This is a genomic window from Mucilaginibacter sp. P4_A11, from assembly GCF_056402535.1.
Map to the genome: position 1 here is coordinate 1 of NZ_JBFUHE010000014.1, position 57,671 is coordinate 57,671.

The window sequence follows — 57,671 nt, forward strand, 5'->3', positions numbered from 1 at the left end:
GTTCACCACTCTTTAAGGGTCGAATTATATGGCGAATCACTAAGGAGAAGAAACTCTAAATCAGAAAATGTATTTTTGTAAAAATAATAGTTGTTAAACCGGACAAAAACATCCGCTCCAAAGAGCCTATCTGTACAACAACTTTACTCTCTTTCAAACCCTAACTCAGAGGGGTCACTTTAGATTGGCGAAGAGGGGTCAATATCATTGGTATATCCAGCAATCCCTTTTCTATTAAAAAATCGTACAATTCTTTATAGAAATCTTCCATTTCCGAGAAATTATTGGCCTTAAAAGCAGATTCATACATTAAATAGACCATGGGGTCCAATGCGATATATTCCTTGGTAAAACTGTTGAATCCGATTTTTTGATCATCATGGTCAAAAAAGACATTGTATTTACTACTTTTCATATTCTTTTTTTATAAGCGTGATATGTTTAGGAACAGAGCACACACCATTTTTTAATGGCGTGTACTCTGTTTGTTAATTAGCAGGATTTTTGGTTAACGCAAGGGCTTTTGTTAGTTGTATCAACACAACCTACAGCGTTTGTACAATTTTCATTGGTTGAAAGTACAGAAGTCTGAAAGGTTTTAAATCCGCCTTTGATCGCTGAAAATCCACCTTTAAGATTTCCCTGCTGATCCTGTTCCAATTTGTTAACTAAAATTTTGATGCTTTTTTTCATGATTATTTTCTTTTTTTGGTTGATGTAGGATCCTTGTTACCAAAGGACCTTTTTTAATTAGCAGCTAAAACTGTTTGTACAGCCAGAGCCTGTGTTGGTAGTAGCCGAGCAACGAATTTCATTCGTACAGCCATCGTTGGTACTCACCGCAGAGTTCGCAAAAGATTTGAACCCTCCTTTAATTGCAGAAAAGCCTCCTGATAGTTTTCCATGCTGATCTTGTTCCAGCTTTTCAACTAGAATTTTAATGCTTTTTTTCATAAAAGAAATTTTTAATGATTAATAATTAAACTATTTTTAATTTAACATAACTTCTTATTCATGCGCACTCGTAAAAAGAAATGATTAAATTCACTGGAAAAATGACATTAGCGGCTTTGTTATTCAAATCAAATTCAATAGCTTGCCGCTAACATCACCGGGTTTAAAACAGGTCGCTGTTTTATCAACACGTTATGAGATTATTCCTCAACCCTTATTACATAGTTACAGACATCCCGGCACTCATAACGCTCATCGTTGCGGGATCACTGTGCAAATTATTCTCAGGATGCGCAGACCCTGTTTCCTGCGCAAATCGCCCCAATATTGGTATCTGTGTTACAGTTCCCTGAATTTGTGCAGCCATCGTTAGTTAGTGTCAAGGAACGTGAAAATGATTGGAACCCGCCTTTGATCGCGGCAAAGCCTCCTGAAAGTTTGCCTTTCTGGTCTTGTGAAAGTTTTCTAACCAGAATTTTGATGTCTTTTTTCATGGTAATATATTTTTGATTGTAATTATTAAAACTGTTTTAAGCCCCTTATCCTGAACCTGAGTAATCTCCCTCAGAAAATGATATTTACGCCACGATTTGATGATAGGGCCGGTAACCATTAGCGGTTAACCTGCGCAGGCCACTGTATTCATGCATTGCGGGGGATTAGTACTGCAGGACGATGATGAATTGGTGCAGGACAGGCTGTTAACCGTTGTTGTCAATTCCCTGAAGCCTCCTTTAACTGTTGCAAAACCTCCGGAAAGTTTTCCATCCTGATCCTGTAATAGTTTTTCTACTAAAATTTTGATTCCTTTTTCCATAAAAAACATGTTATCGGTATATACTTGGTATGACATTAATTCTTTAAGAAGCACTGAAGAAAGCAAGTGATAATGATCGAACTCTAGTCTGACATGACATCCCGCTTTCATGTCAAGGCGAATAATCGTCAGGGATTGCAGATATGATTATTCGTACAACCCTTTCCTACGTTAGTGGCCACACTGCATTTCAATTCGTTTGTACAACCATCGTTGGTACTCGCCGCCGATGCCACGAAAGATTTGAAGCCCCCTTTGATCGATGAAAATCCACCCGAAAGTTTTCCATCCGGGTCTGATGATAGTTTTTTGACTAAAATTTTAATGCTCTTTTTCATAAAATCAATTTTAAAATTTTAACAATATTTACCTGTTACCTGTAAATGCATATTGCCTTATAAACTTCCGGTTCCGCGTGTTAATTGGCCCTGCTTTTCTCATCGAAACGGGTGTCCTTATTTACTACTTTAACTTTTTTGTTTCCAAAGCGATAGGTTACACTCAGCGTAGCCCTTCTTGCATCATAATAGCTGTTGAAGTCCTGAAAACTGTCGCTTAGAAAAACCTTTCCTTTGTTGATACTTTGACGGAATAAGTCTCTTCCAATCAGTGACACCTGTAAGTCCTTGTTTAAGAAGGATGTGTTTATGCCGGCTGTAAGATTTGCGCGGCTCGACCACCTGACATTGCCTACCCAACTTGGAAGGCTTTGCTGATAATTTAGAATCAATGAATATGTCTTCTTTTCATTCAGGAAAAAACTATTGTTGACCTGATAGGAAAAGGAGGAGCCTTTTTGTCCGACGAACTGGGGTAGGGTGCTTATTGATTTCGCGTAGTTTACATCTGCAAAAACAATGCTTTGCCACCATTTAATATCGTTGTAGGTATAATAAATATTGAGCCCGGTTGAATAACTGGTGAGGTAATTCAGAAATGTGCTTATTGAGGTTGTCCCTTCTGTTTGCAGTACCTGTCCGCTCCCGTGACTTGTCTGTTGATGATATGCGGTGATCGATAAATTGCTCTTGTATACATAGGAAATTTCATAGTTGTTACTAAACGATGGTAACAACTGGGGGTTACCTACTAGATAGGTATAGGGGTCACTGTACCACCTGAAGGGATTTAACTGGTTGAAGCCGGGACGATTTATTCGTCTGGAATAACTCGCTGAAAATTGGTTGGATTTACCAGGGGTGAAGTTGATAAATAGCGAGGGAAACAGCTTGCCATAGTTAAAACCTATGTGCTCATTTGACGTCGGAGTGTTCCCGTCCACGTTTGTAAATTCATAACGTAAACCCGCTTTGACCGACCAGATTTTATTAAACTCCTTAAATCCACTGATGTACCCGGCGTAGTTTTGTTCTTTATAATGAAAAATATTACTTCTGTCCGGAACAATATTATAGTTATCATCTATCAAATTAAAATAGCCTACATCCGCATTGTTGCTTATATGGGAGTATTTGACACCGGTTTCAAATGTCGGACCTTTTTTTGAAGGAAGTTCCAGGTCAGCCTGGCCGGAGAGAATCTTATAATCGACCTTACTGGTGTTCAATACGGTATAACCATTGTTGTTTGTTAGGTTCTCTGTCATGAAGTTTACCGGATGATCAGATGAGTTACCCAAATAATTTCCGGTAATACTCAGCTTTTTACCGTTGCTGTCCAGCTTTAAATCGTAATAAACATTTGCGGTTTTGTACCTTAATTTATTCCTGTGTTCTGCCTGTGTCGCCAGCAACGAATCTGAAACTGCGTTTGTCAGAAAATTGGATCTTGAAGAAATATTCATATTGGCGTTTCCGGCCAACAGGTCATACATGAAACCGAAACTTGATTTGCTGTTTAAGCGATAATCGGCACTTAGATTAAAATCATTGCCATCATTGAAGTCCTTTCGGGTATTGCTTTTTAAGATTGACGTTGGTGTACCATATATACCCTCGTTTTCCTGAGCGTGTATATTGGCATGATAATGTTCAATGCTGGCTGAAACTGACAGCTTATCAGATCCATAGTTTAAAACGCCGTCGAAATTCGTCGTGCCATAGGTGCGCTGCATGTAGGAACCCTTCAGACTGCCGTTAAACCCTGTTTTAGCATTCTTTTTCAGGACGATATTAATTAATCCGGAATTTCCCTGAGCGTCATATTTCGATGGAGGATTAGTAATGATTTCTATTTTAGCAATGTTATCCGAACGCAGCGTTCTGAGGTATGCGGTAAGCGCGGAGCCGGAGAGATTTAACAATCGGTCATTGACCATAACCGCTACATCCCCCTTGCCAACAAGCGATATTCCGCCATCGTTGACTTTCACCATCGGCGTATTTTCCAAAGCATCCAGCAGGTCCAAACCTTGCATCGCGGGTGATTCAGTTATGTTAAAGACCAACCGGTCAACCTTTCTTTCAAGTACAGGCCGCCGCTCTCTTACTTGTACTTCTGATAATTGCTTGGTTGACGGAGATATGAAAGTGACGTTAATGATGGTATCTTGTTTAAGAAAAAAATCATTGGTGGTATATTTTTCCCGGAGATAGCCTATGGTTAGCTGATAGGTTCCCTTGCTGATGCCTTTGAATGAATATAGCCCGTCATTATTTGCGGAGACAGAATGAATTGAGCCGTTTTTGTCTGTTAAGGTAACAGAACTATAACTTAAGCTTTCGTGCTCCGGATTATATACGTGTCCGCTGATACTTAATTGTGCATGTACAGCCTCGCAAAAAAAGGAAAGCATACAGATAAGAATACACTTTATTTTTGCGTGGAATTCCATCGGTTTGGACATGTAGGTTTTAGATGTGTAAGGTTTAAAAAAGCGTAAGGAAATTTTAAGTCCCTGCGATAATTATCTATTTGTTGTTTACTTACAGCGAGACAGTTATAAGTTGGACATTAGCGTCTTCCCCAATGCCCCGTTTATCGGTTTTTTCATTCTAAAATGTTAAGCCGCAGGGCTGATATTACTTAGAATCATCTTCGCAATAAGAACTTCTTTAAAAGTGGATATATTTAATTCTGATTTAAAATAAATTACATCAATAAGCGTATTTGATAGATTAACACAGTTTTTTGATCTGTTTTTTATTGGATTTTTGAAAAAAAAGTTAAAAAATACACCCATTTTTATATTAAAATATTTAACCTATGCTAAATTGCTACATCGCGGACGATGAACCTGCAGCGGTCAGCCTGCTGAGTCATTTTGTTGCTGAAAGCCCAGGACTAAACCTGGTGGGAAGCAGTAATAGTGCGTTGGAAGCATACGATTATATTGTAAAGAGCCGCGACCGGATAGATATCGCTTTTCTGGATGTAAATATGCCCAAGCTATCGGGCATTGAAATGGCTAAACTAGTACGGAATAATACGCATGTTATTATTACAACTGCTTTTACTGAGTACGGCCGGGAGGCTTTTGAAGCTGATGTCTATGACTACCTGCTGAAGCCTATTTCCTACGAAAAATTCCTGCAATCCGTCAATAAAGTCCGAAAGCTGATAGAAGCGCCGGCTCAAATCGATGGTGACGCGGCCACTTATTTTTTTATACAAAGTGAAAATAAAGGGAAATTGATAAAGATCAATATCGGGCACATCACTTACGTTGAAGCAGCACTTAACTACGTTATCATATATCTCGACAACATGTCAAAAAAAACTAAACAGCTTACCTACCTGACCATGTCTGAAATATTAAAGCATTTGCCTGAAAATTTTATTAGAATTCATAAATCTTTTATCGTTGATATTGCCCGTATCAGCTATTTGTCGGGTAATACCCTGTACCTTGAGGATAATACGATTTTAACTGTCGGCTCGACTTATAAAAAGGAGCTTCATGCCGTAATAAACAGAAGACTTATTAAGAGCAGCAGGAGCTAATGCTGTCCATTCGCTCTACGGAACAGTTGGATTTCAGAAATGGCAAATGCGCAAAATAGTTGGAATAAGCCGGCGTGACGCTGTTCCATAAGGTAAACTTATCAAGATTATTGCGTTTATTTGTGGTTCAGATATTTTATAGCGGTTTCTAATTCTCTGTCAATACCATTTTTTACATCTGAAATGGTAGGAATAACTGCTATATCTGGCTCAATCCCTTTTCCTACAAAGTCATCACCATTAGCAAACATATCCCTGATAGTGCAAATGCGGGCCGAACCATTTCCCGGTAAACCTATCATCAGCGGCTGTCCAGTGCTTCCTCCGGTAAGTGTTCCTATAATCACCCCCCGATTAAGGGATCTAAAGGCGGCTGCGAAATCTTCGGCAGCGGAAAATGTTCTTGAACTTGTCAATACTGCTACCGGTTTATTGTAATAGGATGTGCCAATACTGTTAATCGAACTGATTCCTCCCCGAAATCTTTGCAGATGATTAGCGGCACGTTCATACGGTTGATAATCGCGGGCATACCAGGATTGAACTTGCTGGTCTTTCTCTGTCAAATAACTAAGTAATTGCCATGGGGTGCTTCCACCTCCATTATTGCGCACATCGAAAATAATAGCAGCTGACTTGGATATCTCTTTAAAATAACGACTGAATGCTTTCACAGCCGAATCGGTAGCAAAACTATCCATCTTAACATAGGCGATATTTCCATCCAGTACTTTATATTGAAATGGAGAGGCACCAAATCGTTCATTACCTTCTTCAGGTTTAACGCGACTGACTGTATATTGATGCAGCCCCCTATTTGAATCCCGCAATTCCAATTGTATGGCTTGAGTTAACGGTCCGGACAGCAGGGAATATTCATACATCCTGGTTTCAAGATCTTGCGAAGTAGATGAACTTTGAAATGGTTTTACGTGCCGGTCGGCGTATTCTTTAACTGGCAGTCCATTTATTGTCATTACTTCCTGGCCAACTTTAATGCCTTTTTTTTCAAGGGCATTATCATACACGCCTACTATTATTACCTTATTTTCTATCAGCCTGGTTCTCAATAAAGGCCTTGCATAAAACTCGTTATAGAGGTCCTCCGGAACATAGACGTTTGTATGGCCATCTTTCAATTGAGCACAGAATTCTATGAGCATTTTATAATAGGCCGCTGTGGAACTGGTTTGCCTTACCTTAGGGATATAAGCCAGATAAAGCGAGTCAAAATTTAGTCGGGGAATCAAATCAAAATTTGCAAAATTGTACTTCACTTCCGACCATAACTTGGACAGGCCCGCTATTTTTTCGTTTTCTGAAATATTTTTCCGGTACGGGGTCAGTATTGCTTTTGATTCGAAGAAAACAGGTTTAGTTGAAGGTGATTGGCTAAACTTCTTTTCTCTGACCGCATTTTCCCGGGCAGTTTCTATGAGCTTGCCCCAAGACGATTCATGATGAAGCAACTTTAAATCGCTGTCATTTTCCAACACATCGGCTTTTGAAAAGTTATCGTTATAGACAGCTTTTTTCAGGTATGCAATTGCCAAAGTATTGTCGCCTTCTAAAGCAAAATAACATGCGGTATTGTAGTTTGATACTTCCGCTTTACCGCTTTGCAATTTATTCTTCAATTCTTTGCCTCCGTCGGAATTTTGTGCGAAACATAATATGGAAGATGCAGCCAAAAAGCTAGTTGTAATAAAAATTTGTATCAATTTCATGATTTCGGATAAGGGTTTAACTGTGTTTTACCTTTTAAAGAATCATTTGCTTTAACGCAATATTAAAAATAGTGCGCAAATGTTACGTTTCCAAAGCTGGTACTCCGGTTTAACAATATTTAACAATGTAAAGTTTATCCCTAAAACCTAAATGTACATAATAGGTTACCAGGAGGAAAACGTTAGTTCTTAAATTGATCGCGACGGGAAAGCTGTTTTTGGAATGCTGTTCAGGTTAATCTAGATTCCAAAAACAGCTGTAAAAAATTATGGAACGGCAGCAGCAAACAGGCTGATAAAAACCACCAGCCCGGACACAAGCCCGAGCCATAGGTGTAACCATGCAGCAATTTTTTTGATCATTAGTGCGCCGAAAAACGGTAAGTGAGGTTAATCGAAAACGAAAGCGTGGGCTGAGGTTGAAAGAACGGCCCCCAGTAATGTTCATTAGTCAGGTTATCAACTTTAAAGCCAATGCGGTATTTACCGCGGTCATAAAATGCGGTAGAACTTAATAACAGATAAGATGGAATGGTCACGTAATTTTCGTCATCATAAAAAGAACTACTGGAATAGTTGCCACCAAAACCCAGTCCAAATCCTTTTAACTTCCCATGGCGAAAGGCATAACTAGCCCATCCGTTTATCAGATTTTTGGGCGTTCCATATGGCCTTTTTCCGGCCACAGCACTGTCTGCTTTAGTGTATTTACTAAAATTATAAGCGTAACCAAACAGCAGGTTTAGGCCGCTAACCGGATTAGCTATTAGCTCTGCTTCTACCCCCCTGCTGGCTTGCCTGGCATCCTGTACGTACAGGTTTTTGTTTATGGGATTTGCCCTTATTTTGTCCTTTACGGATATATTGTAATAACTTAAAGTAGCCGATAGTTTATTGCTCACTGTTTCCAGCTTAAAACCAGCTTCCCCCTGAAAAGCCTGTTCCGGTTTAAATACTTTACCGCTCTGGTCTTTCATATTGGTATAGCTGAATCCGTTCTGATAGTTGGCAAAAGCCGATAACTGGCCTTTAATCAGCTGGTATACCACACCAAACTTTGGCGAAGCCTTGGTTTGGCTGAAGGCGCCATCATAGGTACCGGTAGCAATATCGTGAAAGCCGTTATCTTTATAATGGTCTATCCGTAATGATGCCATCACATTTAGCCTGTCAGTAATATTAACTACATCGGCAATATAAGCAGCCGTATTGTAATTATTCTGATCTGCCGGAGAGCTTGAAAGTGTATCAATTGCCTTATTAAAATCATTACGGCTTACAAAAAATTTGCCAGGTTCACGATAGTTGATCACATCGTAATCTGTAAATTTATAATAATAAGGATCCTGCCGGTATGCAATGTAATCAAACCCAAGCAATAGGCGGTGACGCATGCCGGCTATTTGAACATCGCCGTTAAAATTCTGCTGTATCTCTGTCTGGTGATATTTATCAGATAGTAGGAACACCTGTCGGGCCATCTGTGTCTCATCTATGATGTATTTATCTACAAACGTCTGTCTCGGTGCGTAAACACCGTTCAACGTAAATAAGGTTTGCGATCTCCATTGCTTACTGATCTGATAGTTGGCCTGCAGAAAAATATTATAGTTTGTCAGCTTACTGTCAATATCATCCCCCTGGTAACTGCGGTTATAATCTACAGGGATATCCTTTAAACTTTTGCCTGCCCAGTAACTTGGATCGGAGATATTAAAATTATTGACCGTGCTCGTGTGACGCCTGTATAGTTCCGCTTCAATATTAAAGCTAAGTTTACCATTGACTTTATAGGTAAGCGTAGGTGATACAAAAACGTTTCGTTCAAAACCAGCATCCTGAAAGCTACCGTTGTGGTCGTAAGCTGCATTGACGCGGAACAAAACGCTTTTACTGTTATTCAAAGGCGTATTTAAATCAGCGGTTACCCGGTTCAGGCCAAAGCTTCCGCCTGTATAGGCCAGTTCGGTAAACGCTGTATCAGCAGGCTTCTTCGTTACACGGTTGATTAAACCACCATAAGAGATTACCGAACTACTAAATAATGTACCCGAAGGCCCCTTGATCACTTCAATGCGGTCAATGTTGGCCGGATCGACTGCTGAAAATTGATAAGCAGCCACGCCATTTCGTACCCAGTTCCCGGTAATAAAACCACGCATAAAAGTATAAGCACGGCCGTTACCTGCCTGGGCAATAGTTGATGTACCAGGCGCATTTCGTAAGGCGGTTCTATAATCAACAATATTTTGTTCGCGCAATAAAGCGTTGGAAATAACTGAGTACACCTGTGAATTTTCGAGATTAGCCAAGGGCATTCTGGCCACTGACTCTGATTGTTTATCGCCGAATTTAAGGCGACGGTTGGAACTGATAATCACATCGGCCAGCTGCCTGGCATCTTGGTTTAAGGTAAAATTGACCGTTAGGGTTTGACCGGCATCCAATTTAACCGTTTGCTCCTGACCGGCAAGCCCAATGGCACTTACTTTAAGAACATAAGTACCCGATTTGATTTTAGTTAATTGATAATGACCTTTTTCATCAGTCATTGTGCCTTTTGAAGTTCCGGCAAGACTAACAGTAATAGCTGTGGCGGGCTGTCCGTCAGATGTTTTTACAATGCCTTTGATACTGCTTGTTTGGGCAATCGTGGTAACTGAAATGATAAGTGAAAGAAGTGTAAAGTAAAAGTTTTTACTCCATAGCAGGGAATTCATAAATTTGTTTCAAATGTTAATGGGTTGAAGGATTTGTTGACATCGGACCGGTAAGAAGTTTGGCGACGGAATACCGGTTTTTTTGTTTGATCTAAGGCGATGGATAGTGCATGTTTAAATTTTTCGACTAAAATACATTATTATTTATAATTAATCTAAATAAAAATAGAAACATTTGGCGGTGTGTGCTTGCCCCCTCAGGAACTTGGGAAGCTTTTGCTATCGCTGTTTCTATATCGTGTAATTCATCATTGTACTTTGCTGTGTATTTGTGCCTGCGGTTAGCTCTTCTTCAATAAACCGCTCTTCCAACCGTTCTACTTTCTTGTGCAGTTCGTGCTGTTTCTGTACAAGCATCATGTGTTCGTCTTGGCGGCCCTGCATGTATTGATTGAACGTGGCTACAGTTTGTTGCTTGATTAGGTGCAGCGCTTCGGGAACGTGATCGAGTTGGAACATCTCTAATGCTTCCGCAAAGCGATTATTCAGTACTTGGGCATTGCAGTTGGTACCGTAGCCGATAGTACAACACTTGTAATAGTGGATATTCTTTTTCTTCACGATATATCCGCGCAATGGCTTGTTACATTTATCCACCCTAATATTAAATTAAAGTTTATGTTGAATATTTAAGGTTAAGAAGCAAATAATCTGAAATTGGCAATATGTTTTTATTTGAAAGACACAGTGCTTGGAGGACCTAAACATTTTCTCGGGATGATTATAATAACTACAAGAGCATTCGTCCGTACACATTTCTCCCATACTGCAAGATAGGGATCAAACCGAAAACAAAAGCCTATAGCGACAATCCGCAGACCGTCGGCGAACATATCCGAAAGAAACGGATTAAACGCGGGCTTTTGCAAAAGGAAGTGGCAACCCTGTTGGCGGTCCCGGAAGATTGTGTGACCAATTGGGAGAACGACAGAAGTGCTCCGCAAGTCCATCACTCCCCCGCATTATCGACTTTCTCGGCTGTTATCCCCATGACCACGAAACGGATACCTTCGCGGGAAAGCTGCGACACATCAGGCGTTGCAAAGGGTTCAATCGGAAGCAATGTGCCGCCCACCTGTCCGTGTCGGAAAACACGGTGCGACGCCGGGAAGGGGGCTTATTTAGCAATCCTGCGACAAACGCTCGGCAGTCAATAAACATATGCCGAAATTCGCAAATTTTGCAGGTTGTGATCATGCTTTTACTGATGCCCCATGAAGCCTGGAATTCTTCCGAACACCTATGAAGGTAGCACCTACGGCGCATATCAGCAACATCTGTATATACGATAGCTCCCACAGCATCAACAAATGATGAGTAAAAAGTACCGTAAATAAGCCGATTACTACCGTACTACCTCACTTTAAGCCTCTAATTTTGAATGCATTATTAAGCAACAACAAAGACAAAAACAAGATGGGCAAATCGACGCTCATTATCGTTCCCTTGAAAGTTGCTGAGTATAAGAAGAGATGAAAAGTGAATTTCCCCTATTTGACATTTGCCATTTTAATGAGCACAAGAAAGTGATCGTCAGCAGGTTTGCTGTGTTTGTGAAAAAGTTTAAGAAAACCACTTTCCCCCGTCGTCATGACTTTTATCATATGGTTTTGTTTACCGAGGGCAGCGGAAAATTTTCTATAGACTATCAAACGTGTTCCATCAAACCGTACCAGTTTTATTTCATGACACCGGGACAAATACACAACTGGCATTTTGAGGGAGAGATAGATGGATATATCATTAATTTTCCAGCCCAATTTTTCCAGTCATTTCTGCTGAAAACAGATTACCTGGACCAATTTTTCTTTTTTAATGGAAACGTTCAGGACTGCATTATTGAAATACCTGAAGAGTTGAGGTGGACAGTAGTTGAATTGATTGAAAAGGCAATTACAGAAACCGAAAAAGACAACAAATTTAAGGACGACACAATTAGGGTATTGCTACTCCACTTGTTTATGGTAATAAGCAATATGGATAGCCGGGGCAGCCAATCTACTATTGAATCGGGCAAAAACGCCCTGCGTCAAAATTTCGAAAAACTGATTGACGAAAATTATCTCCATTTGCGCCTTCCCAAACAATACGCAGAAATATTACATGTAACACCCAATCACTTAAATAGGCTATGCAATGAGCTGGTTGGCGTATCTGCGGGGGATATGATCAGAAACCGGATTATACTGGAAGCGAAACGGTTGCTCATCAATTTAAACTGGACTGTTACAGAGGTTGCGTACAAGCTCAATTTTGAAGACAGTTCCTACTTCTGTAAACTTTTCAAAAAGCAAACCGGAATGACTCCGAATGTCTTTCGAAATCACCACCAGAATTAATCCTACACAAGATGAACAGAACGAAATTAATTTTAAATCACTTTTACAGCACTGATGATCTGATACACGGGATTGAAGTCCTGCAGCATTACCATGTTCCGATTCTTGAAGTACACTTATCAAAACCGGTAAAAGGAATTGAAGAAAAACTACAAATCAAGCAACTGCGCCGGGGCAATGCAGCCATTAAATTCGGATTCCTGGGAGGAACAGGACTGGCAACCCTGATCTGTTACCTGGCCGAACATGGATTACCACTCGCTGGATTAAAATCAATTATTCCATTCATCATCAGCATCATGGTAATGGCATCAACATTCTTTTTTGCAACCTATTTATTCCCTTCGCAAGCCCCCAAGTTATTAAGCCTCCCACGTGCTGACCGCAGGTCTTTTTTAATTGTAGTTGACGCGCATAGCTTTATGGATCACGAGGAAATAAAACATCTTTTTCAATACGCAAATGCTGTTGAAATGAGCCCGCTGATCAAAGACATTGTAATAGCCTAAAAATAATAAAAACAGAAATCCACCCAAATTAACCAACATCATCATTTAAAATGATCATAAACAATAATTTCGATCAGCCATTTATTTTTACCGGCAAAGCAAAAGCATGGAGTTTAGCCATGATAGTACTTGGGATAATAGGTATTACCTATGGCTTTTTATCCGGCAGTGCAGAACGGACCTTTGCCAATTTACTACTAATGGGTTATTACCTGGTTAGCATTTGTATGTTTGGTGTTTGCTTTTGCGCTATCGAATATATCGCACAATCAGGCTGGTCGGTTTCCATACTTCGGATTCCGCAGGTATTTGCCAAAACATTACCGATATCTGCCCTGGTATTTCTGGCAATCATTAGTGCCGGCATATTTACCACCCATCAAGGTAAAAATGAAGCCGGCATTACTACCGTTTTACCCTATCTGTATAAACTTTGGGCAGCAAAAGGAGTTACCATACCGGGGCATGTAAACTATGACGCCATTATCGCAGGCAAATCCCGCTATTTGAACCTCCCTTTCTTTTATATCCGTTTGATAGTGTTCCTCAGTTTTTATTGCGTTGCTGGCTGGCTGCTGGTAAAGTATTCATTCAACGAAGACCGTCTTGGCGGCATGGTTAACTACAAAAAAAGTTTCACCCTGTCTGCACTGTTTTTAGTGGCGTTTGGCTTTACCGTTCCCCTGTTCGTTTTTGATGCCATCATGTCATTAGACGCGCACTGGTTCTCCACCCTGTTTGGCTGGTATAATCTTTCGGGATTTTTAGTTAGCGGTTTCGCTGTTACGACGCTAATCGTTATTTATTTACAAGAGGCCGGCTACCTGGCCTGGGTAACAAAAAACCACCTACAAACATTAGGGGTGCTGATATTTGGATTTTCCATATTCTGGACTTACTTATGGTTTGAGCAGTTTTTGCTGATATATTATTCCAACCTACCCGAAGAAGCCGTTTACTTTTATAAAAGACTGGAACCCGAGTTTAAATTTTGGTTTTGGCTAAACCTGACAATTAATTTCTGCGTGCCCTTTTTTGCCATAATGTCCCGAGACGCTAAGCTAAAGGCCAGGGTGATGAAAGTAACCTGCATTTTGCTTGTTTTGGGCCATTGGCTTGACTATTGGCAGATGATCATGCCCGGAACCACAGGGCCGCAAGCCAACTGGTATACAGAGATCGGCATAATCGAAGCAGCCACGTTTGTCGGCTTCGTAGGTTTATTCTGCTATTTGGTGCTTCATGCGCTCAGTAAATTCAAAGCACTGGCCCCAAAAAACCATCCTTTTTTACAGGAAAGTCTTTACCATCAAAATTAAACATCATGATACTATTACAAATTGCATTAGTCGTGACAATCTATTCTGTCATAAACTGTTTTCAGTTTGCTGCGGCCATCCTGGCCAAACAAATTGGGCTGAGTTTTTGGCGCTGGTTCTGGATCTCGCTTTTTCTGCCGATCATCTCTATTTTTATACTGGTGTTTCTTTGGGATACCAAACAACAGCCTTCCGTTAATCAATAAAATTAATACGATGAATATTACAGGTAAAATTATAGCCGGTATAAAAATCCCCGACAGTGCAATGGCCAAACAGGCCACAGAATTACTGCGCGAGCATGGCAGTGAGCTTTTGTACAATCATACACTGCGGGTTTTTCTTTTTGCAGCTCTCAATGGTCAGCAAAACAACCTCCGGTACGATGCGGAGCTCTTGTATGTTAGTACTATGTTTCATGACCTGGGCTTAACCGCCCATTACCGCAGCGACGATAAAAGGTTTGAAGTTGACGGTGCAAATGCGGCCCGCGATTTTCTGCGTGGCTATGATGTTTCTCCACAATCACTGCAATTGGTATGGGACACAATAGCACTTCATACCTCGCCGGGTATTGCCGAATATAAAGAACCCGAAGTAGCTTTACTCAATTATGGAGCCGCGTTGGATGTTATTGGCAAGGGCTATGATCAGTTATCAAACAGCATTCGTGAAGAAATTGTCAAACAGTTTCCGCGTAATGATTTAAAGAAAAATATGATAACAATTTTTTTCGACGGGTTTAAACATAAACCGCACACCGCATACGGAAGCATCAATTCGGATATTTGTGCATGTATGATTCCCGGGTATCAGAAAAAAGACTATTGCGATTTGATTTTGCATTCTCCGTGGTCGGAGTAAATTTATCTTTTCAACCCGACACCTTTTGTTGACTTTTATATAACCGAAAATGCCCTGCTATTGATTAATAGCAGGGCATTTTCGGATAATTTTATCGGGGTAAACCCCTCAAATTATTTCAGTGCATTATAAATAACTGCCATTAGCGAGTTAGCGCCAACCGCGTCATAATCGGCAGCCCAAAGATAAGCTCCCTTAAAACCTCCCGTCTTAATATAATTGGCCTTCTGGGTTACCAGCGGGACACCGTTATAATAAACCCCTTTGGCAATATCAGCCTTTTCTTTACCCGCATTCGCAGGGTCGGCTGCTACAATGGCTTTATAGGTCATGTAATCATATGATCCCCAGCTATCGTTATTACCGGCCGCGTTTAGTGCGTTGTAACGCAGACCAAATGCCGGGATACCGATTACAAGCTTACTGGCCGGTAGGTGGAAGTTTGTCCAGATCTGTGCGCCAGATACCATAAAATCATAACTTGATGATTGTCCTACAGGAGCATCGGGCCCAATATGAACGTTATCTTCAAAGGCATGAATATTTACCCAGTCGGCTTTTGAAAGGTCCGGGTATTCCCAATGCTGATAGTTTACCGTTGCCGTAACAGTAACCAGGGCAGTGGCAGGCAGGGCAGCTTTTAATGCGGTTAAAAACGGACCGATAGCATGAATGTTATCAGGCGCATTACCCGAGTTGATATCCGTCATATAAATATCTACGCCATCCATTTTTTTGCGGGCAACGTAAGCCTTTACCGAATCAATTAACAGTTTCATTGCTGTTGGATTACGGATAGCAGTACCAAAATCATTGCTTTCGTAAATAGCCCAGCCGTCAATACCCGATAAATGGCCGCTAATGCCCATAAGTACGGGTACACCTGCAATATGCGCACGGGCCACAATTTCATTAGCATGCTGGTTCACGTTTCCTTTTGATACATCAAGCGTACCATCCGCCGCTACTTTACCTACCTGGTACTCGAGGTGGGTGATGTTGCTCCAAACCACATCGGCAGCGGTACCATCTTCAGTAAGATTGGCCAATGCCACTTTGGTATAAGGTTTAAAGGTGTAAGTTGATGGATTAACCAATACCTTGGTTTGGCGTGATGTGGAATCGCCGTTATAGGTGGCCACGAGCTTAATAGTGTATTCGCCGCCTGCGGTTGGGGTGAACTTAAATGCCGGATCGGCCGACATTTCTTTACCATTTACCTGCCAGCTTATTTTTACTTTATTTGCCGGGGTGAACAACACGCCCGCAAAAGTGGCGCTTGTACCCTCGTCAATGATCTGGTTTGATCCAAATACCCGCAGGTTATCAAAAATCCTCGGATAATAAGGGTTAGCCGCTTCCTGGTCTTTCACCTCATCTTTTTTACACCCGGCAAATGCCATCAGTATAACCAGCATCAGTACCGGTATAGGTGCGTACTTAATCTTTTTCATGTTTAATATCTTTTAAATAGTAATCGATCATTTTGTGTGTGATTTAATCACCGTATTAATAGTGCCTAACAACGAATTTGCCCCCGTTGCATCCTGCCGCAATTGCCAGATCATGATACCGCCGGCCTTTTCCAGCGCCAGTTCTGTTTTGGATTTTATGGTTGGGATCCCGTTGTAATAAACAATGCCGCCGCCGCTAACGGTCACCTGGTCTGCGTTCACCGTGCCCGGGTAAGTAGTAATGATCTCCTTGAACGACAGGGATTCAGGTGCATTGGTACCAAAACCATAGCCATAAAAAGGTACGCCCAGGCTCAGTTTTTCTTTAGCGATACCGCGTGTGCCATTCCAGTAAGCTAAATCTTCAACCGCCATACTGTAAGGTGCATGCTGCCCGGGGTTTGCCTGGTTCCAGGGCCCGGTTTTATCGTACGACATGATGTTGATAAAATCAAGCTTACTTAAGGCCTTGTCCGAATACCTGCTTGCATAAACCGTAGCGACTGCCGCAGTTGTAAGTTTACCTTTTGCTTTTAAGGCGGCCGCGAGGGCAGTAACAAATGATTCGTAATTATTATCAATAAGCTCCTGCTCAATATCCACATCAATACCATCCAGCAAATTATCATCAACCAATTTCAACAGCCCGGCAATAAATTTAGGTTGCATGGCCGGGGTTATCAATGTACTGAAATATGCCGGCGGGATCCCTCCTGCAATAGAGGCCAGGATCTGCACCTTGCTGTTATGGGCCAAAATAGCTACTTGTTTCAGGCCGGCATCTACAGTAAAATTCCCATCCGCATCAGGGTTGATAAAAGCTACATTGAGGTGAGTTATTTTGCCCATATCAATAGCCTTTGCCTCATCAAGCAGGTTCCCCTCATACCTCAGGTAACCTACCACCCTAAAGCTTGTGGTTACTGTTGGTGTTGTGGGATCAGGTTTAACTTCGGCCTTAACATTACTTTTTTTGCAGCCAATAATATTTAGCAGTACAAAAGTGACAGCAGTTAGCAGGGCTCTATTTTTTAATATCTTCATTGTTATCGTGTATCTCAATTTATTGTTTATCCCACCAAACATGTGCTGTCCAGGTGTCCTTACCGCCAAGCGCTGTAATAGCCGCAGCAATATTCGCCGAGTTTTGTTCACGCTCGGTTAAAGGGTATTCAAACCTGCGTGGTATGGTGGTTACGTCTGATTCGGCGGTTACGCCGGGTATCAAAACCGGGAAGCCCGTACGGCGCCAGGTAGCATAGGCTTCAGGGCCGTTCATCAATTGCGCAATCCAAATCTGGGTATCAATCTGCTGCAATTCCTTACCTGGAGCAAGCTGGTTATCCTGTTTAAATTTCTGGATCTCGGCAGCAGTTAAGGTTGGCCCGGTTGGATATAAGCTCAATTGCAAACAGGCTGCCTCCAAACCGTTTTCAAAATGTTGTTTGGCTGTTCCACCCAAAGTTAGTCCCCAGCGGGTATTGGCTTCGGCTAATAAAAATTCCACCTCAGCATAGGTCATGTGAAAATACGGGGCATCGCTGCGTATCATAAAATCGGCCAGCTGCACTTTTTGCCCGCCATTTGGCACCGATAATGTACCGCGACCGGGGTAATCAATATTGATAGGCCCTAAAAAATCATCATAGTTGTATTTACCCGGCCCAACGCCAATCAGCCCAACCTGCGCTTTTACCTGCGCGGTAACATCAAGCCTGTCGGTCAGTTTATCAGGGTTAACCCAATATGCGCGGGGTATGTAGTTTAAGCGGGGGTCATTGGTGGCCTTCATTTGATCAAGCAAAGTGGTACAAACCCGTGGGCGGCCGTCATCCTGATATTGGTTGATCCCTACCGACACGCCGTTGCCCCTGATCTCCGAATATCCATTGGTAATGTTGATATAATCAAGCTTGCAGATATCATCGTTACTGGTCAATACACCCGCATTGAAAGCATCTGTTGCCTCGGCTTTTGCAGTTGCCTCATCAACCTTTATCAAACGCATAGCTAAACGTAAACGCAGCGAGTTGGCAAACTTTTTCCATTTGGCAAACTCGCCATGGTAAAACAGTTCAGTACTTACTTCATCTTTACCGGTACCAAGCTGTGCAACAGCTGCTTTAAGCTCTTTAAAAAAATCGGTATAAATATCTTTTTGGGTATCAAACTTTGGGCGTACAGTGCCATCAATGTAAGCCTTGCCTGCCTGGGTATATGGAATATCGCCATACAAATCGGTAAGCCTTGCAAAAACATAAACCTTCATAATACGGCAAATGGCATTCAGGTTTGGCTTAGCAGCACTGCGTTGTACGGCATCAACAATATTTAAAACATCATTAGGGTAACCGAGCTCCCAAAGCTCAGACATGTACTGCCTGTCTTCGATATAGGCGCTGCCATAGCGGGTGTAATAAGCGCCGCCTATTTGCTGCGCCATGGGCATGGTAAGGATAATGCTTGTACGTTCATTAATAGTTACATCGCCGCCAAACCTCAGCTCAACAAAATTAAGCTGGTTTATAGGGTCAAGGTTAGCTGACTTTGTGGGGTCGGTATTGACGTCTCCAAATTTTTTGCACGAGAATAGCAATAACGGCATCAGGAGCGCGGCCAACTTATATTTGTTTAAAGTTCTTTTCATGTTGTTTGTTCTAAAATTATACATACCTGTTAAAACCTGAAGTTGAGGTTAAATCCCCAGCTCCTTCTTGAAGGCAATGAACCATACTCCAGGCCCTGTCCGTTACCATTGTTGTAGTTTGAATCGGGGTCGACATTCGGAACATTTTTATGAATAATAAAAGGGTTGCGGCTTACCACGGCTACCGTCAAATCTTTAATGCCAAGCTTTGAAATGGCAGATAACGGAAACCTGTAGCTCACTGTAATCTCGCGCATTTTTATGTAACTGGCATCATAAATAAAAGGCGTGGCCACACCATTGCCATCGCTATAAAACTGCGACCAGTAGTTTGATGGATCAACAGCCGTTGTGTTTTTAGTGTAAATAGGGTTTCCGCTGGCATCGGTACCGGTTTGCAACACACCCTGTGGTGTATACCCCTGCACCTTGCCTGCCAAGCGCCATTGTTCAATGGTCATGCCCGCGGTTTGGCGCTGCTCTTCAGATTTGATCCATTCAGCGCGACCGGGTAATGTAGAAATATGGCTGCCCCGTATAATGGCGAACATATTGGTCATCGAAAACAGATCGGCACCGTGTTTAATATCGATAACAGCGCTTAAACCAAAGTTTTTGTAGTGAAAGTTGTTAACCAATCCTCCCGTCCAGCTCCAGGTGCCTTTGCCCAGTACGCTGCGCTCTTCGGCTTGTTTGGGTGCCAGTGTTTGCGGGTCGAGCACAATGTTACCCTGCGGATCGCGCTGGTAATCGAACCCTAAAATAGAGCCGTAAGGCGAGCCCGGTTTAGCCACTACCGATACACCTAACCAGCGGGCATCAGACAACGACAGGTACGGGATGCCATCGGCCAATGAAATTACAGTATTGGTATTTTTGGCGAAATTGACATTGATATCCCATCCAAAATCTTTAGTGGCCAAAGGCGAACCGTTTAATGCTATCTCCACACCTTTGTTGCCAATCACACCTGCGTTAACCAGTTGCTGCGCAAAGCCTGATGATAAGGGCGCAGGCACCAGGTTGATCTGATCGCGTGATTTGGAGTTGTAATAAGAAACATCAAGCCCTAACCTCTCGCCAAAAAACTTTAATTGCGTACCAATTTCAAATGATTTGGTACGTGTAGGTTTCAGGTTTTTGTTGGGTAATACAGTACTGGCAATCCCTCCTACTGATGTGCCGTTGAATGTTTGCGGATAAAGGTTGTAATTTAAGTTTAACAAATAAGGATCGGTATCGTTACCCACCTCGGCACCGGAGATCCTTAACTTACCGAATGACAGGATCGAAGGATCGATCTTAAAAAAATCGGTAAAAATAAAGCTGGCCGCTACCGAAGGATATACATAGCTGTTGTTATCTTTTGGCAAGGTAGACGAAGCATCTTTACGCACGCTTGCATCAACATACAGGTATGATTTATAACCGATGCTCAACAAAGCGTATGCGCCGTTATTGCGTTTGCGGTAATGATTTTCAACCACCGATTTATCTGAAAAGCTATTTGGGCTGATCACATCGGGCACGTTAAGGTTTATAAAAGTTGAAGTAGTGCCGGGATTATCGATCCTGGAAAAACTTCCACCCAGTCGCAAAGCCAAATTGAGCGATTTACTTACCTGTTTTTGGGCAGTTAATAACGCATCCCCCTCGGTAGTACCTAACTTTTGATCAAATTGATCCAGCTCGCCGGCTAAAGCGCCGGGTGTGGTACGTGGGCTGAATTTGTTATAAGTAAGATAGGTAAAGTCGGTTGAAATGCGGCCTTGCAGGTTGAGCCAGCTGGTAATAATATAGTTGCCCTGTAATGTACCTATAAAGCGGTTTTTACGGGTTTCGTTATGCATTTCGTTGATCACCCAGTACGGATCCAAACGGTATTGGCCACCGCCCCAATCAACGTAGTTGCCGTCACTGTCTTTATAACCATTTTTAAAATAAGCTTGGTCAACGTTATTAGCCAACCCAACAAAGGCATTGCCGATGTTTCCCGGATCATCGGCCAGTGCAGGGCGGTTAACCACATCTTCGTTAAGGTACATCACCTTGGCCGATAAGGTAACCTTACTGCCAAATTTTGAGCTGCCGTTAAAATTAAAGGTGTTACGGCGCAGGTTACTTCCCGGTACAATATCCCTGCTGCGCATATCGGTTACCGACAAACGAAAGGAGGAAATATCATTTGAATTGGAAAATGCTACGTTATTGGTAGTTGTAGCACCCGTACGAAAAAAGTTATCGATGTTATTTTTCACTAGCGCATAAGGGCGGTACTTACCATCAAACCCTATTACCTGTAAATTTGGATCGAGCCGGGGGCCGAAGTTGTTAAACAGGGTATTTTTTGCCTGCGATGGATCTACCACCATTTGCTCGGCAGTACCCTGACCATAAATATATTGGTAATCATTATAGTGGGTAAGCTGATTTTCAATAGATGTGGTACTGTTAACCTCGATACCCAGCTCCTTTTTTGAATTACCTTTTTTTGTAGTGATTAATATTACACCGTTGCCGGCACGGCTGCCATAAAGTGCTGAAGCCGCAGGGCCTTTTAATACAGATATTTTATCGATATCGTCGGGGTTGATGGCTGATATAGCATCACCAAAATCAAAACCGCCCGCATATTTACCGCCGCCTACCTGGCCATAGTTTGAGTTATCTATAGGCACGCCATCGACCACGTAAAGCGGTTGGTTATTGCCGGTGATACTGGTATTGCCCCTGATGATCACCCTTGACGAACCGGCAGGTCCGCCTGCTGTACTGTTGATGATCAACCCCGGCACTTTACCGGCAAGCGAGTTGATCACGTTTGGCTCGCGGGCATGTTTCAGGTCGTTGCCATCCACCTCGGCAGTGGCGTAACCTAATGAACGTTCTTCCCTTTTGATACCAAGTGCGGTTACCACTACGGTGTTCAACTCGGTAGCTTTTGTTTTAAGCGTGATATTTACCGTTTTTGCTTTGTCGGTAGCTATGATTGAAGTAGTTTCGTAACCCATCATGGTAAAGGTTACTACGTCTCCGTTAGCGGCATTTATTACAAAGCTGCCCGTTTCGTTAGTTACTGCCGACTTGCCTTTGGTAGTATTTACAATGGTAACTCCCGGCAGCGGCAGGTTTTGCTCGTCAGCAACTTTACCGGTAAGGCTAAAATCTTCGGCGACCTGTGAGCTTATTTTAGCAGGCGGTTTTTCTGACTGGATCATTACCGTTTCGCCCACAATTTTGTACCGGGCATGCAGTTGTTTACTTACCTGGTCAATCACCTGCTGCAAGGTTTGATTGCTGACCGTAAGACTGATCTTTTTTTGAAGATCGAGATCTTTTGGATTGTATGAAAAATGTACGCCTGCGGCTTTCTCAATCTGGGTAAATACCGCCGGGACGGGCGTATTTTTCCAATTAAAAGAATAGGCTTGTGTGGATGACTGCGCGTACCCGGAGAACGATACGATCAATAATATTGAAGGTATGATCCTCTGCAGCATCCATGAAAGCAATCGTGAATGGAGTAGTGGTTTTTGCATATAGTTTTGGGTTTAAGAAATTTAAAAATCAGTACGTAGCTCAGAACAGCAGTTTTATAGTATTGCCATCCTGTTTATAAGTAAAATGGTTAGTAAAGCCGATAGCCTCCAGCACTTCATTAATGTCTTTACCGCTAAACTCACCTGTAAATGATATGTTGTCGCCCGCTTTATCAACAGGGACAATAACTATCCCGTACATGGCCTTTATTTTTGCAGCTATCCCGGCCAGGTTAGCATCTTTGAACACCAGCTTGCGGTTGATCCAGTTTTGCAGATCGTTTGTATTAAAGTTGGTTTGGGTAAATACCTTTGCATCTTTAAAAAGCGCGGCTTGCTGGCCCGGAACAAGGGTTACGTCGGCAACCTCCAGATCGGGCTGGGTACATTCAACTTTAACTTTGCCGGTTGCTAACATTACACTTGCCACCCCGGCATTGGCATAACTTTCAACTTTAAATGATGTACCGAGCGCGGTTGTGGCAGTTTTGCCGGTAAGTACAACAAAGGGCTTATGTTTATTTTTAGTAACCGAAAAGAAAGCTTCTCCCGTTAACACCAGGTGGCGGTTATGGGCATTATAATCGGTAGCTATTTTTAAGGAGCTTGCGCCGTTAAGCAGTACAGTACTTCCATCAGGTAAACGGATAAACCTTCGCTCACCAGCTTTTGTCTGACCTATCAGTGAATAGTTATGATCATTCGCCGCACTATAAAGAGCTGCACCGATAGGATTGGTATTTAACTGGTACACCGCAAATGCGCCGGCCATGATGAGTATGGCGGCGGCAACCGCTATCCACCGCATAACATAATTGCGCAAGCCAATGATCCTGCTTTCGGGCTGTACTTCTTCAACATTTTCTTCGAGAGCTATCTTGAGGCGTTCCAGTGCTGCAGCCTTTTCAGCAGCACCAACTTTAATCCCCAACAGCAGGCATAACTTGCGTGCATCATCTATTTTTTGGCCGATGCCCGGATCCTGGGCTGCAATATTTTCCCACTTTTCAATTGCTTCGGTGCTTTCAGCATAACAGTATGCTATAAAGCTGTCATCGGTTAAAAAATCTGCTGTTTGGTATGAAGAATAGTCCATTTGTAATATAAATTGAAACTTTTATACACAAGTGCAGTAGATTATTCTTTTTTACCAATGTTTTCCAAAATAAATTTTACTTTTTAATTTTTAACTGTATAATTGTATAATTCAATAAGTATGAGGCAGTTTTGAAAATACTTTAATAAGCCTCATCTCTTGCTCAAACCCTCATAATTTTCAATCTTTAGATGGAGTTATCAAAATCAGTATTGATGGGTCCTGAAAATAAGGACATTTATAAAAACTGGGCTTTGCTTGCAGAAGGTGAAAAGCAGGGGCTTTATGAGTGTTTTAATCTTTTTTATGACGATCTGTACCGGTTTGGCCTCTCGCTGTATAAAAACCCCGAATTAGTTAAAGAAGGGATCAATAACCTGTTCCTGGAGCTGTGGCGTATAAGGCACAAACTTGCTGGCGTGCAAAATGTGCAGCAATATACGCTCACCGTTTATAAACGGATCTTATATAAAACTTACCTGCAGCTTTCTAAAGAAACACAAACTGCCGACTTGATTGATATCCCTTCAGATAACATTCCCGTTGAACCATCATATGAATCCATATTGATAGCCAGTCAGCATGATGAGTTTATGAAAAAACGATTGCAAAAAGCGCTCAATCAACTTTCTCCACGCCAAAAGGAGATCATTCGCCTGCGTTATTTCGATGTGGCATCTTTTAAGGATATTTCCGAACAGACTGGCTTGAGCGAGCGTACTGTTTATAACACATTGCACAATGCCATTAAGGTGCTGCGCGATGTAATATGTTTAACATTGGCGGTCCGCTTTCTGAAAACGCGCTGAGCCGGATCCCAGGTTAGCTGATAATTGCAGATGACATTTTGATGCTTGGAAGAAAAAGTAATAATAAAGAATTGAATTTGGCTCTTAGTTTAATTGCATAAGAGCGAATAAACTAAGATCTGAGTGAACCTCAGTTGGAGTCGATCTGAACACATTGCAAGTCTTCCTGATGTGAATAGCAGCATTAAATCATATTTTCAGAACTTTAACATTTCAGTCTGAAACAATGCTGTAAAACGTCAGTTAAGCAGCAATCATCGCTTCGCGCAGTGCTTTGGCAGCAGCAGGATCTTCCGCTGCATAAATGGCTGCGCCGGCAACGGCTACCTGGGCGCCCGCATTTATAACTGCCTCAATATTGCTCAGATTTACGCCGCCTGCGATGGAAACCGGCACGCCCGCTCTGGCAGCTTCGTCAATCAAAACCTGGATAGAGTAACCTGCGGTCCACTGTTCATCCAAACCTGCATGCAATTCTACAAAATCCACGCCTAATCCAATTACCTCCTGTGCGCGTTTCACACGATCCGGGTATCCGATCGTATCAACTACTACACCTTGCAAAAAGCTGGGGGAGTAATCATTTAAAGTTTAAAATGATAACCTAATTTAACCGATAAGGCGTCTTGTACAAGACGGTTGCCATAATTTTCGTACTTTGCACCTATATCAAGTCCGTTTTTAAACTTGAAGCCTAATGATGGAGAATAAACAAATGTGGTGTTTCTTTTAGATGCAAAGGCTACTCCACCTTCACCGCCAAGGTAAAACAAATCGCCCAAAAACACTCTTAACCCTGCTTTAACAGACGCTACATTGCGTATTGTAATATTATTGTTGTAGTAAACATTCCCGTTGCCGTCCATAATACCATAAGTTGATACGTATTGCCTGTTCATATGTGTATACCCTACCGAAAATGTAGCTACCAGGTTATTGCTTACCGGTTGATAAAGTGTAACATCTCCCCCCAATATTTTATTATCTGATGAGTTGATATCAACACCAGGGTTAAAGCTGATACCTATTTCCGTGTTGTTATCATTAGCTGGGCTTGCCTGTTTTTTGTGTGCTGCCATGCTTCGGGTGCCAAAGCCGTAGGCCAGGCGTAAGCCAAGAGTTTTAGCCGCTTTGTCTTTGATATAGTCCTCATATTTCAAGCTAAGGTCTATACCGTTTTTAAATGCCATACCTACCGACGGCGACCAGACAAATGACGTTCCCCATTGTTCGAAGGCAAAACCGGCACCGGCTTCCCCGCCCAGATACAGGTTATCGCCTACAAAATATTTTACTCCTAGTTTTAAAGGAATCACGTTATAAGGGCTACCATACTGGCTATAACCGGCAAAATGATCTTTCTCAAAAAAATGGCTGAAGCCGGTAGTCAAAGTTCCCGAAATACATTGGTTAAAATCTTTTTGGATCCGGATGTCGCCTCCAAGGGCATATTTAAAAGCATCAGAAGTAGCAATACCGGCGTCAATACCGAAACCAACCCGCCAGGTGCTATTATTGCCTTGCGCGTTTGCCATTGCTGCCGAAAGAATGATCAGGATAAATAATAAAAATAGATGTTTCATGTGGTGTAATTGATTTTTGATAATTAGATAGGTTAGTCAAGAGGAAGCAAGGCCACTGCTTTTTTGATAGTAAGGCCACTCAGCGCAAATACCATTAAGGCCATTAATTGCCAGCTGTTAAGCAAACAAGAAATATAAACCCCAATAAGAAAAACACTAAAAACCGATAACAGGATAATTTTAAGCAGGCGGGGATTCTTCATTGTTATTTTTGAGGATGTGACAACAAGATGGAGCTTTACCCCTACCCTATGTGGCATAAATATTTATCTAATGCTGCAATTCGTAGAAAAAATTAGCAAGCAGCCGGTGTTTCAGGACGGCCGCGAGCATGATTGTTCTCCTAAGCAAAAACAAAGTTGTCATTTCAACGAACATGCGAAGGGCAAAGAAATGGAATGAGGAGAAACCTTCTACGCCAGGTTCTTAAACTATGCATAGCGGTAAAAGTATGAGTAGAAGATTTCTCTCTTGCCCAGGCACTCTGTCCTGTCAAACTCAGTCGAAACGACATTTTTAAAATGCTACTTACTCAGCTTTAACCTATATCCTAATCTTAATACAAACTCCTTATAGTAATAACCATAATCTTCGAACTTAAATCCAGTTTCTAAACCGCTTTCAAAGCTGAAGCCAGCTCCGGCCGAGATCATTGAAGCGCTATAAGGCCTGTAAACCGGCGAACTTGAAATATTTGAAAACGAAAAAACAGGCTGTTTATACAAGCCAAAAGCCACGCCAACATCACCCGAGATATAAAAAGCCGTACCCGTTTTAAGTCTTACCCCAACCTTTAAGGGTATCATGCGGCGAGATACATCGTAGATGCTTACGCTGTCGTTCCCGAAAACGGGCGGGTAGCCCTTATCCACTGGAAAGGATGTAAACCCGGTGGTTATCACCCCAGACAGGTGCTCACCCAAATCGCGCTGAACAAATAGCTCGGCACCGTACACTTTGCTGTATGGATCATCCCAGCCAAGTCCAGCCGTCATGGCAGCTCCCAGGTACCAGGCACGGCTATTGTCAACCGTCTTTTTCATCGGCTTAAAAACGGAGTTAAAAGCCAAGCCTGCCTCCCACCCTATCCAGCTGCGGATTTGATGTCCATCGCCTATAACCTGGTCGGGGTAATCGGGAATATGGGTAATGTTTTTATAGCCATCAAGGTGGAACGAGCCACTATGGTTGTAGCTGTGAAATACCGGTCCGGCCAATACGCTGATATGTTTAGATAGCTGGAGGTTAAGCAAGGTTTTGAATTGGAACCATCTATCATCCCACAATCCGGTGTAGGCAAACTGGTAAGCAGCTTCGGCCGAAACGTAAAATTTATTACTCAGCATAAAATCGTGCCCTATGCCTAAACCAAACGAATGCAGTTTATTGCCCGATGAAATATTGGTGCCAATAAGCAGATCGCTGTAAAAACCATGAGTACCTGTTTTAAGCGAGAGGTTGGTGTTGGTAACATCATTAGTTGTTGCCGATACCCGGTAAAACCCATTGCCGATGATATTGAGTAAGCCAATACTTGCCCCCTGCGAGGTATCGGCGATATTGACCAAACCTATTTGTAAACCTTTTAATTTATGGGCGCTGTTATTGAGTGTCGCAAGCTGAATGCCTGCAACAGTACCCTCTCCCTTGTTGATGAAACCGGCCAGTTGCATGCCGCGAACCGTATCTAATGCCCGGTTGCTCACCCCTGCTATCTGAATACCGGTAACCGATCCTCCTACCAAATTAAAAACCGTAGCCAATTGCACATACTTAGCGTCCATTTTATTGATGTTGAACAGGCCGCCAAACTCAAAGCCGTTAACCCCCGCAGTGTATCCGCCAGCTACGTTTAATGAAAACCTATTTACCACCTGCGGACTGAACATACCATGCGAGCTCAATCCCGGAGTTAAAGAAACCTGGAATGGCCTATGCGCAAAAAAATCAGGAATGTTTAAACTCTGGATACGCTGTTTGGCCGAAATAAAAAAACGTCCCATCCCGGTACGTTCTACCCTGTTATTTCTAATTACTGCATTATCGTAACTATCCTGGCTAAACCTGCTGCTTACAGATACCGATTGCAAAAAATTGATGGTTGTATCCTGGTAAGCCAGTTTGCTTGCTGTAAGACTGATCTGCCCAGGGTTATCGGCCTTGAACTTGATGCGGAAATATCCATGCTCGTCTGTTAAAACCGAAACCAGCTGGGCTTTTACGTACACACTGGCGTTCATCAGTCGCTCGCCCGTTCGTTCGCTTACCACCAAGCCGCTTACCGAATAGTTGTTGTTGTTATCATTGGTGATATCGGTATCTAAAAAAGCCAGTCCGGGTAGTTTTGCGGTAATGATGAGGTAATTTTGATATTCACGGATATTGTATTTATCGTGCAAGAGTTTACTTAAAACAGAGCCTACCATTTGGTTTGTTACAGCGATGCTTACCAAACTATCCTGCGGCAACAACTGCGCCTTGTACGAAAAATGGAATTCCCCCTTTTTACTTAGCTCCTGTAAAACATCCGCCAGGGCCGCACCCTCGGCATTTATCGAAACCAGCCTGTTGAAAATACTTTGCGCGTGCGACCGGCCAACGCATAACATCAGCACCAGCAATATAACCAGGCGATAGGGTTTAGGTGTTTTGATAGCGGTAAATATCATCAAGCTGCTCTCATTTTATTTAAGGATAATCTTATCCTGCTTTTTTTCGGCAGTTATATTTAAGGTCATGACTATCGTGTTTATTTTCATATCCAGGTTTTCATCTAAATTAAAACTCCCGGCTATTTGCACCTCGTTTAACTCCTTGCGCCCTATCACGATATTGGCTCCATAGGCTTCGTTTAATACCATCACCAGGCGCGCCAACGGGATATTTTTAAACACCAGATTTTTATTGCGATAATATTGGTATAAATTATCCGGGGTGTGCTGTTGGGTAAACTTACCGGTTTGAGGATCGAACAAAGCTACTTCGCCGGGCTTAAGCATAATAATTACATCGCTAACGCGATTGGTTACCTGCACCAGCCCGGTTTCTACAATAATTTCAACTTTTCCGTTTTTGCTTTTTACATTAAATGATGTGCCTATTACTTTTATAGATGCTTTGCCCGCTGCTATAATAAAGGGCTTTGCCTTATTATGTGCCACGTTAAAAAAAGCTTCGCCGCTAACAAGGTTTACCAAGCGTTGGTCGCCGTTAAATTTTTCGGGATGATCAAACAGGGTGTTTTTATTGAGGGTTACTATTGTCCCATCTGATAAGGTATCAATCCTGATAGCGGCTTTGCTTTCAATCTGTATTGTTGGGTTGGCGAACTTCGCAAGCCAGATCCAGGCACAGGCAGCGATAAAAATGATGGATGCCGCTATTTTCAGCCCGCTAAACCTATTGCGCATAGGTACAACTTTAACCTGTTGTTCTTTTGCTTCGGCAGCGCGTTGTTTTACTTTTTGCAGGGATGCATAAGCATCAATACCGGCATCCGACTTAAAGTTTTTGCTACTCTCCCATATCAGCCTGAATTGCTCAAAACGGCGTTCGTTTTCAATGTTAAACCTGCGCCACTCATCAATTTGCCGCGCATCATCTGCCGAGACCTCGTTAAGCAAATAACTGATCAGCATTTCATCTGTTATATGTAAAGGTTCACTCATCTAAATAATTTTATTAAAAACCATATCAGCAACGGCAGGTAATGGACCAGTTGCTGTCTCAATCGTTTAAGCGCCTTTACCATCTGATTATCTACCGTTTTTATAGAGATGCCCAACTGTGATGCTATCTCGGCATATTTCAATTCATCAAAACGGCTCATTTGGAAAATGGTGCGGCAATGTTCGGGCAGCTCGTTAATGGCTTTGAGCAGCCGCTGCTCAAACTCCTGGTATTGAAGCTTGTTCAAAGCATGCTCGGTATGGTTATCGGCCTGGTGCATGTTACGCTGTTGGTATTTTTGTTTAACCTTTTGATGCTTAAAATAATTCATGCACTCATTATGCACCGACCGGTACAAGTAAGCCTTAAGCGAGGTATGAATGCTTAAAGGCTCGTCCCGCTCCAAAATCTTCAAAAAAACATCCTGCACCATTTCATCCGCCTGGGCACTATCCTCTAATAAAGTATAGGCATAGTGATGCAACGCGGCATAATGCTCCAGGTAAACCCTATCAAACTCCGGCTCTTCAGCATTTAAATGCTGTATATATGTATTATTTGTTGGCAAACGTTGGCCGCAAATTACTTTATTAATTGTTCAATTTAGTAAGAGACAATTAAACACCGTTTATCCCCTATCCCGAAAAATATTTTTTATTTACAATGTCATTGAGGGGAAATTAATTTAACATTCTTATCATCGGATGCCTCAACCTTAATTGGGTGGGATTTGAACCAAGTATCAAAGCAAATGCTCATTTTGAGCAAATTGGTACACTTTTAATTTCCCCGAACCGGGCGTAATTCGAACCGTATTTTAGAACAAATGCGTGTTTTGAGTGAATTAGAATACTTTTAACGATCCCTAACTGGACAGAATTCGAACCAACTATCTAAGGCGTCGATTCCCCTACATACCCAATTGTGGGGTGAGTCGAAACAAAACTTAAAATGTGTACATATAAATTCTTGAACTAATGCTTACCCAGGGCACGTGATTGAAGCTCAGTTAGCTTAAAACCTAGTTGCTTTGCAAGAATTTTCAATTCTCTTTTGAGTGCATTCTCATGATCCGGCTCATCCCTTGCAATCACAAGTTCCCCAACAATCTCCCCGGTAGCAACCTTGAAAACCTCGTAAAGCATAAAATGTCCGGTAATTTGTGTTTTCAGGCTGTTCATCTATCGCTCATTAATTGCAAGTTATAAATCATTTTTTATGTTTAACCCTATCTCGATAAACAGAATTTTTCATTGTCGGATCATTTAGTGTTTACTTATGGCGATCATATCTCCGATTGCCTGAACAAAATTGCTGATGACTGGTCATCTGTAACGAAGTCTTATGACACAATTTGGAATTGACATTTGTCACTATTTTTAAGTCATAGTGAATGCAGTTTAGAATATCGCCAACCATAATCTAAATAGGTAATATTGTCTCTGATTATTAAATTTGGACGTGATCAAATGGAACTTTAGCATTGGTCTATATCACTTTGTATTTTTGGCGGCGATCAGTTCCGGCTTTGTATTCTCGTGTTTATTGTTCTTTGTCAATCGAATCAACCAAAAAGCAAACTGTTTCCTCGGCCTGGCAGTATTGGTCATCATCCTTTGGATGTGCTGGGTATTGGGGATTGATCTCAGCATAGAAAGGTATATAACCAATTGGAACTGGATGCCTTTACAATTCAGCCTGTCCACCGGCCCGTTGATCTACTGGTATGTGCATAAACTGATTATCCCCAGCAAAAGCTCAAAGCCACTGATTGGCTGCACTTCAGCCCATTGCTGATCGAACAGGGTGTTTTACTTACATAGCTCATGGAAAGCAAAAAAACCGGCCAGGCAATTTATAACACCCAGGTTTTTACACTGCAAAGCCCATTTATCCAGGCATGGCACTGGTTTCTGTAATAACGTATCTTTTTATATCACTGCGCTTATGCGGAATTATCATAGCGGGTTGGCTGACCAGCTAAGTGATGCTGATAACTATCATTACCGTTGGCTGCAGCGCCTGCTTACAGAATTTGGCTGCCTTTGGTTATCATGGGCACCGTTTACAGCAATTGACTTCATTTATTATCATTATACACTGGGGATCAGTAGCTATTACCCGCTTTACCTGCATGAAACGAAATATTGTAATGGGATTAAAATTGTATGGCGACCGACATAGATTCATTCCAGAGCTATCACATTTACAAGGCTTTAAGGTTACAGAAATACCAACAGAGCATCGTTCGCGAAAATTTGGAAAATCAAAATACGGTGGGGCAAGATTTGTCACCGGTTTGCTTGATTTACTGAGCGTACGTTATCTTTCTTTTTACTCCTCTAAACCATTGCATTTTTTTGGAACCATTAGTTTGACTTCAATAATATTCGGAGGGTTAGTAGAGCTTTATGTACTAATTAATAAACTTAGTGGATCAAGTTTTCAAATCCATATAGCGGCACTAATAATTGGAGTTCTGTTTATAACAATGGGATTTATATTTTTAAGTATAGGTTTACTTGCTGAAATGACTACATCGCATAAAGCACATTCCAATTATTCCATCAAAATTACTAAGTAGCTGCTGGCTCGATAGCAATTTTATGCTAAGCAGGCTATATGATAGTTTGTTTATTGCCGGCCATCTTGGCGTAAATCTGTGCGGTGGATAGTTAGTTTGCCCTAAAAGCTATGAACTACCACAATATGCATACAACGTTTTCTTGTTTTTTAGGACATTTAATGACGCGTTGATTATTACTCAGAAAATTACGACATTGTGTATAGTAATTAAAAGTAAGCCATTTTTTAGTCAAACCCAACCTGCTTTCCAGGCCACTCGAATTTACGGCACTTCACTTTGTTTAGCATCTTCAGAGCTATTGAAAAAGTCATTAAGTCGGCATTCGCTTTTCATTTATCAGATCCCCCTGACTGTGCGGAATTCGAGCCACCTTATGACCAAATGCGTGTTTTGAGTGATTTAGAGCGCTATTTCCCAACACTAATTGTGCGACAACGGCATATTTACGGTTATTGGTGTCATGCAAGATTTCAATTATGAGTCAATGCGTAACGAGATCGGCCCTGTCGTGCTTCGTTATGGTTTGAGCACCGCGATGATGACGGTTAAACTTCGCGGCGGCGATGTACAAAATGCAATTGCAAGTGTCACTGCATTGTGGAAAAAATATTCGCCCGGTCAACCCATACGTTACACGTTTCTGGATGAAGACTTTGCCAGTATGTATGCAGACCTAAGCCGTACAGGTAAAATATTTACCAGCTTTGCATTTCTGGCCATTATTATTGCCTGTCTGGGGTTGTTCGCCCTCTCGGCTTTCCTGGCCGAGCAGCGCAGTAAAGAAATAGGCATCCGTAAAGTTTTAGGCGCCAGCGTCCAGGGTATCACGACGTTGTTATCGATGGATTTTGTCAAACTGGTGATGGCGGCCATTTTGATTGCATCGCCTGTTGCCTGGTGGGCTATGCACCACTGGCTGCAAAACTTTGCCTATAGGGCCGCGATCAGCTGGTGGATGTTTGCACTGGCGGGCACCGGCGCTATTTTGATCGCCTTAATCACTGTGAGCTTCCAGTCGATCAAAGCCGCCCTGGCAGATCCGGTGAAAAGTTTGCGGTCAGAATAAGAAAATGTCGGGTTTCCTATTGCTGCTGTTTGCATGCGGGCTGCTCCTTTAACACATTGTCGCAGCCCTTTTACAACTTTAGTAGTATTAAATTATCATTTTTATCAGTCCAAAATTCAAGCTGGGTATGCCAGAAACAACGATTCCTCGATTTTAACAATGGTCGATGCACTTTGACACTGCATGATATCAGATAAATATGGGCAGTAAAACCCATAATACTGCCGTTGTGCTGAATCGCGGTGAGCATAGGACTTCGGAGTTTAAGTTCTCCTAAAAGTTATAGTCATGTGAAATTTAGTGATGTATTACACAATTATTAAACAATCCTTATCCGGAATTAATTATTTATCCTTTAATGAAATTTTTTTTAAATACTTTTGCCGCCCCGGAAAGCAAAGCCGCTTTGCGAAAGAAATGACTCACATCAGATGAAGAAAAACATCAACACATTATTGTTTGCGCTGGTCTTAATGGCCTCAGCCTGCGGAAAGAAAGACAAAGTCAATCCGGTAACCAGCCACGCGCTGACCTTTACTACAAATGCGAACGGTTATAAAACAGTGATCAGCCTGCAAAAAAGCGGCACAAGTGCGGAGGATGCCCAAGTCCTGGAATCGGTTAATAATTCCGGCACAAGCTATTCCTACAAGACCACCATTACCACGGGGGATCATTTGCTCGTCACGATCAGTCCGAACGGCGCGAAAGAGGTCTATCATTATCAGATCGATGATAATAGCGCGAAAGCCGACGCGGGAGATTTGACAATTGCGAATGGGACCTCTCTGATACTCCACTATCCCAAAAACTAATTAGCGCGGGAGCATCATATTACCCGGCAGGCGCTGTATCGTTCTTTTTCTTTTTCGCGTATTGGTCTGATAATCTTTAAACCAAAATCGCGTATCATGAAAAAATTCTTTATCATCTCCTTCCTGTTGTTTATCATAAACATGGGCTGCAAAAAAGAGAATATTGGTGGTAGCGGCCTTTGCGCATGTTCGCCGGTACGGGGCCCTGAACTGAACTTAGTCATAAAAAATACTTTAGGCATCGATCTCCTAAATGAAAAGACGACAGGTGCCTATACAAAAGACAGGATTGAAGTATACCGGAAGGGTGGAAACAGCAAGATGATCCCGATTGACTTTACCATCCGACCGGGCTTCGCTTACGGTGATCAAAAATTTACTTTCAATTTCTTAAACCTGGGCAACCTGGGCTTTTTGCAAAAATCAACTGCCGGCATCATTTACTTAAAGCTTGGCGATCAGGAAGCGAAAGAACTCCGTTTACAGCTTAACCAGGGGAAATATGCGGTGGAGAAGCTGATCATTGGCGATACCGAAGCGATGAAGGATTCCGGTGCAGTAGCGAAGTACGCGGATATCTTCTATTTGATCCAATAGATAATTGAACGATCTGTTAACACGGTCGGTGCGGTTCATGTGTTTATCTTCTTTTTAATTTTACTATTTAATAAATGTTCAAATAGTAATAATGACACGAATTCGTTCAGGCGTCGTTGTTCCCACACTCATTTTTCTGTCATAGAAACAATAAGGCTGCCGGGAAGTTGTATAATTTATCCAACCCTCAAAAACAAAATCCTATGAACAAGGCAGCAAAAATTGCGGTAACTGGAATTGGAGGCACTTCAGTAATGACGGCTTCCAGCTACCTCATGTCGCTGATGGCAAAAGAGAATTTCCGCGAACCGGAACATCTGGAAGTTTTGATCGGCCGTTTGGTTCCGCATCTTTCAGGCAAGGCGAAAGTGCTGGCCGGATGGGGTGCGCATTTTGCGATGGGCTTCGTCTTTGCCGCCGTTTATGTAGAGCTATGGGAAACAAAAAAAATCAAACATAACCTGAAAAATGGTCTGATCCTTGGAATCGTCAGCGGGATATTGGGTTTCCTGATCTGGAAAGCAACATTCAAAGCACATCCGCTTCCGCCCTGGATCAATTTTGATCACTATTATTTGCAGCGGATTCCGGCACATATTGTTTTTGCTATAGGAGCTACAATCACTTACCGGTTGATTCAACGAGGCGAAGATGAAAATAGCGACCTATAATATCAACGGTATCAATGGCCACATGGAAAACCTCCTGCACTGGCTGAAAGCATCCCAACCGGATATCGTGTGCTTACAGGAGCTGAAAACCGAAGACCGTAAATTTCCGGAGCAGGCCTTGCTGGATGCCGGTTACCACGCGATCTGGCAGGGCCAGAAAAGCTGGAACGGCGTAGCCATATTATCGCGCTACTGCGAAATCCAGGAAACACGGCGCGGCCTGGATGGCGATCCCGATGATACGCACAGCCGTTATATCGAGGCTTTTATCAATGGCGTGGTCATCGGCTGCCTATACCTGCCTAATGGAAATCCATACCCAGGCCCGAAATTCGATTATAAGTTAAAATGGATCAAACGCCTGAGAATGCATGGCAAAAAGCTGCAGGGCTTCGGGTTGCCGGTGGCGCTCATTGGCGACTATAATATCATACCGACCGATCTGGATACCTATAAGCCTGAAAAATATGCAGAAAATGCGCTGTTCCGGCAGGAAGCACGAAAGCTTTGGAGAGTAATATCATACCGACCGATCTGGATACCTATAAGCCTGAAAAATATGCAGAAAATGCGCTGTTCCGGCAGGAAGCACGAAAGCTTTGGAGAGAGTTGCTCCAAACCGGCTGGACGGATGCGATCCGCAAATTGTATCCTGATGAACGGATATATACCTTTTGGGATTACCTGCGCAATGCCTATGAACGGAACGCAGGTTTACGCCTCGATCATTTCTTACTGAACACAGCCCTGGAAATCCGCCTGGTTTCAGCCGGCGTGGACAAAGAGGTCCGGGGCCGGGCACACAGCAGTGACCATGCGCCGATATGGATTGAACTCCGCGATTAAAATCGCGCAACTCAAACTTCAGTTTCATTTTCCCGTTTAAAGTTCATGGCTAACACTGATCTTTCCGGCTTTGTCCGGGTACGCGGCGCGCGCGAACATAACCTGAAGAATGTCAACCTCGACATACCGCGCGACGCGCTGGTTGTCTTCACCGGCATTTCCGGATCCGGCAAGTCTTCACTGGCCTTTGGAACGCTGTATGCAGAAGCCCAGCGTCGTTACCTGGAATCGGTGTCACCTTATGCCCGGCGTCTGTTTAACCAAATGGCCATTCCGGAAGTGGACGGGATCGAAGGCCTGCCCCCCGCCGTTGCCCTGCAGCAGCAGCGCGGCGCGGCCAGCACCCGTTCTTCCGTGGGAAGTGTCACTACCCTTTCCAATTTATTGCGTATGCTGTATTCCCGTGCCGGCGATTACCCGGCAGGACAAGGTATCATCTACGCCGAATCCTTTTCACCCAATACGCCGGAGGGGGCCTGTACCGAATGTCACGGGCTGGGCCGTGTTTACGAGATCACCGAAAAAACGATGGTGCCGGACGACACACTGACCATCCGGCAAAAGGCCATCGCCGCCTGGCCTTCGGCATGGCAGGGACAGAACCAGCGTGACATCCTGACCACGCTGGGCTATGATATCGATAAACCCTGGAAGGACCTTTCCGAAAACGACCGGGACTGGATCCTGTTTACCGAAGAACAACCCGTAGTACCGGTTTATGCAGGTCATACTCATGAAGAAATCCGGCGTTTTATCAAAAACAAGCGCCAGCCGGACTATATGGGCACCTTTACAAGCGCACGGCGCTATGTGCGACACACCTTTGCCCACACCCAAAGCGCGTTGATGAAAAAAAGAGTTGCACAGTATATGCTCAGCAGCGAGTGCCCGCTTTGCCGGGGCAAACGGCTGCGGCAGGAATCTTTATCAGTTAAGTTTGCCGGCTATGACATTGCCGAACTTTCCGGTCTGGCACTTAACAAATTAGCGGTCATCTTCAGTCCTTATGCCAGTGGTGACGCTAAAGCGTTGAAACAAATGCAGGTTTTGCACCCGGAAAAGGTAGTGGTTGCCAAACGCATCGCCGAAGACCTGATCGCCCGCCTGCAGATTATGCTGGACCTTGGTCTCGGTTACCTGACCATCGAAAGAAGTACGCCGACCCTGTCGCCCGGTGAGCTCCAGCGCCTGCGCCTGGCAACCCAGGTACGTTCCAACCTCTTCGGTGTGGTTTACGTCCTCGACGAACCCTCTGCCGGTTTGCACCCGGCAGACACGGAGGCATTGTTACGGGCGCTGGATAAACTGAAGGCTTCGGGCAACTCCTTATTTGTGGTGGAGCATGAGATCGATGTGATCCGCCATGCCGACTGGATCGTAGACGTTGGGCCCGCTGCCGGTGAAAAAGGCGGTCATATCCTTTACAGCGGTTTACCGGACGGTTTGCGGGGAGTGGCGGCATCCCTGACGCGGCATTATATTTATGAAAACAAGGTCAAAAACAACCGTGATCCCAGGATCCCGAAGGACTGGCTGAGGCTGGAAGGTATTACCCGGAACAATCTTTCGAATCTGGATGCCGCCTTTCCTTTAGGCGTGCTGACCAGTGTGACCGGTGTTTCCGGCTCGGGCAAAAGCAGCCTGGTCAGTCAGGTTTTAGTAGAGCTGGCGGCAGAACATCTGGGCATACAAATCGATATCACCGGCGAAAGTGAAGCCGATCCGCTGGAACAGACCGAAGTGCAGACGCTGTCCGGCAGGATATCCGGCGGGATGAAAGGTATAAAGCGCCTGGTGGTCGTGGATCAGAAACCTATTGGCCGGACACCGCGATCTAACCTGGCCACTTACACCGGCCTCTTCGATCATGTCCGTAAATTATTTGCCGCGACCCCGATGGCGAAGGCGCGTAAATTCGACGCCGGCCGCTTTTCTTTTAACGTGGCGAAAGGCCGCTGCCCGCATTGCGAAGGCGAAGGCATGGTCATGGTCGAATTATTGTTTCTGCCCAGTGTCTATACCCCCTGCCCGACCTGCGGAGGAACGCGTTACAACCCCAAAACACTCGAAGTACAGTATAAGGACAGGAACATCGCCGAAGTACTGGGCATGACCGTTGACCAGGCCGCCGGTTTCTTTGATGAAGAACCCGCCATCAGCCGCGCGCTGGAAGTCGTACGTGAAGTCGGTTTAGGGTACCTCCGGCTTGGACAGCCCGCTACTGAATTATCCGGCGGTGAGGCGCAGCGCATCAAACTGGCTACGGAGCTCCAGCGCGCGCAGCACGGGCAGACGCTTTATGTCCTGGACGAACCGACAACCGGCCTGCATCCGTCCGATGTAGAACGCCTTATGATGCAATTGAACCGCCTGGTTGATTCCGGCAATACCGTGATCCTGGTGGAACATGATATGGAAGTGATCGCTGTAAGTGACTGGGTCATCGATATCGGCCCGGGAGCAGGCGATGCGGGCGGACAGATCGTCGACGCGGGCAAACCTGCAGACCTTATTAAAAGCAAAGAAAGCAGGACAGCTCCTTACCTGGCCAAACACCTATGAAAACACCTGTCCCTCCTATCTGAACTTTAATGCTGAAAAATATACCTGGAAGCCTGATATGGATAAACGGCAGCATCAGGAACTTTACCCGGCAGCAAAAGCTGCACTGGAAAAAAAACAGGGGATGAACTTCCTGTAGATTAAAAACTACAATCACCTGCCGATTTAAGGAAATCAGAAAGCTGGTTATATCTTGGCATCATATTTATAATAATAAGGATATGAAAGCAGCAACAACAAATACAACAGACATGGTTAACGCAATCGACAAACAATTAAAATCGATCCTGAAAAAGGATATCCGGAAAATTGATGACGGTAATGTCAGGTGTGCTGCTTTTTTGCAATTGATAGCAGCTTAATTGACTTAGATATATACCATCTACTTATATATTGAAGCGTTCAGTTATGAACGCTTTTTGTGTTTCTCCTGTATACAAGGGGTTAACGCTCTCCTTCGGGTTTCTTTCAGCTGCCCCTCCCTGCATTGTTCCCGCTTTTTAGCTTCCCCGGCCTTTTCAGACGATTGCCCTTTTGTTGCTTCGTATTTTATTAGTGCAGGAATGCCACGGCGCGTTTCTTGAGTTTAAAGATTAACCCTTTAGAGTTGCTGGTCAATCCACTCTTCAGCTAACTTAAAATCAGTAAAATACTGCGTAGTAATAATTCCGGCCATAATATCGATACTCTTTTTTGCTGACAATTCGCTAAAAATGCTGGGAGAAATGAGGTGTGCAAAGTATCTCAACCCTGCCCGCTCCATCATCGGGAACCAAATATTTCCCACCCAATCTACCGCGTCGGCCCAATTTCCCAGGACATGGCTGTTGTCGTTAACAATGCGGTCTACCTGGTGCTTTTGTAGATATTCCAACATCCGCATGCAGCCTTGCTGCACCGAGTGTAAGTCCTGAAAACCAGTCCAGTCAACATGGAGACGGCGCCGGGCTGCGATATAGCTGATCCTGATGTGCCGATCCTGATAAAAATCTTCCTGCGCCGTATAAGCCGTTGCTAATGCGGTGGTCAGGGGCAACCTGAAGAAAAAGGTGGATCCTTCGCCTGGCCTGGTGTCAATCCAAAAACTGCCCCGGTGCCGCTTCAGTATTTCTGAAGATATGTAAAGCCCCAGCCCTAAGCCTTCAAACCGCATGGCGGTATTGTCCACCCGGTAGTAGCGATCAAACAGTCCGTTAAGATGTTCTTTCGCGATTCCGATACCGAAATCCTGTACAGAAACAATCAGACTTTGCCGGTCAGCTTCGCAGGTGACGATAATTCGGTCGGCATCAGGAGAATACTTGATCGCATTATTAAGCAAATTGATTACAACCTGCTCGATACGGTGCCTGTCACCGTGATATACCACGCTGCAGTTGCGGCTAAATTCGATGCGGTGCTTGGAATTTGTTTGCTGCGTGCTGTCAATCGTGTCGCTCAGCATTTGGCCAAAGTCAAAATCTTCCATGTTGTAGATCAGTTTACCGGCATTGATCTTGGAAACATCCAGCAGGTCTTCGATCAGGCGGCCCAGCCTGTCCAGCTGGCGTTCTGCCTTTCCGGCGAACTGCCCCAGTACGTTATGCTGACCGGCCTCTCTTTTGGCCAACTGAAAAAACGCTCTGATCGTTGTCAAAGGTGTTTTGAGTTCGTGGCTGGCGATGCTGAGGAATTCATCTTTTTTATATTCATTGTTCTTTTGGGCGTGGATATTGGTATTGGTACCTAACCATACTGTAATCTCGCCGTCTTCATCCCTGATCGGAACAGCTCTGCCTAAATACCATTGATAGTCGCTGTCTTTACCCCGTAACCGGAATTCGATCACGTATTCCTTTCCCGTTTCCAGTGAGCGGGTCCAGACTTTCAAACATCCGGGGATATCATCGGGATGAATAAAATCCTGCCAGCCGTTACCAACCAGGTCATCGGCTGCCCGCCCGAAATATTCGCAGACCTGCTGATTGACAAAATTCAGCTGACCGTCCGGCGCAGCTGTCCAGACCTGTTGCGGCATGATATCGGTGATCATCCGGAAACGCTTCTCCCTGATCGCCAATATATCAAGGCCGCGTTTGCGCTCGCCAATATCCTCAATTATCGTATAACCAAGGTTGCTGTTGTCGTCCCGGAATAAAATAGAGGTCACATTGACCCAGATCCCTTTACCACCTTTATGCAGCAGGCAGGTCTCCAGGCTGAAAGAAGGCATTTGTTTAGCCCAAAGTTTTTGTTGCAGGATACGCCAGTCGTCAATAAAATTTTCATGCGCGAACTCCAGAATTTCATGACCAATCAGGTCTTTTTTTGATGCATATCCTAACAGATTGACCAACCTCTGGTTGACCTGCAGTATTTTAAGGTCGGAGGAAATGATCTTGTTACCTAACAGGGAGTTCTCAAATATTGTCCGGTAACGGAGCTGGCCTAAACGTAACGTTTCGCCTGCGGCATCATTAACATCGCGCTGCTCATGTTCAGCGCGGTTATTTTGTTTGAGCGCGAGGTTTTCTGCCTGCAATGAGCTGACCAGGTCAGTGAGTTCCTGAAGTTGCTGTTCTTGACTGGTCATAATAAAAACTACCCAACTAACAGCTTTCTGCTATTAAAGTTTGCGATCCCAATTCGTTGTTTGCCATTAGATATGTACAGGAGCATCCGACTTTACGGCAAAAGACAATTGTCCCGCGACTAAGAGCACTTAGTAAAGTGCAATCCTATGCTATTTCAATGCAAGATCATCGAGACCGGAGTCCCTGGCAACAGCTACAGGATCGAGCTCCATTTCGTTTGGTTTGTACATCAGCATCACATTTTCCGGTAGTTGATCCATCTGATTCAATTAGATAAAATCCTGTTTTTCAGTTTTCAGTTATATATCATACGAAATTCCCAGGTTACCGTTGTCTTTTGCCGGAGCTTTAGTTGATACATCCTGTACATGCCCCTGCATAGTGTTGCTTGTTATCAACATCCTGCAATTTGGTGGCATCATAGTTGACATTATCTATGAAAAACTTATGGGCACGATCAAGACTTTTTTATTAGGTGCAGGAACAGCTTATGCTATCTACTTTATTACCAGGAAACGAATAGACGGAACCTCGATACTGGACGACTTATTGGACAACCCATCCTTATTTATGAACAAGGCGAAGGATTACGCCATGGAAGAAGTTGCAAATACAATAAAAGAAAAACTAAGTTAATAACGTGGACATCCAGCAATTCAAGGGACTGCCGTTTTATTTAAAACTGGCCGCCGTACTGTTCAGCCTTATTGCACTTGTATGGATCGTGATTATCGCCAAAGAAATCCTTTCGCCGTTAATATTTTCCTGTCTGTTTTCCATTTTATTGCTTCCTTTTGCCGCTTTTCTGGAAAATAAGCTCCGGATGCCGCGCAGTGCAGCATCGATGCTGGCGGTTTTAAGCCTGCTGGCCTGTATTGGGGGGTTGCTTTATGTGATCGGTTCGCAGGTGTCAGACCTTGCGAGCGACTGGCCACAATTCCAAGACCAGTTGCATAAAACACAAAATGACCTGATGGACTGGATCCGTTCCAGTTTTCACGTTACCCGTCATAAGCAGCTAACGTTCGTAACGAATACCACCAATAAGGTAGTCGCTTCCGGCGGATCGGTGGTGGGTGCCACCCTATTGTCATTGTCGGGGATGCTGCTTTTCTTAGTTTTTACTTTTATATATACTTTTTTCTTTTTGCTCTATCGCAAACTGATCATGCGCTTTCTGGAGTCGGTATTCGAAGAGGAAAATAAAAAAGTGGTACATGATATTATTGAAAAAGTGCAAAATATGATCCGGAAATATATCACCGGCCTTATCATCGAAATGGTAATTGTTGCTATCGTTGTTAGTGTGACATTTATGGTCCTGGGGGTTAAATATGCCATCTTGCTAGGCCTGATCACCGGCTTGTTCAACGTTATACCCTATATCGGGATATTCACTGCGCTGGTATTAAGCGCCGCCGTCACTTTCGCTACATCCCCGGAACAAATAACAGTGATCTATGTCATGATTACCCTGGTGGTTATGCACCTCATCGACAGCAATATATTATTGCCATTGGTTGTGGGCTCTAAGGTCCGGATCAATGCGCTGATCACTGTATTGGGAGTCATCATTGGTGAAATGGTCTGGGGTATCCCTGGTATGTTCTTATCCATACCTGTGATAGCGGTCCTGAAAATAATTTTTGACCGGGTTGAAAGCCTCAAGGCATGGGGCATCATCCTCGGTGATGAGGAGCCTAAGCAAAACCGGCTGGCAAAAAAAATAACGGTCAGTAAAAAGATAGTCGCAACATGAGTCGTTATCCTGCCTCAAAGTCCCGGACAATTGGAATTTATTCCGGCTAATCCATAACTGGAGCAATCTCTGATCTTTTATAAGGGATCCAAAAGGATATAACTGTTCCCTGGTTAACTTCGCTTTCAAGGGAGATCCCGCCACCCTGACCTTGGACAAGCTGGCGGCACAAATATAAACCCAGGCCGGTGCCGGGCTTTTGCCCTTCGGCCTGGTAATATGGAGTGAATAACTGTGCCTGCCTGTTTCCTGGAATACCCGAGCCAGTGTCGCTCACCGATACATTTAGCCGGTAAGCGGGGCCAGTACCTACAAGTTCGGCCATAACAGAAATTTTTCCTTGATCGGTATACTTAATGGCATTGCTTAATAAATTCAATAAGACCTGTTTGAGACGGAAACTATCACCTTCAACAACGTTATCAACCTGCTCATTCCATGATAATTCCAATTGCAAATCTTTATTTTCAGCCATAAAACGCATCGCTTCGATTGATTCGGCGATAGCTTCACCTGGTTTAAAAGGCCCGCTTTGCCGTGTTTCTGCATACCCCTGCTCCAGCTTACTGGTATCTAATACATTGTTGATGGTTTCCAATACCAGGCCGGAAGCCAGCGTAATGGCCCCCAGCTTCTGTTCCTGTTGCGCCGACAATGTTGTTTTTTTCATGGTAAAAACCGCGCCGTTGATCGCCATTAATTTATTTCGGATCTCATGGCTCATAATGGCCAGGATCTCCGATTTTTGACCGGCCAGCCGCACAGCGCGGTTATTTTCAACTCGTATCCGCCGTTCCGCCCAACCGGCACGGCGGACATAGATGACCAGTAAAACGATAAAGATCAAAACGGCTACCAGCGAAATGCCGGTAAATGTATTCAGGTCGCGTGTTGCGGAAGCATAAGCCTTCAAAGTCACTTCCCTGCTTTGCTCATAAGCAATTTGGTCTATATCCTGTAACTGCCGCGTCAATTGCCGCAGTTCGTTCAATAGATTAAGGTTTGCCGTTACGAGGGCCTGTCCGGATAATGCCATCCGTCCATACTGTGAGCCAAGCTCAGCCAGCAATCGCTTCGCTTCCATATTCGAAAGGCCGGCCTTTTCCCGTTGCCGCTGGCGTACCGTGAGTACTTTTACCGATTGCGTGGTATGAAACGCATCTTTTATCCGGCGCAGCAAACTATTTTTTACCGTTTCCTTTTTGGTGGTTACGATCGTATCGGCGCTGACCTGCACAGATGATACATGTTGGAGATCACCCCGGTTATGGAGGCGGTCAAAAGTAGTGACCCGCAGCAACGAATCAAAGTTTTTCCGGAGGCCGAATAACTGTCGTGATAAATCAAGTTTTTGCTGCAGCTTTTGTTCCAGTTGCCTGCGGCTTTCCGGAAGGGAACTGTCCCCACCCTGCCGGTAATGATCAATGATCAAATTCATACCGCGAAAGATCGTATCCAATCGCCGTTGATAAATAGCCAGATCAGCCGGGCTTCCGTCAGCCGCAGCTTTCTGGAAGTTGTTCTCCGCAACGTCCAGATCTACCAAAAGCGCGGTGATCCCCTGGCGGTAAGAATGCGTTGTTAATTGCAAACCTAATTTGTCGAGTTTAAGGGTAATGGTGCGCCTCAAAACAAAAGATCCTGTTGTTACCAAAAAGGTGAACAACAGGAAAATAATAAAAACACGGTTAATAATTCCTGAAAAATTGCCTGCCTTTGTTGTCATACACTAATTGACGTTAAACAGTTAAATTCCCCATAAAGTTTTAGCCTTGGACCTGCTCCAGTTTTGCAATCTTTTCTTTGGTCTTTTCGATCTCTTTATTCAGCTCCCTGATCTTTTTCTGGTCTTTTTTTACTTTATTATCAGCATCTTCTGCATCGCTGGTTTCGTTGGCTGCCTTTTTTGCTGCTTTGGCAGCTTTACGCGCGTCGCCGGTATCACCACCTACAGCTGAGGAAGCTTCACTGCGGCTTTTTTCCTGTGCTTTACTGGAACTTTTGGATGCTTCTTCAGCAGCAGCTTGTTCATCAGGCAGGCGGTTTTGAACTTTGGTCAGTTCCGCCTGCAAGTCCGTCAGCTTTTCATTTAATTTACGCAACTGGTTGTTGATCTTAACTGTATCGCGTTTGGTGGAATCATTTTTTTCAACAGCCCGGGCGAAGGTTCCTAAACCAAGCATCAAGGCAATAATTATTATCTTTTTCATGATCGTTCATTTAAAATGTACTCAAATGAACGCCATTAGATTATAGGTGGCAAGCTGCTTCGACCAAAACGAATTTCCGGCCGACGAAAACAGGCTGCCATCCGTTAGAGCCATTCGCGAAACTCAGCCTTGAATGACTCGCGGTATTGTTCAGTGACCGGGATAACGGTTTTTCCGAACCTGATGGTTAGATGCTGAATATGTTCGATCTTGTCAAGGTTGACAATAAAGGAACGGTGCACACGCATGAAACGCTTTCCGGCAAGACGTTCTTCCATCGCTTTAAGCGTAGATAAAGCAACTATCGTCTGTTCGCCGGTAAATACTTTAACATAGTCTTTGAAACTTTCAATATAACAGATATCACGGATATTTACCCGGATCAGGTCATGTTCCACCTTTAAAAACAGATACTCATCTGCTGACGGGGTTTTAGACAAGTTTGTTAATGTCCGCACCTTGGCCACTGCCCGGTAAAAGTCTTCATAGGAAAATGGCTTGACAAGGTAATCTACGGCATCTACTTTATAACCATCGACAGCGTACTCACGGGAGCCGCTGATGAGGATCACGCGCGGCATGGTTTCGCGCGGCATCTCTTTCAGGGTACCCGCAAAAGTGACCCCGTCGATCCCCGGTAAATTAATATCAAGCACCAGTAAACCGATACCGCCAGCTTCCAGCCTGTTCAACGCCCCGGGAGCATTTTCGTAGGATCCTGCCAAATGCAAAAAGGGGATTTGAGCTACCATTTCGCATACATAGGCATTTACATCTGGGTCGTCGTCAATTACCAGGCAGTTAAGCACTTGTTCCATCAGGCTAATATACAATGGGTCGCGATCCTTTCCAATTAAGATTATGTTGATCTTAACAGTACTACGTTAAACATACCGTTTCCTTTTGACAATGGTTACACTTCGCGGAAAGGGAGATTAGACGACTAGCCTCACTATTTCAGATAGCTACATAGATCGTTTTATCCAGTTCAAATGCTTTGGCCTGGCATATAACCATACTTATATCGGTTTAAAGCAGTGTTCATACTGATAATATCGTCATGGAGGGCTTCGCTATTCGGGCATCATTAGATTTTTGCTTGATACATGCTGAGTACTCCGGATCCGTTGATCAATGCGATCCGGAAAAGTTCATAGAGTTCCGCAACACATTGACCATCTTAAAACACTGACTATACCGGCTTTGATGCGCCGGGATTGGCCGAAGTACTGCCGGACATACGCGGCCTGCGGCAAGCAATGGACCGGGAGCTGTACCGCAAGTCGAAGATAAAGCGGCTAAGGCTGTCGTCCGGGTAAATGTTAACTAATATTCAGTTTCGAAAGCGGTAGAACGATGATGGGTCTAAACGTATGCCCGGCGGCAGGAAGACGATGATTTTGAACGTATGCCCGGCGGCAGGAAGACGATGATTTCATTCTTCTACTTTATTACTTAAAGCCTAGACAATGAATAAAATTAATTTTGAAAATCTACCTGAAATGGTAGGCAGATTGCTTACAAAGCTGGAAAAGATCGAAGCATTGTTGAACGGACAAAAAGTAATCGAACAAGATACCGATGAAATGCTGACAGTCGATCAGGCCGCCCACTTTCTCAATCTGGCTGTGCCAACGCTTTACAGCAAGGTAAGCAGGCGTGAAATCCCAGCCAGCAAACCGGGAAAACGTCTATACTTCAGTAAATCCGAACTGACTGAGTATAAGAAAAGCGGGCGTCAAGCAACCGTTTCTCAGATGCTTGACGAATATCAGGTAGTCCCGAAGGTTTTGAAACGACGTTCCAAACGCATTTCAAGACGATACGGACGCTAACTTTTCGTTGATTGCTTTTAGCTCTTTCATTAGCAAATCCATTATATTGACTTCGCTGAGCGTCTTATTGCTTAAACTGATCTTACCGCTTGCCTCCTTTTTAACCTTATCTATCAGATGCAGATAGCGTTGGGTGCTTTTCAGGCTTTTTTGTCCTAGCATCCTCATTACCGTGTGAATATCGGTCCCCATGATCAGCTGCAAAGTGGCAAAGGTATGCCTGAGGCAATGAAAGGTAAAATTCGTTTTCTGTATTCCGGCGCGTGTCAGCCATAAGGTAAGAAAGGGTTTAAGTCGCGAATACCTGATTCCCCTGAAAACCCGATTGTCGGATTCGTCTCTTTCCCCCAGTTGTTTGCGTGCTTCATTTGAAATCGGAAGGGTTTCCGCTCCCTCCGTTTTTTCCTGTCTGAACTGTATATAATAATTATCTTCATTACCCCTTACCTCTGACCATAACAAAGTCTCAATATCAGAATAACGCAATCCCGTCATCGCGGAAAAAAGAGCAGCTCTGGTCATCAGATCATCGTCATTAGGCGTGGCTGCAAGCTGCTGCAATTCCTCCAGCGTCAAAAATTCCCTAAATACTTCCCGCTCTTTGATTGGCTTCACCTGCTCATAAAGATTTTTGGTTATTAAATTAGCTTTATAAATATCTTTGAGCATAGACTTGAATTTTCCAAAATAAGCCACTGCCGTATTTATGGAAATTCTCTTTCCATTTTGTCCGACAGACGGCCCTGAAAGGATATAATCGCGGTATTCCTCGCAATAAGCTTCAGTAAGATCGCAGAAGCGAATCTGTTTACCTGCATAGTCTTCAAAATATCGCCAGCCCATTTCCCATCCCCAGGCGTTTGTCCCAGACTTTTTTGCAGCGATTTTTTTAAAATAATCGAGAAACTTACCTTCTCTTTGTACTTTCCCCAGAAAACCATAGGATGCATTTTGTACTTCCAATGTGCGTTTCGCACAGATATTTTCCGCCAATAACAAAGTTTCTTTATTGTGCAATTGCTCCAGGTCCGATTGCGGTCGTGCAATAACATAAAGGCTCAAAAACTCCCTTCTGGTGAATTTCCCGGTATCAGGGTGTGGAATCGCCGGGTAGAAATCAAGGTATAATGACTTCCTTCCCTTCCCTATGGTTTTTTTTCTCAGCGTCACACTCATATGTTATTTGTTAAATAGTTTATGAATCTCCTTTTTGGGCACGTAGACGAACTTCCCTTGCTTCACCTTGGGAACATTATGCTTTTTGATAAGGTCATAAAAGGCCTTGCTTGACATACCGCTCACATACTCGGCTTCAGCGATCGTATAACAGTCGCTGATCCGTAACGGCTTTACAGGAATGCTCTCCACCATGGGTCTTACTTTCGGCGGATTGAACAGCTTATCAATATCCGCGCGCAGTATGCGGGTCTTCCTGATTCCCAGGTTGGTCGCCGCCAATCTTCCGGAATTGATCATATCATAAATCGCCTGCTCGCTGCTTTGCAGTAAGGTCGCAACATCACCTACGGTTAAGTATGATTTAGCTTGAATATCATTCAAAGGTTTACTTTTGATGACCTTCACCTCTTCTTCGCTTTTCAAGATCTTACCTTTCCGAATTCTTTCTTTGTATCCACGCTTTGCACAGTTATCCGAGCAAAATTTGGTAACCGTAGTCTTCGCTTCAAAGTCATTTCCGCAGTATTGACAAACCCGTTGAACCCTAATGTTTGAAGCCATTCTTCTCTATCGTTTATAATTACAAATAAACCCATTTAGGTTTAAATAAGTTTAAATAAGCAAAGTTATTTCCCCATTAAAATATGGCGGGGTACAAAATTCAGAATGGGGTACAACTGAGGTACAAAAATAAACAAAACAACGCAAAAGAAACTAATAATAACGCAAATAAAAAACCGCATTAATCATTGATTAAAAGCGGTTTATCATGTTTTATTATGTAATACTTTGCAGGCTTAAATATGTGTCATTTGCCGATACAAAACTTACTAAATATATTCTCCAGTAAATCGTCCGTAGTAACCACACCGGTTATCTCACCCAAATAGTGAAGCCCCTGCTTAATATCCATCGAAAGAAAGTCAGAAGTGATGCTGCCGTCTATACCGCCCAACACCCTTACCAGCGCTTCTTCAGTTTTTTGCAAGGCTTCGAGGTGGCGGATGTTGGTTACCAGGGTTTCATCACCGCTCAATTGATCTTTTACGGCCGATGAATAAATCTTTTGTTTCAGTTCATCAATATAACGTTTTTCTTTCGCGGAAATAATGATCGTTCTGTCAGTATGAGGCAGGGCTGATAATTGTTCAGCGTTAAGCAAATCAGCCTTGTTGGCCACTATCAACATAGTAACGCCTGGCTTTTGCAGGCTTGCTATATCGTTGTTCAGCTCTTCTATCGTGATTTCGGCGGCGTCGAAAACGTAAACCAACAGGGCCGATTGGCTGATCTTCTCCATCGTTCGCTGTACACCTATCTGTTCAATGGCATCTGTAGCCTCACGGATCCCGGCGGTATCTATCAGCCTGAAATTAATGCCCTGAATATTTAATACTTCTTCTATCGTATCCCTCGTGGTACCGGGGATGTGGCTTACTATGGCACGTTCTTCATTAAGCAGAGCATTCAACAATGTTGATTTACCTGCATTCGGCCGGCCGGCTATTACTGTGTTTACACCATTCTTAATGGCATTACCCAGCTCAAACGACTGGATCAATCTACCCACTATTTTGGTGATCTCATGGATCAGTTTTTTCAATTGATCGCGGTTGGCAAATTCTACATCTTCCTCAGCAAAATCAAGTTCCAGTTCAATGAGCGAGGCAAAATTCACCAGTTGTTCACGCAAGGCCTGTAATTGGGTACTAAAACCTCCGCGAAGCTGTTGTAAGGCCACCTGTTGCGACGCTTTAGAGTTTGAAGCGATCAGGTCGGCAACGGCTTCGGCCTGGCTCAGGTCGAGCTGGCCATTCAGGAATGCCCTTAGCGTAAATTCGCCGGGTTTGGCTGATCGTGCACCTTTTTTGATAAACAGCTTGATAATACTTTCAATAATATAACCCGAAGCATGGCAGGAGATCTCTACCACATTTTCGCGGGTGTATGACCGCGGGCCAACGAATAACGATACCAGCACCTCGTCCAAAATCAGTTCACCATCAGCAATACTACCAAAATGAATGGTGTGCGATGCCTGTTTACTCAGGTCTTTAGCCTTAAACACACTATTGGCAATAGTTATGGCGTCAGGCCCCGAAAGGCGGATCACAGCTATGGCACCCACTCCGTTTGGAGTGGCAAGGGCTACTATGGTATCGGTATTATCTGTCATTGAAGCATTCATTGGGTCATTGAGTCATTAGATCATCGGCATAACCTACTGTTTGTAAAATGAACTCATGGCAAAAGTAAAACAAAATAATATGAACCATGCCCCATCAACCCATGAACTACTTTTCAATGACTTAATGACGCGCAAGCAAATGACCTAATGACTAAATGAAAAACCTTACCTTCGCGGGCAATTATGGTAACTTTTTTTGAAGCCTCGCTCGAAACCATTTCGGTGCATCACGTTGGTAACCAATCTCAAGAGGAGATGTATGCCCTTTCAGAACAACCGCTGGAACTGAAGGATGAGATCATCCCCAATCTGCTCATGCAGTATTTTCTGAAACCTTTTGAAAAGGCCAACGAAGTTTATCACCTCACCCACAGCAGCGGCGATCTGGGCTTAAACGAACTGCATCACTTTGCCACACAGGTATTTGACGATAACACCAAATTCCATGAAGCATCTGAACAAATAGCAAGGCATCTGTATAAAGTTACCCTCCACCCCAATATTAAAGGCGGCGAACTTTATGTGGTGTACTTTAACAAGGTGCAAATTGAAGGTAATCCGCTGGATGCTATCGGCATCTTCAAATCAGAGAACAAGGAAACCTATTTAAAAGTATATCCCGATAAAGGAGGTTTCCAGGTTGATTATGAACAGGACGCAATCAACATCAACAAACTGGATAAGGGTGTGCTGATCTTCAACATCGAAAAAGAAAACGGTTATAAGGTAGTAGTAGTTGATAAAACCAACAATGGCCAGGAGGCTGCCATGTACTGGAAAGACCAGTTTCTGCAACTCAAGATCCGTAACGATAGCTTCAACCAAACCAATAATACGCTGGGCATCTACAAAAACTTCATCACCGAAAAAATCGACGAAGAATTTGAGATGAGCAAAGCTGATAAAATAGACCTCCTTAACCGCTCCATGAAATATTTTAAGGAGAAGGAAACTTTTGATATGGAAGAGTTCTCGAACGAAGTGATTGGTAACGAACAGGCCATCGAATCGTTCAAAAACTTCAAAAACCAATACGAGCAGGAGTTTGACAGTCCAATTGCCGATAATTTTGTGATATCAGAAAATGCCGTGAAAAAGCAGGCCCGTGTTTACAAAAGCGTATTAAAGCTCGATAAAAACTTCCATATCTATATTCACGGCGATAAGGAGTTGATTGAGAAAGGTTTTGACGATGGCCGGGCTATGAATTATTATAAGGTTTATTTTAAGGAGGAGGCGTAATCGCAAAAAATAACAGATAGTGGATAAACCTTTGTTTTTCGGGATAGTCATACCTGCATCACGAAAAATAAACTTGATCACATGTCTGCCTTAAAAAACTCAATTATAAGTATATCCATTCTGCTGATTCTTTCCGGTTGCAGTGTTAAGCACTATACTATCGGGATGAGTGAAAGCGAGTTTAAAAATTCCGAAAAATACAATCTGGAATTAGTTGAAGAAACTTCGCAACACGCGGTTTATAGGCGAATAGCTGCGGCAGATTCGCAAATGAAACCATTATCATATCATTACTATTATTTTAACAGTGGTACTTTGGTGAGGACAGAACTTGTCGAAACTCCTAAACCAGGTATAGTGTTATTGGGCAAGTAAATTAAAACTGCACGCCCCAGCGTTCCTCAATCCCTAATCCAAACAGGGCAAAATCATATTTCACCGGATCGTTCGGGTCAAATTCACGGAGCCTTTCGGTCAGTTCAATTGCGGTTTGCCAGTCAGTTTGTTTGCGGGTGATGAGATTGAGTTTGCGCGATACCCTGTCGACATGCAAATCAAGTGGGCAGATCAGGTCGGCAGGTTTGATGCGGTTCCAGATACCGAAATCAACACCATTATCGTCTTTACGTACCATCCAGCGTAAAAACATATTCAGGCGCTTACAGGTTGATTTTTGCGACGGCGATGAAACGTGCTTTTTTGTGCGATGCGGAAAATCAGGTAAAGAAAAAAAGTATGAGCGAAAGTGATTGAGATATGCTTCAACACCATGCTCCTTTTGCTCCCCCTTCAGTGGGCCGGAGGGCATCGGCACAAATGCATCTTCCAACGATTCAAACCGTTCGTAATGCTGCCTGAAAAAACCAATAAAGTAAAGCGTATCTACATCATTGAAAGTGCGGTGCTTAAACTGGAGCAGCTTTTTAAGATCGGGTTCTTCGTGATTAATAATGAAATCATAAGGCGCACCGTCCATTAAGGCGATGAGCTCCTTACATTTCTTGATGATGGTAACCCGCTGTCCCCAGGCTAAAGTAGCGGCCCAGAAGCCCATGATCTCAATATCCTGCTTCCCGCTAAAAATATGCGGGATAGTCACCGGGTCATTCTCAATAAACTCAGGGCGATTATATTGGGCAACTTTAGCATCGAGGAAAGCTTTGAGATTTTCGGTCATGGGTATTTACAAAACGTCATTGCGAGGTACGAAGCAATCCCAAACTATACAGAGCGGCTCTGCTTGTCGGAGATTGCTTCGTACCTCGCAATGACGGTATAATTATTAAATTAACGTTAGCTAAGTGCCTGCTTAATATCCTCCAGCAAATCCTCAATATCCTCTACCCCTACGCTCAACCGCAGCAGGTTGTCAACCACACCGGCCTTTTCACGCTCAGCTTTAGGGATTGAGCCATGGGTCATGCTTACAGGGTGATTGATCAGCGATTCAACACCACCTAATGATTCGGCCAGTGAAAATACTTTAAATGATGATGCAATCCGGAACGTTTCCTGCAGATCGGCGCCTTTAAGCACAATACTGATCATACCGCCGAAATCGCGCATTTGTTTTTTGGCAATATCATGATTAGGATGATCGGTAAAGCCCGGCCAGTAGATCTTTTCAACTTTGGGATGATCTTTTAAGAACTCGGCTATCTGCCTGCCATTCTCGCAATGCGCTTTCATGCGCAGGTGCAGGGTCTTTATACCACGCAGCACCAGGAAGCTGTCCATTGGCCCAGGTGTAGCACCACAGGCATTATAAATAAACCAAAGCTTTTTGTACAGCTCCTCGTCGTTCAACATTAAGGCCCCCATTACCACGTCGCTATGGCCACCGATGTATTTGGTTACGGAGTGCATCACGATGTCTGCTCCCAGGTCAATTGGGTTTTGCAGGTATGGCGATGCAAAAGTATTATCCACTACAAAAAGCAGGTTCTTTTCTTTGGTGATCTTACCTATGGCTTCTACATCAACAATGCGCATGGTTGGATTGGTAGGCGTTTCTATCCAAACCAGCTTGGTTTTGTCATTCACATGGGCACGCACAAGCTCCGGATCAGACAGATCAAGGAAATGAAACTTGATGCCATAGTTAGCAAAGATCTTGGTAAAGATCCGGTACGAACCACCGTAAAGGTCGTTCCCGGTAATTACCTCGTCGCCGGGTGCAAGCAGCTTCATCACTGCGTCAGTAGCGCCCATGCCGCTTGAAAAGGCCAAGCCGAACTTCGCATTTTCCAAAGCAGCCAAACAATCCTCAAGCGCTTTACGGGTCGGGTTGGTACCACGCGAGTACTCATACCCCTTGTTATCCCCCGGCGATTTTTGCCAGTAGGTTGAAGTCTGATATATCGGCGTCATGATAGCGCCGGTTGTTGGATCGGGCTCCTGCCCTGCGTGTATTGCTTTAGTTGCGAATTTCATAGATAGTGAGTGGTTGATTGGGTTGATTAGATGAGTGGTTTGCTTTTGGTGAATGGTTGATTGAGTTGATTAGGTGAGTGGTTTGCCTCTCCCCTATTAACTACCCTCCTAATAAACCACTCTCCATTCACTCCCCTTCAACTTTCTCCCTTTTTTGTCTTTAAATATTGAATATAACCGTTTTTTAACTTCAGGCAACTATCGTATTCTGTCTGAAACTGTTGCAATACTTCGTTTGTAATAATCCCTTCATCCAACGCTACGATCAAATGGTCGAGTGTTTCAGTTAACGAACCTCGGGCCATTATACAAAACCGAATATTGTCCTGATAATGAAACCTGCCATGCCCTTCGGCTAAATTATTGCCTATAGAACGAGAAGAACGAACAATTTGATCTGTCAGCCTGTACTTTTCTTCAAGAGGAAATTCTTTTACAAGCCCGGAAACAATATTCCTAATCTTTCTTGCTTGCTTCCATGTTTCAAGATCCGTGAATGAAGCCATTATTAGTGAATGATTGTTTAGGTTGATCCGTCGATAAAGTTATGAAGAAATATTAACCCCCATCAAGAGAACTTCAATACAAACCACTCACCTAATCAACTCAATCAACCATTCACCCAAACCTAATATGCTCTTGCGAAAAGCACCCGCTGCGTTGAAGGTTTCCCCGTTAGGATACACTTTCCTTCTTCCTGTTTATTATCCAAAGGTATGCAACGGATTGTCGCCTTAGTTTCCTCTTTTATTTTTTGTTCAGTTTCGGATGTGCCGTCCCAGTGAGCGCTCAGGAAACCCGGTTGCTCGTCTAACAGGCGTTTAAACTCATCCCAGGTATCAACCTCGGTGGTATTTTCAGCACGGAAATCGAACGCTTTTTTGTAGATATTATTTTGGATCTCTTCAAGCAGGCTTTCTATTTTACTGGCAAGGCCGTCCTGGGTAGTTGTTTCCTTGGTTTTAGTATCACGACGGGCCAGTTCTACCGTACCGTTCTGCATATCGCGGCTGCCTATGGCTACGCGCAATGGTACGCCTTTCAGTTCGTATTCAGCAAATTTAGCTCCCGGGCGATGGGTATCGCGGTTGTCAAACTTAACTGAAATGCCTTTAGCCTTAAGTTCTTTTTTTAACGAATCAACGTATGCGCTGATATTATCCAGTTCTTCCTGATGCTTGTAAATCGGCACAACTACTACCTGTATAGGTGCCAGTTTAGGAGGCAACACTAAACCTGCGTCATCGCTATGAGCCATGATCAGTGCTCCAATCAAACGAGTTGAAACACCCCATGAAGTGGCCCAAACGTGCTCAATTTTATTTTCTTTATTGGTAAACTTTACGTCGAAAGCCTTGGCAAAATTCTGCCCCAAAAAGTGTGATGTACCGGCTTGTAAAGCTTTACCGTCCTGCATCAATGCCTCAATACAATAGGTATCCAAAGCACCTGCAAAACGCTCATTAGCTGTCTTGCGGCCTTTTACTACCGGTAGCGCCATCCAGTTTTCGGCAAAATTGGCATATACGTTCAGCATTTGCTCGGTTTCGGCGATAGCCTCATCAGCTGTTGCGTGAGCAGTATGACCTTCCTGCCATAAAAATTCGCTGGTACGCAAAAACAAACGGGTACGCATTTCCCAACGCATTACGTTGGCCCACTGGTTAACCAGGATAGGCAAATCGCGGTATGATTGGATCCAGCCTTTATAGGTGTTCCAGATAATGGTTTCGGATGTTGGGCGGATGATCAGCTCTTCTTCCAACTTGGCTTCCTCATCCACAATAATATTTCCGTCACCATCATTTTTAAGGCGGTAATGGGTTACAACGGCACATTCCTTGGCAAATCCATCAACATGGCTGGCTTCTTTACTAAAGAACGACTTGGGTATTAAAAGCGGGAAATAGGCATTGCTGTGGCCGGTATCTTTAAACATCTCGTCAAGCACCGCCTGGATCTTTTCCCATATCGAATAGCCGTACGGTTTAATGATCATACAGCCTCTAACCGGCGAATACTCGGCCATGTCAGATTTAATTACTAAGTCGTTAAACCATTGCGAATAATCTTCGTCTTTACTAATAACACCTTTGCTCATATTGATTGGATAGAATTTGGACTTGTGTAATTGTTGTATATTGCTGCCAAATTTATAAATTTAAAACTTATTTGACCTTGCACTTTTTACTTACCTGCATATGAAACGGAACATCGTGATAGGAATGTTTATTATCGGTGCCATGGCGCTGAGTTCCTGCTCTACAACCAAGCTTGCATCAAACCAAAGTAATGACGACGTTTATTTTTCTGACGCGCGCGCGGCTGATGAGCCCGTTTACGCGCAGCAGCCTGCCTACAACCAAACCCCGGTTGCCCAGGAGGATACTTACAGCGATGACGACGATGATTACTTTTATTACGATGATTACTCTTCGCGTATAAACCGTTTCAGTTACTTTTCTCCTTTTGGTTATTACGATGATTTTTATTCGGCTTATAACAACTACTCCTATTATAACTACGGATTGAGCTATGGCGGTTTGGGCTACTATGGGGGCGGTTACGGATATGGTGGTGGCTGGGGGTTAGGCTACGGCGGTTATTATGGTGGCCTTGGCTTGGGATTAGGTTATGGATACGGCGGTTACTACGGCGGCGGTTACGGGTATGGTGGATACGGATATGGCGGGGGAGCTTATTATAACGGGGGCAGCTACTATGCCGGCAGTACGTCAGGCACACCACGCCCTTACCGAGGCAACGGCAACCCGTTTGCAGGCAGCGGCCGCCCGGTTAGCAGTGCCGTTTCAGGTATAGGTTACGTTCCGGGAGGCCGTAACAGGCCAATAGGCAGCAGGACAAACACTTATAGTACGGGCAACAATAACGCGAATAATAGCTATAATAACAACAATGGTACCCGTTATGCACGTCCTGCCCGTACAGATGCAGCACCAACACGTGATGCACAACCGGTTTACAGACAGCCACAGGTTGAACGTACATCGCAACAGCAACCATCATATACGCCATCATCAAGCTCAAGCAGCGGCAGTTCGCGCAGTACCGGCAGCAGCAGTGGCGGAGGTGGCGGCAGACCATCAAGACCTTAAACCTAAATCTTATATCTTTTACCTGAATTTTATGAAAATCAAG

Annotated in this window: 55 protein-coding genes and 1 pseudogene (1 of these 56 running past the window's edge); 24 read left to right on the top strand and 32 right to left on the bottom strand. The window is 43.6% G+C overall.

Annotated elements, in window-relative coordinates; genetic code table 11:
* Positions 1-160 precede the first annotated feature (160 nt).
* The 6 genes from AC1DUD_RS23380 to AC1DUD_RS23405 form a co-directional block, all read right to left on the bottom strand.
* A complete protein-coding gene (locus tag AC1DUD_RS23380; RefSeq protein ID WP_477378890.1) occupies positions 161-415 on the bottom strand; it encodes a hypothetical protein in 255 nt (84 codons plus the stop codon).
* A gap of 77 nt (positions 416-492) precedes the next feature.
* Complete coding sequence (locus AC1DUD_RS23385; RefSeq protein ID WP_477378892.1) at positions 493-693, bottom strand: hypothetical protein; 201 nt, start codon at positions 691-693, stop codon at positions 493-495.
* A 57-nt stretch (positions 694-750) separates the two neighbouring features.
* Positions 751-954 carry a hypothetical protein gene (locus tag AC1DUD_RS23390; protein ID WP_477378894.1) on the bottom strand — a complete coding sequence of 68 codons (204 nt, stop codon included), beginning with the start codon at positions 952-954 and terminating at the stop codon, positions 751-753.
* Between the two features lie 284 nt (positions 955-1,238).
* Positions 1,239-1,448: a hypothetical protein gene (locus AC1DUD_RS23395; protein ID WP_477378896.1), complete on the bottom strand. Its 210-nt coding sequence runs from the start codon at positions 1,446-1,448 to the stop codon at positions 1,239-1,241.
* Positions 1,449-1,573: 125 nt separating this feature from the next.
* Complete coding sequence (locus tag AC1DUD_RS23400) at positions 1,574-1,807, bottom strand: hypothetical protein (protein WP_477378898.1); 234 nt, start codon at positions 1,805-1,807, stop codon at positions 1,574-1,576.
* A 382-nt stretch (positions 1,808-2,189) separates the two neighbouring features.
* A complete protein-coding gene (locus AC1DUD_RS23405) occupies positions 2,190-4,526 on the bottom strand; it encodes a TonB-dependent receptor domain-containing protein (protein ID WP_477378900.1) in 2,337 nt (778 codons plus the stop codon).
* A 410-nt stretch (positions 4,527-4,936) separates the two neighbouring features.
* Between AC1DUD_RS23405 and AC1DUD_RS23410 the strand changes: the two genes are divergently transcribed.
* A complete protein-coding gene (locus AC1DUD_RS23410; RefSeq protein WP_477378903.1) occupies positions 4,937-5,674 on the top strand; it encodes a LytR/AlgR family response regulator transcription factor in 738 nt (245 codons plus the stop codon).
* Between the two features lie 116 nt (positions 5,675-5,790).
* Here the strand turns inward: AC1DUD_RS23410 and AC1DUD_RS23415 are convergent, their stop codons facing one another.
* From AC1DUD_RS23415 to AC1DUD_RS23425, 3 genes are all read right to left on the bottom strand, one after another.
* Positions 5,791-7,401: a S41 family peptidase gene (locus tag AC1DUD_RS23415; protein WP_477378905.1), complete on the bottom strand. Its 1,611-nt coding sequence runs from the start codon at positions 7,399-7,401 to the stop codon at positions 5,791-5,793.
* A 362-nt stretch (positions 7,402-7,763) separates the two neighbouring features.
* Positions 7,764-10,121 (bottom strand): TonB-dependent siderophore receptor, encoded by a 2,358-nt coding sequence (locus AC1DUD_RS23420; RefSeq protein ID WP_477378907.1) that lies wholly within the window; start codon positions 10,119-10,121, stop codon positions 7,764-7,766.
* Positions 10,122-10,352: 231 nt separating this feature from the next.
* On the bottom strand, positions 10,353-10,682 hold the full coding sequence (locus AC1DUD_RS23425) for a hypothetical protein (protein WP_477378909.1): 330 nt from the start codon (positions 10,680-10,682) through the stop codon (positions 10,353-10,355).
* A 911-nt stretch (positions 10,683-11,593) separates the two neighbouring features.
* Here AC1DUD_RS23425 and AC1DUD_RS23430 point away from each other — a divergent pair.
* Genes AC1DUD_RS23430 through AC1DUD_RS23450 form a run of 5 tightly spaced genes read left to right on the top strand, consistent with a single transcriptional unit; the run spans position 11,594 to position 15,152 of the window.
* Positions 11,594-12,460, top strand: a complete 867-nt coding sequence (locus tag AC1DUD_RS23430) for a helix-turn-helix domain-containing protein (RefSeq protein WP_477378911.1) — start codon at positions 11,594-11,596, stop codon at positions 12,458-12,460.
* Between the two features lie 11 nt (positions 12,461-12,471).
* Positions 12,472-12,969: a quinol:electron acceptor oxidoreductase subunit ActD gene (locus tag AC1DUD_RS23435; RefSeq protein ID WP_477378913.1), complete on the top strand. Its 498-nt coding sequence runs from the start codon at positions 12,472-12,474 to the stop codon at positions 12,967-12,969.
* A 50-nt stretch (positions 12,970-13,019) separates the two neighbouring features.
* On the top strand, positions 13,020-14,288 hold the full coding sequence (locus tag AC1DUD_RS23440) for a quinol:cytochrome C oxidoreductase (RefSeq protein WP_477378915.1): 1,269 nt from the start codon (positions 13,020-13,022) through the stop codon (positions 14,286-14,288).
* Between the two features lie 5 nt (positions 14,289-14,293).
* The gene (locus AC1DUD_RS23445; RefSeq protein ID WP_477378917.1) at positions 14,294-14,494 is read left to right on the top strand and encodes a hypothetical protein; all 201 of its coding nucleotides are present in this window, start codon (positions 14,294-14,296) and stop codon (positions 14,492-14,494) included.
* Between the two features lie 10 nt (positions 14,495-14,504).
* Complete coding sequence (locus tag AC1DUD_RS23450) at positions 14,505-15,152, top strand: HD domain-containing protein (protein WP_477378919.1); 648 nt, start codon at positions 14,505-14,507, stop codon at positions 15,150-15,152.
* A gap of 113 nt (positions 15,153-15,265) precedes the next feature.
* On the opposite strand, the gene AC1DUD_RS23455 is transcribed toward AC1DUD_RS23450, so the two are convergent.
* Genes AC1DUD_RS23455 through AC1DUD_RS23475 form a run of 5 tightly spaced genes read right to left on the bottom strand, consistent with a single transcriptional unit; the run spans position 15,266 to position 23,888 of the window.
* Positions 15,266-16,606 carry a glycoside hydrolase family 18 protein gene (locus AC1DUD_RS23455; RefSeq protein WP_477378922.1) on the bottom strand — a complete coding sequence of 447 codons (1,341 nt, stop codon included), beginning with the start codon at positions 16,604-16,606 and terminating at the stop codon, positions 15,266-15,268.
* Positions 16,607-16,633: 27 nt separating this feature from the next.
* Complete coding sequence (locus AC1DUD_RS23460) at positions 16,634-17,650, bottom strand: glycosyl hydrolase family 18 protein (RefSeq protein ID WP_477378924.1); 1,017 nt, start codon at positions 17,648-17,650, stop codon at positions 16,634-16,636.
* Positions 17,651-17,669: 19 nt separating this feature from the next.
* Entirely contained in the window at positions 17,670-19,253 is a 1,584-nt protein-coding gene (locus AC1DUD_RS23465; RefSeq protein ID WP_477378926.1) for a SusD/RagB family nutrient-binding outer membrane lipoprotein, read from the bottom strand.
* Between the two features lie 29 nt (positions 19,254-19,282).
* The gene (locus AC1DUD_RS23470; protein ID WP_477378928.1) at positions 19,283-22,792 is read right to left on the bottom strand and encodes a SusC/RagA family TonB-linked outer membrane protein; all 3,510 of its coding nucleotides are present in this window, start codon (positions 22,790-22,792) and stop codon (positions 19,283-19,285) included.
* A gap of 40 nt (positions 22,793-22,832) precedes the next feature.
* On the bottom strand, positions 22,833-23,888 hold the full coding sequence (locus AC1DUD_RS23475; RefSeq protein WP_477378930.1) for a FecR family protein: 1,056 nt from the start codon (positions 23,886-23,888) through the stop codon (positions 22,833-22,835).
* A gap of 191 nt (positions 23,889-24,079) precedes the next feature.
* On the opposite strand from AC1DUD_RS23475, the gene AC1DUD_RS23480 reads away from it, so the two are divergent.
* Positions 24,080-24,697 carry an RNA polymerase sigma factor gene (locus tag AC1DUD_RS23480; RefSeq protein WP_477378932.1) on the top strand — a complete coding sequence of 206 codons (618 nt, stop codon included), beginning with the start codon at positions 24,080-24,082 and terminating at the stop codon, positions 24,695-24,697.
* Between the two features lie 243 nt (positions 24,698-24,940).
* On the opposite strand, the gene AC1DUD_RS23485 is transcribed toward AC1DUD_RS23480, so the two are convergent.
* The 7 genes from AC1DUD_RS23485 to AC1DUD_RS23515 all read right to left on the bottom strand — a co-directional run bounded on the left by AC1DUD_RS23485 (position 24,941) and on the right by AC1DUD_RS23515 (position 31,130).
* Positions 24,941-25,219 carry a hypothetical protein gene (locus AC1DUD_RS23485; RefSeq protein ID WP_477378934.1) on the bottom strand — a complete coding sequence of 93 codons (279 nt, stop codon included), beginning with the start codon at positions 25,217-25,219 and terminating at the stop codon, positions 24,941-24,943.
* A 62-nt stretch (positions 25,220-25,281) separates the two neighbouring features.
* Positions 25,282-26,280 carry a hypothetical protein gene (locus AC1DUD_RS23490; protein ID WP_477378936.1) on the bottom strand — a complete coding sequence of 333 codons (999 nt, stop codon included), beginning with the start codon at positions 26,278-26,280 and terminating at the stop codon, positions 25,282-25,284.
* Between the two features lie 32 nt (positions 26,281-26,312).
* Complete coding sequence (locus AC1DUD_RS23495) at positions 26,313-26,483, bottom strand: hypothetical protein (protein WP_477378938.1); 171 nt, start codon at positions 26,481-26,483, stop codon at positions 26,313-26,315.
* Positions 26,484-26,804: 321 nt separating this feature from the next.
* Entirely contained in the window at positions 26,805-28,949 is a 2,145-nt protein-coding gene (locus AC1DUD_RS23500) for a carboxypeptidase-like regulatory domain-containing protein (protein WP_477379227.1), read from the bottom strand.
* A 15-nt stretch (positions 28,950-28,964) separates the two neighbouring features.
* Positions 28,965-29,948 carry a FecR family protein gene (locus AC1DUD_RS23505; protein WP_477378941.1) on the bottom strand — a complete coding sequence of 328 codons (984 nt, stop codon included), beginning with the start codon at positions 29,946-29,948 and terminating at the stop codon, positions 28,965-28,967.
* Complete coding sequence (locus tag AC1DUD_RS23510) at positions 29,945-30,517, bottom strand: RNA polymerase sigma-70 factor (protein WP_477378943.1); 573 nt, start codon at positions 30,515-30,517, stop codon at positions 29,945-29,947. Before AC1DUD_RS23510 ends, AC1DUD_RS23505 begins: the two co-directional genes overlap by 4 nt.
* Before the next feature lie 406 nt (positions 30,518-30,923).
* Positions 30,924-31,130 (bottom strand): hypothetical protein, encoded by a 207-nt coding sequence (locus AC1DUD_RS23515; protein WP_477378945.1) that lies wholly within the window; start codon positions 31,128-31,130, stop codon positions 30,924-30,926.
* 766 nt (positions 31,131-31,896) lie between these two features.
* On the opposite strand from AC1DUD_RS23515, the gene AC1DUD_RS23520 reads away from it, so the two are divergent.
* The 10 genes and pseudogenes from AC1DUD_RS23520 (at position 31,897) to AC1DUD_RS23565 (ending at position 39,455) form a co-directional block, all read left to right on the top strand.
* On the top strand, positions 31,897-32,133 hold the full coding sequence (locus tag AC1DUD_RS23520) for a hypothetical protein (protein ID WP_477378947.1): 237 nt from the start codon (positions 31,897-31,899) through the stop codon (positions 32,131-32,133).
* A complete protein-coding gene (locus tag AC1DUD_RS23525; protein WP_477378949.1) occupies positions 32,084-32,533 on the top strand; it encodes a hypothetical protein in 450 nt (149 codons plus the stop codon). Before AC1DUD_RS23520 ends, AC1DUD_RS23525 begins: the two co-directional genes overlap by 50 nt.
* Before the next feature lie 487 nt (positions 32,534-33,020).
* Positions 33,021-33,602 (top strand): ABC transporter permease, encoded by a 582-nt coding sequence (locus tag AC1DUD_RS23530; RefSeq protein ID WP_477378951.1) that lies wholly within the window; start codon positions 33,021-33,023, stop codon positions 33,600-33,602.
* Positions 33,603-34,033: 431 nt separating this feature from the next.
* The gene (locus AC1DUD_RS23535; protein ID WP_477378953.1) at positions 34,034-34,417 is read left to right on the top strand and encodes a hypothetical protein; all 384 of its coding nucleotides are present in this window, start codon (positions 34,034-34,036) and stop codon (positions 34,415-34,417) included.
* Positions 34,418-34,513: 96 nt separating this feature from the next.
* Entirely contained in the window at positions 34,514-35,014 is a 501-nt protein-coding gene (locus AC1DUD_RS23540; RefSeq protein WP_477378956.1) for a hypothetical protein, read from the top strand.
* Between the two features lie 203 nt (positions 35,015-35,217).
* Positions 35,218-35,685, top strand: a complete 468-nt coding sequence (locus AC1DUD_RS23545; protein WP_477378958.1) for a hypothetical protein — start codon at positions 35,218-35,220, stop codon at positions 35,683-35,685.
* 22 nt (positions 35,686-35,707) lie between these two features.
* Positions 35,708-36,049, top strand: a pseudogene (locus tag AC1DUD_RS23550) (endonuclease/exonuclease/phosphatase family protein); the annotation flags it as partial.
* A gap of 143 nt (positions 36,050-36,192) precedes the next feature.
* Positions 36,193-36,531, top strand: coding sequence for an exodeoxyribonuclease III (locus AC1DUD_RS23555; protein ID WP_477378960.1), 339 nt, complete (start codon positions 36,193-36,195; stop codon positions 36,529-36,531).
* Between the two features lie 45 nt (positions 36,532-36,576).
* A complete protein-coding gene (locus AC1DUD_RS23560; protein WP_477378962.1) occupies positions 36,577-39,093 on the top strand; it encodes an excinuclease ABC subunit UvrA in 2,517 nt (838 codons plus the stop codon).
* A 221-nt stretch (positions 39,094-39,314) separates the two neighbouring features.
* Positions 39,315-39,455, top strand: coding sequence for a hypothetical protein (locus AC1DUD_RS23565; RefSeq protein WP_477378964.1), 141 nt, complete (start codon positions 39,315-39,317; stop codon positions 39,453-39,455).
* A 239-nt stretch (positions 39,456-39,694) separates the two neighbouring features.
* On the opposite strand, the gene AC1DUD_RS23570 is transcribed toward AC1DUD_RS23565, so the two are convergent.
* Positions 39,695-41,665 carry a PAS domain-containing sensor histidine kinase gene (locus AC1DUD_RS23570; protein WP_477378966.1) on the bottom strand — a complete coding sequence of 657 codons (1,971 nt, stop codon included), beginning with the start codon at positions 41,663-41,665 and terminating at the stop codon, positions 39,695-39,697.
* A gap of 448 nt (positions 41,666-42,113) precedes the next feature.
* On the opposite strand from AC1DUD_RS23570, the gene AC1DUD_RS23575 reads away from it, so the two are divergent.
* On the top strand, positions 42,114-42,302 hold the full coding sequence (locus AC1DUD_RS23575; RefSeq protein WP_477378969.1) for a YtxH domain-containing protein: 189 nt from the start codon (positions 42,114-42,116) through the stop codon (positions 42,300-42,302).
* Positions 42,303-42,306: 4 nt separating this feature from the next.
* Complete coding sequence (locus tag AC1DUD_RS23580; protein ID WP_477378971.1) at positions 42,307-43,425, top strand: AI-2E family transporter; 1,119 nt, start codon at positions 42,307-42,309, stop codon at positions 43,423-43,425.
* Positions 43,426-43,471: 46 nt separating this feature from the next.
* On the opposite strand, the gene AC1DUD_RS23585 is transcribed toward AC1DUD_RS23580, so the two are convergent.
* The 3 genes from AC1DUD_RS23585 to AC1DUD_RS23595 form a co-directional block, all read right to left on the bottom strand.
* Positions 43,472-45,151, bottom strand: coding sequence for a sensor histidine kinase (locus AC1DUD_RS23585; protein ID WP_477378973.1), 1,680 nt, complete (start codon positions 45,149-45,151; stop codon positions 43,472-43,474).
* A gap of 40 nt (positions 45,152-45,191) precedes the next feature.
* Positions 45,192-45,635 carry a hypothetical protein gene (locus tag AC1DUD_RS23590; protein ID WP_477378975.1) on the bottom strand — a complete coding sequence of 148 codons (444 nt, stop codon included), beginning with the start codon at positions 45,633-45,635 and terminating at the stop codon, positions 45,192-45,194.
* A gap of 104 nt (positions 45,636-45,739) precedes the next feature.
* The gene (locus tag AC1DUD_RS23595) at positions 45,740-46,453 is read right to left on the bottom strand and encodes a LytR/AlgR family response regulator transcription factor (RefSeq protein WP_477378977.1); all 714 of its coding nucleotides are present in this window, start codon (positions 46,451-46,453) and stop codon (positions 45,740-45,742) included.
* Between the two features lie 651 nt (positions 46,454-47,104).
* On the opposite strand from AC1DUD_RS23595, the gene AC1DUD_RS23600 reads away from it, so the two are divergent.
* Positions 47,105-47,470 carry a helix-turn-helix domain-containing protein gene (locus AC1DUD_RS23600; protein WP_477378979.1) on the top strand — a complete coding sequence of 122 codons (366 nt, stop codon included), beginning with the start codon at positions 47,105-47,107 and terminating at the stop codon, positions 47,468-47,470.
* Here AC1DUD_RS23600 and AC1DUD_RS23605 read toward each other — a convergent pair.
* From AC1DUD_RS23605 to mnmE, 3 genes are all read right to left on the bottom strand, one after another.
* Positions 47,450-48,646 (bottom strand): tyrosine-type recombinase/integrase, encoded by a 1,197-nt coding sequence (locus tag AC1DUD_RS23605; protein ID WP_477378981.1) that lies wholly within the window; start codon positions 48,644-48,646, stop codon positions 47,450-47,452. The two genes, AC1DUD_RS23600 and AC1DUD_RS23605, sit on opposite strands and share 21 nt — an antisense overlap.
* Positions 48,647-48,649: 3 nt before the next feature.
* Positions 48,650-49,072 (bottom strand): helix-turn-helix domain-containing protein, encoded by a 423-nt coding sequence (locus AC1DUD_RS23610; protein ID WP_477378984.1) that lies wholly within the window; start codon positions 49,070-49,072, stop codon positions 48,650-48,652.
* A gap of 385 nt (positions 49,073-49,457) precedes the next feature.
* Entirely contained in the window at positions 49,458-50,825 is a 1,368-nt protein-coding gene (gene mnmE / locus AC1DUD_RS23615; RefSeq protein ID WP_477378986.1) for a tRNA uridine-5-carboxymethylaminomethyl(34) synthesis GTPase MnmE, read from the bottom strand.
* Between the two features lie 195 nt (positions 50,826-51,020).
* Here mnmE and AC1DUD_RS23620 point away from each other — a divergent pair, with 195 nt between their 5' ends.
* Together AC1DUD_RS23620 and AC1DUD_RS23625 are read left to right on the top strand one after the other, a co-directional pair.
* Positions 51,021-52,079: a nucleoid-associated protein gene (locus AC1DUD_RS23620; RefSeq protein ID WP_477378988.1), complete on the top strand. Its 1,059-nt coding sequence runs from the start codon at positions 51,021-51,023 to the stop codon at positions 52,077-52,079.
* A gap of 81 nt (positions 52,080-52,160) precedes the next feature.
* Positions 52,161-52,454: a hypothetical protein gene (locus AC1DUD_RS23625; RefSeq protein WP_477378990.1), complete on the top strand. Its 294-nt coding sequence runs from the start codon at positions 52,161-52,163 to the stop codon at positions 52,452-52,454.
* Position 52,455: 1 nt separating this feature from the next.
* Here the strand turns inward: AC1DUD_RS23625 and AC1DUD_RS23630 are convergent, their stop codons facing one another.
* The 4 genes from AC1DUD_RS23630 to proS form a co-directional block, all read right to left on the bottom strand.
* Positions 52,456-53,256: a TIGR02757 family protein gene (locus AC1DUD_RS23630; RefSeq protein WP_477378992.1), complete on the bottom strand. Its 801-nt coding sequence runs from the start codon at positions 53,254-53,256 to the stop codon at positions 52,456-52,458.
* 116 nt (positions 53,257-53,372) lie between these two features.
* Positions 53,373-54,512, bottom strand: coding sequence for a cystathionine gamma-synthase (locus tag AC1DUD_RS23635; protein WP_121230793.1), 1,140 nt, complete (start codon positions 54,510-54,512; stop codon positions 53,373-53,375).
* Positions 54,513-54,649: 137 nt separating this feature from the next.
* The gene (locus AC1DUD_RS23640) at positions 54,650-55,018 is read right to left on the bottom strand and encodes a four helix bundle protein (protein WP_477378995.1); all 369 of its coding nucleotides are present in this window, start codon (positions 55,016-55,018) and stop codon (positions 54,650-54,652) included.
* A gap of 122 nt (positions 55,019-55,140) precedes the next feature.
* Positions 55,141-56,613, bottom strand: a complete 1,473-nt coding sequence (proS, locus tag AC1DUD_RS23645) for a proline--tRNA ligase (RefSeq protein WP_477378997.1) — start codon at positions 56,611-56,613, stop codon at positions 55,141-55,143.
* A 100-nt stretch (positions 56,614-56,713) separates the two neighbouring features.
* On the opposite strand from proS, the gene AC1DUD_RS23650 reads away from it, so the two are divergent.
* Positions 56,714-57,628 carry a hypothetical protein gene (locus tag AC1DUD_RS23650; RefSeq protein WP_477378999.1) on the top strand — a complete coding sequence of 305 codons (915 nt, stop codon included), beginning with the start codon at positions 56,714-56,716 and terminating at the stop codon, positions 57,626-57,628.
* Positions 57,629-57,659: 31 nt separating this feature from the next.
* Positions 57,660-57,671, top strand: the 5' portion of a protein-coding gene (locus tag AC1DUD_RS23655) for an OmpP1/FadL family transporter (protein ID WP_477379001.1). Its footprint extends 1,470 nt past the window's final position; only the first 12 of its 1,482 coding nucleotides appear in the window; its start codon is at positions 57,660-57,662; its stop codon lies beyond the right edge, outside the window.

Bases quoted from the DNA above. Each gene is read 5' to 3' on its own strand.
- AC1DUD_RS23440 (WP_477378915.1), top strand. From the start codon at position 13,020: ATGATCATAAACAATAATTTCGATCAGCCATTTATTTTTACCGGCAAA.
- AC1DUD_RS23570 (WP_477378966.1), bottom strand. From the start codon at position 41,665: ATGACCAGTCAAGAACAGCAACTTCAGGAACTCACTGACCTGGTCAGC.
- AC1DUD_RS23395 (WP_477378896.1), bottom strand. From the start codon at position 1,448: ATGAAAAAAGACATCAAAATTCTGGTTAGAAAACTTTCACAAGACCAG.
- AC1DUD_RS23435 (WP_477378913.1), top strand. From the start codon at position 12,472: ATGAACAGAACGAAATTAATTTTAAATCACTTTTACAGCACTGATGAT.
- AC1DUD_RS23385 (WP_477378892.1), bottom strand. From the start codon at position 693: ATGAAAAAAAGCATCAAAATTTTAGTTAACAAATTGGAACAGGATCAG.
- AC1DUD_RS23595 (WP_477378977.1), bottom strand. From the start codon at position 46,453: ATGGAACAAGTGCTTAACTGCCTGGTAATTGACGACGACCCAGATGTA.
- AC1DUD_RS23480 (WP_477378932.1), top strand. From the start codon at position 24,080: ATGGAGTTATCAAAATCAGTATTGATGGGTCCTGAAAATAAGGACATT.
- AC1DUD_RS23430 (WP_477378911.1), top strand. From the start codon at position 11,594: ATGAAAAGTGAATTTCCCCTATTTGACATTTGCCATTTTAATGAGCAC.
- AC1DUD_RS23420 (WP_477378907.1), bottom strand. From the start codon at position 10,121: ATGAATTCCCTGCTATGGAGTAAAAACTTTTACTTTACACTTCTTTCA.
- AC1DUD_RS23410 (WP_477378903.1), top strand. From the start codon at position 4,937: ATGCTAAATTGCTACATCGCGGACGATGAACCTGCAGCGGTCAGCCTG.
- AC1DUD_RS23540 (WP_477378956.1), top strand. From the start codon at position 34,514: ATGAAAAAATTCTTTATCATCTCCTTCCTGTTGTTTATCATAAACATG.
- AC1DUD_RS23575 (WP_477378969.1), top strand. From the start codon at position 42,114: ATGGGCACGATCAAGACTTTTTTATTAGGTGCAGGAACAGCTTATGCT.
- AC1DUD_RS23465 (WP_477378926.1), bottom strand. From the start codon at position 19,253: ATGAAAAGAACTTTAAACAAATATAAGTTGGCCGCGCTCCTGATGCCG.
- AC1DUD_RS23605 (WP_477378981.1), bottom strand. From the start codon at position 48,646: ATGAGTGTGACGCTGAGAAAAAAAACCATAGGGAAGGGAAGGAAGTCA.
- AC1DUD_RS23560 (WP_477378962.1), top strand. From the start codon at position 36,577: ATGGCTAACACTGATCTTTCCGGCTTTGTCCGGGTACGCGGCGCGCGC.
- AC1DUD_RS23400 (WP_477378898.1), bottom strand. From the start codon at position 1,807: ATGTCATACCAAGTATATACCGATAACATGTTTTTTATGGAAAAAGGA.
- AC1DUD_RS23405 (WP_477378900.1), bottom strand. From the start codon at position 4,526: ATGCTTTCCTTTTTTTGCGAGGCTGTACATGCACAATTAAGTATCAGC.
- AC1DUD_RS23565 (WP_477378964.1), top strand. From the start codon at position 39,315: ATGAAAGCAGCAACAACAAATACAACAGACATGGTTAACGCAATCGAC.
- AC1DUD_RS23590 (WP_477378975.1), bottom strand. From the start codon at position 45,635: ATGAAAAAGATAATAATTATTGCCTTGATGCTTGGTTTAGGAACCTTC.
- AC1DUD_RS23630 (WP_477378992.1), bottom strand. From the start codon at position 53,256: ATGACCGAAAATCTCAAAGCTTTCCTCGATGCTAAAGTTGCCCAATAT.
- AC1DUD_RS23475 (WP_477378930.1), bottom strand. From the start codon at position 23,888: ATGGACTATTCTTCATACCAAACAGCAGATTTTTTAACCGATGACAGC.
- AC1DUD_RS23495 (WP_477378938.1), bottom strand. From the start codon at position 26,483: ATGAAGAATCCCCGCCTGCTTAAAATTATCCTGTTATCGGTTTTTAGT.
- AC1DUD_RS23500 (WP_477379227.1), bottom strand. From the start codon at position 28,949: ATGATATTTACCGCTATCAAAACACCTAAACCCTATCGCCTGGTTATA.
- proS (WP_477378997.1), bottom strand. From the start codon at position 56,613: ATGAGCAAAGGTGTTATTAGTAAAGACGAAGATTATTCGCAATGGTTT.
- AC1DUD_RS23650 (WP_477378999.1), top strand. From the start codon at position 56,714: ATGAAACGGAACATCGTGATAGGAATGTTTATTATCGGTGCCATGGCG.
- AC1DUD_RS23525 (WP_477378949.1), top strand. From the start codon at position 32,084: ATGAAACGAAATATTGTAATGGGATTAAAATTGTATGGCGACCGACAT.
- AC1DUD_RS23390 (WP_477378894.1), bottom strand. From the start codon at position 954: ATGAAAAAAAGCATTAAAATTCTAGTTGAAAAGCTGGAACAAGATCAG.
- AC1DUD_RS23460 (WP_477378924.1), bottom strand. From the start codon at position 17,650: ATGAAGATATTAAAAAATAGAGCCCTGCTAACTGCTGTCACTTTTGTA.
- AC1DUD_RS23635 (WP_121230793.1), bottom strand. From the start codon at position 54,512: ATGAAATTCGCAACTAAAGCAATACACGCAGGGCAGGAGCCCGATCCA.
- AC1DUD_RS23520 (WP_477378947.1), top strand. From the start codon at position 31,897: ATGCGGAATTATCATAGCGGGTTGGCTGACCAGCTAAGTGATGCTGAT.
- AC1DUD_RS23380 (WP_477378890.1), bottom strand. From the start codon at position 415: ATGAAAAGTAGTAAATACAATGTCTTTTTTGACCATGATGATCAAAAA.
- mnmE (WP_477378986.1), bottom strand. From the start codon at position 50,825: ATGACAGATAATACCGATACCATAGTAGCCCTTGCCACTCCAAACGGA.
- AC1DUD_RS23415 (WP_477378905.1), bottom strand. From the start codon at position 7,401: ATGAAATTGATACAAATTTTTATTACAACTAGCTTTTTGGCTGCATCT.
- AC1DUD_RS23455 (WP_477378922.1), bottom strand. From the start codon at position 16,606: ATGAAAAAGATTAAGTACGCACCTATACCGGTACTGATGCTGGTTATA.
- AC1DUD_RS23620 (WP_477378988.1), top strand. From the start codon at position 51,021: ATGGTAACTTTTTTTGAAGCCTCGCTCGAAACCATTTCGGTGCATCAC.
- AC1DUD_RS23625 (WP_477378990.1), top strand. From the start codon at position 52,161: ATGTCTGCCTTAAAAAACTCAATTATAAGTATATCCATTCTGCTGATT.
- AC1DUD_RS23490 (WP_477378936.1), bottom strand. From the start codon at position 26,280: ATGAAACATCTATTTTTATTATTTATCCTGATCATTCTTTCGGCAGCA.
- AC1DUD_RS23445 (WP_477378917.1), top strand. From the start codon at position 14,294: ATGATACTATTACAAATTGCATTAGTCGTGACAATCTATTCTGTCATA.
- AC1DUD_RS23535 (WP_477378953.1), top strand. From the start codon at position 34,034: ATGAAGAAAAACATCAACACATTATTGTTTGCGCTGGTCTTAATGGCC.
- AC1DUD_RS23545 (WP_477378958.1), top strand. From the start codon at position 35,218: ATGAACAAGGCAGCAAAAATTGCGGTAACTGGAATTGGAGGCACTTCA.
- AC1DUD_RS23470 (WP_477378928.1), bottom strand. From the start codon at position 22,792: ATGCAAAAACCACTACTCCATTCACGATTGCTTTCATGGATGCTGCAG.
- AC1DUD_RS23600 (WP_477378979.1), top strand. From the start codon at position 47,105: ATGAATAAAATTAATTTTGAAAATCTACCTGAAATGGTAGGCAGATTG.
- AC1DUD_RS23640 (WP_477378995.1), bottom strand. From the start codon at position 55,018: ATGGCTTCATTCACGGATCTTGAAACATGGAAGCAAGCAAGAAAGATT.
- AC1DUD_RS23530 (WP_477378951.1), top strand. From the start codon at position 33,021: ATGCGTAACGAGATCGGCCCTGTCGTGCTTCGTTATGGTTTGAGCACC.
- AC1DUD_RS23585 (WP_477378973.1), bottom strand. From the start codon at position 45,151: ATGACAACAAAGGCAGGCAATTTTTCAGGAATTATTAACCGTGTTTTT.
- AC1DUD_RS23515 (WP_477378945.1), bottom strand. From the start codon at position 31,130: ATGAACAGCCTGAAAACACAAATTACCGGACATTTTATGCTTTACGAG.
- AC1DUD_RS23450 (WP_477378919.1), top strand. From the start codon at position 14,505: ATGAATATTACAGGTAAAATTATAGCCGGTATAAAAATCCCCGACAGT.
- AC1DUD_RS23505 (WP_477378941.1), bottom strand. From the start codon at position 29,948: ATGAGTGAACCTTTACATATAACAGATGAAATGCTGATCAGTTATTTG.